The sequence below is a fragment of the Gimesia alba genome (genome assembly GCF_007744675.1).
In the GTDB taxonomy this organism is placed as follows: Bacteria; Planctomycetota; Planctomycetia; order Planctomycetales; family Planctomycetaceae; genus Gimesia; species Gimesia alba.
In genome coordinates this window covers 2743574-2801244 of the sequence record NZ_CP036269.1, presented here as the reverse complement: position 1 = coordinate 2801244, position 57671 = coordinate 2743574, and the positions used below count along the sequence as shown (strand labels likewise).

Below are 57671 nucleotides of genomic sequence, written 5' to 3'. Positions count from 1 at the left end.
TCACTAAGCCTCGGACTGAGACAATCCGTTTCGCTCCTTCGATCGGATTGAGCCGCTCCCACTTGATTTGCAACACATCCGGCGAGATCAGAAAACCAACTTGGACAATATTCAAGAGCACCGCTGAAATAAACAACATAATCATCGTCATCGCGGTTCCCTGCAGGAACAATTTGATGATGGCTTCACAACGCTCGATCAACTTCACAGGTTCCATCTGCAGCCAGACCGGCGTGGTCAGTGTGACCTCCATAAAGTGTTTCATCTCATTGCTGAGGCTGACTGCAAAAAAATAAAGCACGCCGGCCGCAGCCAGCATCATACCAGCCGCATTTAAGTCCGTACTTTTCGCAATATTCCCCTTCTCGCGGGCTTCCGTGCGCCGGCGATCGGTGGGCTGTTCGGTTTTTTCTCCACTGTCATTTTCTGCCATAGGGCTCTGGTCTCAAACCATTTTCTAGCTTACATCACTGCACTGCGACTCAACTGGTCAATGGCCGACGGAATCGATTCCACCACAATGTCTGCCGCTCCCGACAATGTAAACATCAACACAAGCAGGCTGATCATGGCACGAATCGGAAATCCAATCACCAGTACATTGATCTGCGGAACCGTGTGCCCCAGATAGCCCATTGCAATGGAAATCAACGCACTGATCGCCAGTAACGGCGCTGCCACTTTAATAGATAACACCAGCGACTGATGCATTAATGTCTGCAGCAGATCGAGCGTATTCGTGGAAACGATGCCTTCCCCTACCGGAAAGACCTGAAACGTATCAATCAAAGAGGACAACATTAACAAGTGCCCGTTCACCGGTTCCATGACCAGAAAAACCGTAATCCCGATAAAATAGAGATACTGACCACTGAGCGAGGCATTCATATCAAAACCGGGATTAAAGACCTCGCCTAAAGCCATCCCCGCCTGCTGGTCAATCATCTGACCTGCCATCTGCAGGCTTAACAAGATAATGTAGACCCCCAGACCCAGTGCAAAACCTAACGTAAGTTCTCCCAGAATCGACCAGACATAATCCAGCAATGAGGCTGGCATGTTGACCACAAACTTGTAGTCATTCACCGTCAATTCGCGTGTCCCCTGACGACCGGCACTGAGCACCAGCGCTTCAAAACGATCCTGCAAATGTGAGGGGATTTCTTCCTGGCTGAGCCGCTGATCCTGATTCGCATCCAGTTCATAAAAACCAGCGGTGACCTGATCGTGCAACGTCGGTGTAATCAACAGTGCCAGAGTGAGTATTAATAACACGCGAATATTCGTGGGAAAGATCGGCTGTCCAAAGACCGGTCCAATAATCATCAGACCACTGATTCGGACCAGGACCAACGTGAATGCATAAAACTGCAGCATGGCCCATTGCAGAATCTGTCCCGGAGCCAGCTGCAACAAAGGATTCATGACGTATTGGTCGAGAAGTTCACTCACGGGTTTCTCATGTTCTCTGTATCAGCGACGTTCCCAAATTCAAAGACGGGAAGGAATATTGGTAATCAGATTTGTGCTGTACTCCACGAGCAATGAAGTGATCCAGGGTAATGTATACAGAATTGCCAGCACCATCATAATAATCTTAGGAACAAAACTGATCGTCTGGTCCTGAATCTGAGTCACTGCCTGACCAATACTGATGACCAATCCCACAACAACGGCAGTCAGCATCACCGGACCGCTGACTTCCAGCATGATCAGTAATCCTTCTCTTCCCAGATCAAGAACTGTTGAACTATCCATACCTGACACCTGTATTTAAGAATGCTCCGGGCGCAATGCGGGCGCCCGTATTTAACCAACGGCCCTGATGCTTTCCAATAACATGCCCACAGTTAACAGCCAGCCATCGATTAACACAAACAACAAAATTTTAAAGGGTAAGGAAATCAAAACCGGGGGCAGCATCATCATCCCCATACTGATCAGAATCGAGCTGATCACCATATCGATCACAATAAAAGGCAGATACAACTGAAAACCAATCAGGAACGCGGTTTTCACTTCGCTCAACATGTACGCCGGCAACAAGACGGTCAGAGGAACTTCATCGTAATCACTGGGGGCCTGATAATCGGCTGCGCCGGGAGAACCGGGCAGCGGTTGCTGATAATCCAGAAACATCCAGACTGTATCACTGTTTCCCGTGAGCTCAATCTGATCACTCATAAATTTCCGCAGGGGGGACACTGTTTTCTGAAAGGCGACTTCCAGAGAAACTGGTGCCTGTTCTGTCTGATGCGTATAAGGCACAATCCCTTCTTCATAGGCTTTTTCCCAAATGGGAGCCATCACCATCACTGTCAGAAACAGGCTGAGTGAAGTCAGCACCTGATTCGGAGGCAGTTGCTGTGTTCCTAACGCCTGCCTCAATAAACCGAAGACGATCACAAAACGAATGAAACTTGTCGTCATGATCAGGATGGAAGGCGCCAGACTCAAAACGGTCAATAATAAAAACAGCTTCAGAGTGGAGTTTAACCCCTGAGGCGATGTCATCTGCTCTACATTCAACATTTCGGGCACGCCAGAATTACTATTTTCTGGTGCCAGTTGAGTGGGTTGCTGCTGAGCGACCTGAGGATTCTGATTGGCAATACTTTGATTCGACAGAGCCTGATTCGTCACAGGGGGCTGTGCCTGAACCACGCGAGGCCCCCCAGCCAATGACATTAGACACACCACAAGCAGGATCGCCTGCTTCCCAAAGGGAAAAGCACAACCGGCAGTCCGTTCTTGCCACTCCCGCTGCTTATGCATGTCCTGACTCCACATCTTCATTCAAAGATTGTCGGGACGAATGCATCAACTTCTGCTGCAGGCGAGTCACAGCGGAATCATAATCTGCAAAGTCTTCCTGCTCGGATTCTCGAACAGGCTGGTCGGGTTGTGTCTTGACTGACTGAGGGAATCGACTTTCAGCAGGATTACGCTCGTTCTGTTCTGTCTTAGCTTGAGCCGACTGAAACAGGTTTAAAAATGTGGAGTTGGATCGAGCAGACTGAGCCCGTTCCCGGCACATCCCCGTGATCAGATCCACCTCAACGGGATCCTGAACCTCACTGAGCATTTCCAGACCAGCGGGAGAAGATCCCAAAATCAGAATTCGCGAACCACAGCGCACAAAATGAATTGTCTGACGTGCATCCAGAGGCTTCTTTCCCAATACTTCCATCACTTCACGCGGCAGATTCGCAGAAGCCAGAGGATGATGTTTTTTAAACAACTTCGCAGACACCAGAATAATCGAAATCACGACCAGCAAAGCTCCCAGAGTTCCCCAGATCGAAGGAGCCGCGCGTGTGCTGCTCTGATTCGTTTTACTTTGGCTGGACTGCTTTTGAGGGTCGAGGGGGGTAATCGGGTTGGAAGGCACACTCTTTTTTCTGCCAGCCAGTGGATTGTGTTGCGTCCCCTGCATGGTCACTGGTTTTGTGCGCTGTACCAAATGGCTGGAACGAGTCTCCCCAGCCGGCCTCTGTGCCCCCTGCTGGAAATTGTGCTGTGTCCGTTGAGAAAAGTCATTGAATTCATTCGAGCTCCCTCGTGAATGAGACAAGCCTGAATTTCGAAACGCAGGATTCCCATCTGCTGACATCGCATTTGTAACGCAAGCCAGACTACAAATCAGAGTGAGAAATGATAGATACAAAAGACGAATCATTGAATCCTTTACGCCGTCAATCATTTTGAGATGCAGAAGAATCTGTTTTCCTGAACAGGCTTTAAAGCTCTGGGGAAATAATCTCGGCAACTCGTACACAGAAATTGTCATTCAGCACCAGGACTTCCCCCCGCGCAATGATCCGGCCATTCACCAGAATATCCACTGGATCACCTGCTAATTTATCTAAGGGGACGACAACCCCTTCTTTCATTTTTAAAACTTCTTCAATCAGCAACTCTGTTCTTCCCAATTCAATGCATAAATCCAGCTCTACATTTTGCAATGAAGAGAGTGCCATTGCTTCTTCGGGAGTACTGGCCATCGATTCAAAATTGGGAAACTCAAACGCTTTCGTCCCTCCCAGGTCCCCCGGAATACCGCTGCCGGGCCCCAGGTTGGGAGAAATCGCCGCTGCCAGATTTGCTTCTGCCTGGTTGAGTAATGCCTCCGTCTCTTCATGCGAAGAAATGGGCATACCCGATTGATCGTCTCCGGGGGCTGAATGTTGACTGAACAACGCGTCGATATCATCATTTTTGACAACAGGGCTTGCGTCCGCGGCTGCACTATCCCCACCGGGATCGTTACCGGCACCTTGCAATAATTTTTCGATATCGGAAGAGTCCAGAAGATCGTCTGCTCCCCCGGTCTCATCTTTCGCTGCTTCCTTCTCCGGAGCAGGTTCTGCGGGCGCATCGGATCCCTGCGCATTTAACAGCTTTTCTATTTCTGAGGGATCCAGAAGATCATCATTCTCATCAGCCACGGTTGTATCCTGTTATGTTATTCACACATCATTGCGTCAGGGTTCGATACTCACTGATCACGGTTTCCACTACATAACTTTTCTTGAGAACTTTGTTAATGGCCTCTTTCATCATGCGTTTCATCGTACCTAACTGGGGATCATTCAAGTCGCTCAAGCTCGATTTTCGAACGACTTCGATCACAGCCTGCTTGACGCGCGCTTTACTCTGCTCCTTGACCATCGACTCAAAATCTGCTGCTGAGCCCTGCTCAACCAGCGCCACCAGGTTGAATGTCACATGAATCGTGGCCCCCGGCTCAGCGATATTATTCGTGACACTGAAGTTTTCAATGGGAACTTCCGACGTCTCGTTCGTGCTCTCTGGAACAAGCTCAGCGGGAACTTCTTCTGGTGGACCCGATGGTGCCAACAACCAATAGGAAATGCCTATCTGAAGCATGATAACCAGCAATAGCAGTCCGCCGACCTTCAAGAGCTTTGCTTTTGAGTGTCCACCAGGGGCTGCTGTCTCTTCAGCCGCTGTTTCTGCATCCGGATCGACACCAGCTTCATTTGTTTCGGTGTCAGTTGCCACGAGTCTCCTCCTTGAACTCTCGCACCCTGTTATTGAGCCAAGACAAATCCCTTGTCTTTCTGATGTACCGCCTTCAGCGGACATTCGGTTCAACAGGCACAGCGAAAAAAACCGAGTGAATCTATCAATACGCTCGATCAGGCGAAATTGACCGTTTCTACTTAACGATCGCCTGTCTGTGGAGAGACTATATACGCATCAATCAAAAATACGTCAACCCGACGATTTAAGTATTGCTCTTTAGGATTGCGCGTGATGGTCCGTGGTTCCGCATCACCTACTGAACTGACAATCAGTCTAGTTGGCGCAATTCCCTTGGATTCCAGATACTCGGCTACATTTTTAGCGCGATAAAAAGAAAGTTCTTGTGAATCCTGAAACTTTGAGTCCTTTGGGAGAGGTTCCGGGGAGGCATGTCCACGCACCACGAGCCGATTGGGGGTAGGCAGAAGAACTTCAGCAATGATATTCAGCTTCGATTTGATTTCAGGCGTTAACTCGGCAGAAAACCGACCGAAACTAGCAGCCCCCCCCAGAGTCACTTCGGTCCCCGTATTGATTCGCTCGACCGTTTTATTCGCCCCACCACCACCGGATGATTTCTCTTTTCCGGTTTTGGTACCCCCATCAGAGCTGGTCCCTTTCGAAGCAGGCTTACTCTGATTGCTGGTGGCGTCCAAAGATTTTCCGGGAACGGCAGCTGTTCCCTGATGAGTACCAAAACGCTCGCGCAATGAGTCTAACATGGCGCGTACGCTTCCTTCATCATTCCGGATTTCACTCATTGACACCAGCATGATGAAGAATGTCAGCAACAACGACATCATATCACCATAGGTGACAACCCATTCCGGTACGCCTGGAGGTCCATCATCTTCCGGCATTGCCATCTGAGAACACTCCTGTTAAATCTTCCTTGAATGGGTTCACTGACTGAAACCGTGACTGTAACTTGAATTCATACAGGTAAAGCAACACCAGTGAAATCGCATCAGGCTGCCTGACTGTCTTTTCCAACCCGCTGATCCTGAGGCAGAAAAGTATTGAGTTTCTGCTCAATCACGCGCGGATTATCGCCTTCCTGAATCGCGATCAAACCTTTAATGATCACTTCCCGGACTTGAAACTCCTGTTTGCTGTAATAGGCCAGCTTATCTGCAAACGGTAGAAAAAACAGGTTAGACACAATCGCACCATACAAGGTCGTAATCAATGCAACCGCCATACCAGGGCCAATCGCTTCCGGGTCGTCCATGTTGCCCAACATGATGATCAAGCCCATCAGGGTACCGATCATTCCAAACGCAGGTGCATAACGACCTACGGTATCCATCAGAGATTTCCCGTTTTTATGTCTGCCCGCCACCGCCTCCATCTCGGTTCGTAAGATTTGCTCCATCAAATCCACATCAGTACCATCGACGGCCATCTGGACGCCCAGCAGAATGAAGGGGTCCTGAATCTCTTCTGTTTTGGCTTCCAATGCTAAAATACCATCCCGGCGGGCAATTTCTGCAAATTCCACAATTTGTGAAATCACAGGTGCCATATCCTGCTGATTGGGAAAGAAGACTTTCTTCACCACCTTAGGAAACAATAACATTGCAGCCCCGGGGAATGCGATAAAACTGGCGGCAATCGCCCCCCCTACCACAACTGCAGCAGAAGGAATGTCGATAAAGGCGGTGAAACTCGAACCTGGCGCAATGGCGATCGCCAGCAAAAGCAATGCGACCCCTGCGACTAGTCCACCGGCTGTTGCCTTATCCATTTCTGCAAATGTTCCTGCTGAATGCTGACTGCTGACTACGCTAAAACTGCAAACCGCTAACAGCCACTGACCCTCAAAATCACAATTTAAACTCGCTCATTCTTCATGAAACCGATCAGGAAAGACCAGGTACAAGACGAATCGCCCGCGAGTAGGCAATCGACCGTTTGACAACTTCTTCCACGCTTTCCTTGACGATCAAACGATCCTCTGAAGTCAACGTGATAAAGGTATCGGGCCTGCTTTCAATGCACTGAATCAACGCGGCATTGATGACAAACTCTTCACCGTTCAGTCTGGTCAATTTGATCATGCTGCCATTCTCCCTAACACAGCCGCATCATAGCTTCGCTGACATAAACTCTTCATTCAGGTCTCACTATCGTCCCAGAACAAGAAGCTCGTCTACCAACTGCTGCACCGAACTGATGACACGTGCGTTTCCTCGATAATTCGTCGAGGCTACAATCAGATCGACCAGATTTCGACCGACGTCGGTATTGGACAGCTCAACAGAACCGGCACGAATCGTACCAGCACCAAAGTTTCCAGGTGTCACGAGGAACGGAGGACCAGAACTGACCCCTTCCTGGAAGGCTGAATTCCCCGATTCCAGCAAACCCTGGGGGTTTGCAAAACGAGCCAACGTGACCTGCCCCAGCGTACGAATGATACCGTTATCAAACACGCCGTTGATAATTCCCGTTTCGTCAATCACGAAACTGGACAAGGTCCCCGGGTCAGAACCATCCTGCAGAGTCAGTTTTAATGTACTACCGGCAGATTGGGAGGAAATACCCGAAATGTTCGACAAGTCGATGGTCACGTCCATTTCATCGGCAGCCGACGAAACCCGACTTACAGCAAAGGTATTGGGTGTGTAGTTGGTCACCACCCCTTTACTGTCAAAAGTAATGGTTCCGTTCGAGACTGCGATGTCACCATCATCATCGTCGGCACTCTCCAGGAAGTAGCGGAATACTGTATTATTCGATGTGCGTGACTCCAGTACGCTGGTCATCTTCATCGTCACAGGTTCACCCAGAGAGTCAAAAATCACAAAGTCCGTAATCGCGCTTTCGCCATTCGCCTGTTGCGATTTTGTAAAAGAGATGGGAACAGTGGCACCATTCGAAGTCAAATTACCAATTGTAATCGAAATATCATTCACGGTACCGCTGTTACCAACAATCTGAAATTCTCCACCACCGGTAATCGTCACGCCAGGCTGGCCTCCCGTTCCTCCATCGTTCGGAATTCCCCCCCCATTCTGAATCCCCAATGTTTGATCGAGAAAGGTTGCTAAATCAGCAGCCGTTGTGCCTGCACCAACAACCAAAGTCAAAGGATCAAGCGAACGCCCCCCTTTGCTGGGAGTGAAGGATAATGTCTCACCAAGCGTGAATAACGGAGTCCCGATTGTCTCCTCAACATCGGTCAACAATGTGGCTCCAGTGATTGCCGCGTTGGCGTTACCGGCATCGGTTAAGGCCGGTGATGTCAGCACAGAACCTAACGTCCCCAGGGTTCCCGTCGGTAACAAAGCACCACCAATTTCGACGTTTTTCGTCGCCTGAGCAACGTTCAAATCCCCTAAAGGCACTTCAATATCGGTCAGAGTGGTGGTCACCAGATTAAAGTCTTCGTCAACTCCATACCCCTGAACCTTAAAACCACTCTGGTTCGTCAACAGACTCTGACTGTTCAGTTCAAAGTTACCATTTCGCGAATAAACCTGACCATCGGGACTGTCAAGAATGAAAAATCCCTCGCCCTGAATCGCGAGGTCGGAAGGACTGGTACTGTTCGTCACACTTCCCTGCGTAAAGTCTTTTCGAATCGAAGCACTCAGAGCACCTAAACCAATTTGACGTGGGTTCGTACCACCGTTGCTTGAGGTCGGTCGTGAACCCACACTCAACGTTCGCGATAACTGAGTGGTAAAGAGAACATTGGATGCTTTAAATCCGTTCGTCCCGGCGTTGGCAATATTATTACCCAGCACATCGATACTTGTTTCATTCAGGGCCAAACCACCCAACGATGTATTTAATGCAGACGTCAATCCCATGACTACTCCTCGGTTGAATCAACCAGGTTAAAAACCGAATCCTTTGGTTCTATTCGCGCAGCATCAGTCAACACTGTGCTACAGCTTTACTTTCTGTATCGTCTAAACAATCCAAAATCATGTTTCATTTTTTGGTAATTTTTGATTCTGATTCGTTCGCCTTCTCTACAAATCCAGCCGTAAGAATTTATTTACGCAGCACTTACGGGCGATTGAACGTTTGAGATCGCGGAGACGGGAAGCTCATACGCACCAACTCCCACATAGGCTTTCCCTTCCCGGACAAACGCACGGTCAACGACTCCGGCAACAGGTGCCTGTTCGCCGTCCTGGCCTTCAATTTCTTTACCAATCAGCCCGGCGGCTTGGGTTAAAGACTGACCTGTGGTGATTTCCTTGAGAGTATCGGACAACTCAATATTCGATTGCAACTCACGCATACTCGATAACTGAGCCAGCAGCTGTTCATTCCCCAGCGGCTCAGTCGGATCCTGATTTTGCAGCTCGGTAATTAAAAGCTTCATGAATGTCTCGGCTGTCAAACCATTAAAGCCGACTTTATCTGCCTCTACTACATTGACAGAGTTAGCATTACTACTGCCACTAATTCCATCTACGGGCATCCTGGCACTCCTTTATTCCTGTAAAACAGACTTAAATTTGGACGTCAATTTCTTCTACATTTTCTGTCACAATTCCCTGGGAGCGACTCACCTTGGGGCTATTCTCGTCGGCAACATCATCTTGCCTGAAAGTCTCTTCGGCAAAGCCCGGCTCTTGCTGTCTCTCTTCAGAACCGCCCTCATTTTCAGAGAACTGGTTTGATTCAAAATCTCCCCCTGACTGAGTTTGTGCGTCAGAATGGGATGATCGCTGATCTTCTGTGGAATCTGTGTTAATATGTACGTCAATCCGATCGAGTGAAACGCCGGTCTTGGTCAATGCTTCTTTCAACTGCGCGATGTTATCATTGATCACTTTTTGCGCGTGTCTGTTTTGCACTTCCAGTTTCGCCGTGTACTCACCATTTTTTAATGAGACTTCAATCTGCAATGTCCCCAATTCAGGCGGGCTCAAACGAATTTTCAGCTGCTGCCCTGTGGATTGTGATTGTCGCACCGCACCAACAATCCGTTCAACGAGTTGCTCTACCTGTTTGACATCGACTGGAGGCCCTACTGGTGTCGTCGACTGTGTCCCCGTTGTTTGAGATGACAGAGGGGTTCCTGTCGACTGAGAAAGCGTCTGATCCTGATCTATGGTACTGTTATCCTGGGAAACAGGAGCTGTTTTTGTCGATTCGGTTTGGATCTGGCTCAGTGTCTCGGAAGCTGGTTTCAGCCCCGGATTGACCACGGTCTGAGTCACTTCTTCATTCTGTTGATCGGTCTGTTTTGCCCGCTCCGCTTCCCGGGCACTCGATTCTTTCACAATTTCAGTAATATCGGGCTGCTCCGATTCCGGCTCTTGCTGTAATTGTTCGATTACCGTATCCGAAACCTGTTGAAGGGAATCATGGTCTAATGGAATCTCTCCCTGATTGGCTTCATCAGAATCAGATTCCGTCTGTTCTTCATTCCGGGAACGCTGGTACCGCTGTTGGATCAAAGCCTGAATATCAACTTCATTCTCATCAGTGCTCCCTGCCCCGTTGTCAGAATTCTTCGCCTGATACTCCTCAATCGCCTGTTTTAGTTCATCTGAAATCTCCAGATCGGATATTTTTTCCAATTGCAATTTTAGTTCTGCATCAGACAGTTGTTTTTCACCTTCGATTTGTTCGGTCGGTGTTTCATCAGGTTGATTGGCGGCATTCAACTCCGGGTTGAGGTTTGATACATCAACTGCTGTGATTTCCTGACCAGACTCGGTTTGAGATGTCTCAACGACTTGTTTCTTTAACTGATCCGCTAACCCGTCCGGAATGGGAATCGGTTCACTCAAACCGGTATCCGTCACGTCTGTCTGTAAATTCACCAGGTTCTGATCATCGACCAACTGAAAATTAGCAGGAGGGAGAATTTCGCTGTCAGCAGTAGTGACCTCTTGATCAAAGGCTGCTTCATTCTGAACGGCAAAGGAGGTATTAAACAGCGAGTAAGTCTGCTCCTTCTCTTTTGTCGGAAGATTGGCTGCCGGCTGTGGATTGATAACTTCTTCTGTCGTTTCAATCGTTTCAGAATTACCCTGAAGATCCTGCTCCTGATCAGTCGTTACCTTCTCTGGTCCTGAGTTTCCAATCTTTGATTTTTCAGAAGCAGACCTGGTTCCCTCGCGCTGCTGATTTTCGACTGGTGCCTGATCGTCTCGGGGCTCGGTAGTGGAACGGGATTCTGTATTTTTGCTTCCCGTTCGGCTCTGATCCGATTTCAAATCAGCGGATCTGGATTCGCGTTCCTGAGCTTTCTCAGTCGAAGTAGTTGTTTGTTTCTTAGAGAGAGATTCACTTAACTGCTTACGATAACTGGAATCTGTACTACGCGTTGCTCCTCGATTCAGGTCACGATTTGTTTTGCCGTATTGACTCAGATCCGGTGCTTGCAGGTCGAGCAGGGATATTTTGCGAGAATCAGACATTTCTCAGTACCTCAGTTGAAAATATGAACCCGAACACAATCGCCTTGCGCTCTCAGATAAAACAGCGCAGTCGAGTACACTGCAGTTTCAACTGTTTTACCAGTATCATATTCGTCAGAATCGTCACTGAGACATGACGTAAGAATGCGTAAAATAGATGATTTTTGCCGAAAAATCATATTAGGCGTACGTGGAAAGCCTCATCTGTTTTCCGACAACTGATCTATTGTTTCATCAGAGAAGCTACGGAATGGCTCATCCTGGGACATCTTCTTGAAGATCTCTTTCCCCCGTTTGATGACCAGTGGGTCGGCAGCGACCAGAAACTCCTTCAAGAGCTTGGCAATAAACTTGCCCTCCATACCTTTGAGGATTTCAATATTTTCCTCAATGGAAAGCTGCATTAAATACTGCACGGCATCTGTAGGAGGTAACGCAACGAGTACGCTCTGAGTCTTTTTGGTTGCGTCACTCTGACTCTGTTCTTTCAGAACTTCCAGTTCTTCCTCAAACTCTTGCTTTGCCTGCTCAAAAGCCAGACGGTCTTTTTTCAGCAAATCAGACGACTGCGTAATCGAGCTTTTTAACATATCAATTTCATCTTCACGCGCTGCCAACTCTAAAATGCGCGTGGCACGGTTCAGAACCAGATCATCCCGAGAGGGTCCTGTCGGTTCTACTTCAACCAGCTCGACATCATCCAGAGACTGCCCTGATATGATCATGCGAATGTCCTTAACAGAATCCGCATTCAAATTTCCCTTAAACCATAAGAAACCAAGACCCAACAATTCGGAAATAATGGTTGCCACACAAAACACGCTGACAATAATGGCTAAAGATCGAATCATCGTACAACCCCCATTTGCTGAGTTGCAGACCAGGTTTCTTCAAGCTCCATTTCTTCTTTCCTGTTTTGCGCATAGAGAAACTCATCGCGGTGTTTGTCAGACAGTTTTTCCATCGCTTTGACATCCTGCTCAGCTCGCGCCAGCGCCTGCCTGCAGGCAATGATCTGTTTCTCGATAATTTTCCGATTCGCAATTACATTCTGAATCTGGGACTGTAACTGTCCTGCATAAAACCGCAGACTGGTTGCCCCATCAATATCCACAACACCTGCAGATTGCCTTAAACGAATTTCCTGGAACTGCTCCTGACGAAGTTGCTCCAGCTGCAATCGCTGTTCGATCAATCGTTGATCCGTCTGTAGAATCTCTCCCAACAACTGACGGCATAAGCTGCGCTTATGACGTCGCATTTTGAGTACAGATTCAAATTGAAACTCGAACTTTTTCATCTGCGATCAGTTTCCCATGAATCAATCAACAAAAATCAACATAAACATCTGCGGTTCAAGAAGCGCTACCGGCTGCTTCAACTTCCTGCCCTGGCGGTATATTCTGCTGCGCGTTATCGCTCTTCATCGGCTTGAGTTGCTGCATCCGGTTTAGCAACGTTTGAAGACCGCTGGCTGCCTCTTCAAAATTGGAATTTTCCGTATTCCCCTGTTTCAGATAATCATTCCACAAAGGTCTTAGCTTAATCGCGAGGTCAACTTCCGAATTCGAACCCGCCTGATAAGCACCAATCGAAATCAAATCTTCCGATTGCTGATAGGCGGCCATCAGTTTCTTTAACTCTGCCGCTGATTGTTGATGCTCGGGGCTGGTAATATCATTCATCGAACGACTGATACTCTGCAAAACATCAATCGCAGGCCAATGCGACTCATGGGCGAGTTTTCGGGACAACATGATATGCCCATCCAAAATTCCTCGCACTGTATCTGAAATCGGCTCGTTCGCGTCATCTGCTTCAACGAGAACCGTATAGAAACCGGTAATACTCCCTGATTCAGTGCGACCACTCCGCTCTAATAATTTCGGCAGGAGGGAAAAGACGCTAGGAGGATATCCCCTGGTTGCCGGGGGTTCACCTGCCGCCAATCCAATTTCGCGCTGCGCTAACGCATAACGGGTGACGCTGTCCATCATCAGTAATACATCTTTCCCGCTGTCACGAAAGAACTCGGAAACGGCTGTGGCCAGATGCGCTGCACGGAGTCGAATTAACGCGGGTTCATCGCTGGTCGCAACAATCACCACGCTCCGTGCTAATCCTTCCGGTCCTAAATCCCGATCCAGAAATTCACGTACTTCGCGGCCTCGTTCCCCCACCAGACAAACGACATTCACATCGGCAGAACTCTGGCGGGCCATTTGTCCCATCAAGGTACTTTTACCGACACCACTCCCGGCAAAAATTCCGAGTCGCTGACCTTTACCACATGTCAGCAAGCCATCAATAGTTCTGATTCCTGTACTCAATGGCGCATCGATGCGTGGACGATTCAATGGAGAAATCGGCTTGGCTTTCAGATTGGCACGATGTGATAACATCGCCTGATTTTTACCATCGATACAGCGCCCTCGACCATCCAGAACTCTGCCCAGAATTCCTTCACCTACAGCAACCGCAGGCACCGATTGAATCAAAGAAACACGGTCTCCACGACGTATACCCGTTAAGTCTTCATAAGGCAGTAATAATGTTTCTTCATCTTGAAAACCCACAACTTCTGCTTCAATCGATTGTCCGTTCTCGCGGTCAATCGCACAGACCGCCCCCAAGGGGGCTGGAAACCCGGAGACAGATGCGGTCAAACCAACCACCCGGGTCACTCGGCCTGTCAACCGAAATGGCAGAATCTGTTTTATCTGTTGAGAAACATCAAACATCGAACGAAATTAATCCTGAGTCTGGATCACAAGTTCCTGGGAAATGCGATCTAGTTGTGCTTCCAGTGTGGCGTCAATCGTTCCATGCTGCGTTTCAATAAAACAGCCTCCGGAAGAAATTGATTCGTCTTCAATAATTTCACAAGTTTGACAGCCCGTCAGATTAGTGACAAACTGCTTCGTGCTTTCACCAAGATGCGCGACATCAGCCGGATTCAAATGAAATCGGATATGCTGCGTCCCTGATGCCAGCTTGAGTGCTTCGCTCATCATCGCACGAACTGATTCAGGGTGAGCCTTGATTTCATGACGGATCATTTTCTCCGCAATACTCAGGCAGATTTCGATTGCCGTCGCATCCCAGGTTTGACGCCAGTGAATCTGCTCACGCTGCAATCCCTCAACGGCTGCCTGCAATGCCGGATAAATCGCACCCAGTTTTTCTTCGACAATGCGATTCGCACTCTCTTGTGATCGCGTCTGAATGATTGCCTCTAATTCATGCTGGGCTTCCGCATGCCCTTCCTGTTTACCGGCTACAAATGCATCCCGTTTAATCTGCTCCGCTTCCTGTTGCGCATCAATCAGCATTTGCCGCGTCTGATTACGTACATTCTGAAGATAATCTTCACAGCGTTTTTCCATGTCCTTGAAATTGTAGGCAATTTTCGAACCCAGCGCTCGAAATGCGTCTGCCTTTAACAATTTGACTGGTTCCAGTTCTGCCATGCTGCTGACTTTATTTCTATTCTGAATTTCAAGGAGTGAGAATGATTCGCTTTGACGGATAAAAATCTGTGTGCTGGAAATCAGGTAATGTACTGCTCACTTTCATTACCGGCTGCCACCTCAATTTCGCCGGCATCTTCCAGTCGTCTAACGCTGTCAACAATCTGCTGCTGAACTGCTTCAACATCACTGACCTTGATTGGTCCCAGATATTCCATTTCTTCGCGTAGCATATCAGCAGCCCGTTGTGACAGATTGCTGAGAACTTTCTGTTTGATTTCTTCAGAAGCACCTTTAAGTGCCACTGCCCACTGATTATTGTCCACTTCTTTCAGCAGAGCCTGGATCGCCTTACCATCCAGTTTTACCAGATCATCAAAGACAAACATCAAACGCCGAATTTCATCAGCCAGATCGGGGGTATCCTGGTCCATACTTTCCAGAATCCCTTTGTTTGTCATCCGGTCCGTTACGTTCAGAATTTCTGCAACCAGTTCCACACCCCCGGCTTTTTCCATTCCCTGGCTGAACGTATTTTTCATGCGGTGCTCAAGGCTCTTTTCCACATCCCTGATCACTTCCGGACTGGTTTGCTCCATATTGGCAATGCGTTTAATCACATCCATCTGCTTGTTGGACGGCAGACCGGCCAGCACTTCGGCTGCCATGTTACTCGGTAAATGCGACATAATCATGGCGATCGTCTGGGGATGTTCTTCGATAATAAATGTCAGCAGATTGTTCGCTCCGGATTTCTGCAAAAAACCAAACGGCACCGAATTCATCGTCTGGTTAATACTATCCAGAATCGAGCCCGCGCCTTCTTTCCCCAGTGACTGTTCCAGCAGCTCATTGACGGCATCCAACCCGCCCCGTTCCATCGTAGTCTGTTCGCCACGCAGCGCTGTAAATTCATTTAATACGCTGGCTTGCTGCTCTTTCGAAACGTCTTGCATGCGGGCAATCATCATTGTCACTTTTTCGACATCTTCTTTCGACATCAAACTGAGCACTTCTGCAGCCAGTGCCTTATCCAGGCTCAATAACAAAATCGCAGCTTTTTGCAGTTCATCCATATTTCTGCCCACAGTCCAAATAATTTACATTAGCGAGTTTTGAAGACACATCCCGGTTACGATTTCGAGTGAATCCACTTACTCAATACCATCGCTGCCACTTCAGGGTTATCGCGAACGAGAAGTTGAACTTCATCGCGTTGTGTCGGTGTACTCTTCGGTTTCTCTTCTTCTTCATCTGATGACGCAGACGCTGACCGGTCCATTGGAGGGACAATCGCCTCTGTCTCAACTTCCTCCATTTGAGGCATGCTTTTATTGAGCATCCATAATGCCCAGATGGCAAACAGTCCAAGACCAAGGGTACTTCCCCACTGACTGACAAATTCACCAACACTTTCGGTCAGCGGTAAAGCGACTTCAGGCACATTTTGATCGACCCGCACATAAGAGGCTACACTCACCGCATCGGTAGCTGATTGTGAGGGAATCAGTTTCTGAATATGTTTCTGGATGCTCGTTTCCACTTCCAGCTTGATGGCATCAGTCGCTTGTTTAAAAGCGGCAATGTCCGCATCGGCTTCCCCTTTCTGAATGCCACGTTTCTCAGCAACGGCAGCATAATAGTCTTCCGGAATCGAAATCGAAACTTGCACCGTACTGGGCATGGCGGCCACAAACTCTTTTTCTGTCCAGGTGAAGGAGGGTGCGGACGTCGTTTGATTATTGGTTTCCGTCACCTTTTCATCTTTTTCATTGCCACGCGCCACTGACAGAGAATTCGGTTGATTCGATCGTGCTCCCGGTTCTGCCCGTACAGGCTTCTCTACAATTTTCCGCTCACTGGATTGCTCTTTGGACTGCAATGTGACGGTTCCATCCTTATTGATTTCCTGCTTACGTTCTACATAACGTTTCAGATTTTCTACATCGACATTCACGTTCACAATCACATCAGGAATATACGACAGTGAATCATGAATCTTATCCTGATAATTCTTCGTGTGTTTATTTACCCAGCTGATGAATTTCCCGTCAAATGCATCGTTTTTATCATCAGCCGTATAAGAGGTTCCCGTTGACTGATCAAACACAGTCACCGATTCCGCCGATAAATCGGGGACCATCGTCGCGACCGCTGCCCGCAGGCTGGTGATCAAAGTCGGGGACATCTCTCTCCCCGGACGCGGTTGGACCATCACCGTCGCAGTGACTTCCGGAGTCGTATTATTCCAGCGCAAACGCTTCTTCGAACGCGCCCACATCACACTGGCATCTTCAATCGAAGGAATCGCCCGAATCATCCTACGTAGCTGGTTTCCCAGTGCAATATCCCGCATCACCTGCAGTTGATCCTTGCTGACGAACATACTCGATTTTTCAAACTGTTCCTGCCATTCCGAAGCCCAGTCGGTCGGCAAACCGCCCCCTTCAATCAGAGCCGCGTTATACCGGGGGACTTCTGTCTGCGGAACCATGATCCGCTGACCTTTACGCGTGAAATCAGTCAGACCTGCTCGGAGGAGAACTTCCTCAGCGTGAATCACTTCCTGCGTCGTAAAATCTTTACCCAACGAGAGCGAGACGTAGCTGGAGTTGCTTTCCCGGAAAAAGAGAAAGGCAAATGCCAGCATCATCAAGGCAGGCACCGTCAACAGGATCGCGCGCTGACTGCCTGACATCGACTGAAACAAGTCTGTAAACTGCTGATAGATTTTTTTGATAGTATCCATACCGGGTGACCAATCGACGAGTCCGTGTCAAAATGGTGAAGTAACGTGCTGGCTCGTGGTAGCCTTATAACTGCATATTCTGAATTTCGTTATAGGCTTCCAGTAGTTTATTTCGCATCTGAACCATCATCCGAAGTGCCAGATCGGCCTTCTTAATAGAAGAAAACACCTCTGCCTGCGTAATGTCTTCACCTAACAATCCACCTTCGATCGCCTGATCCGATTGAACCTGCAACTGATTGACATTATCAAGCGACTGCAGCATCATGTCCTTGAAAGAAAGCCCACCGCTAACGCCCCCCGTGGAATTCTCATTCAGACCTACCGGTGGAATTCCCGGCAAAAACGTGTTTCCAATTTGACTGATGGAACTTGTCATCCTATTCCCTTCCCTGAGATCAGATGAAATAAAACTGATTTTTTATTCGAAACCCGAACCCTCAGGCCAGAATTCGTAATGAAGTATTGAACATGTCTTTCGTAACATCCAATGCGGAAATATTTGCCTCGTAAGCACGCCCCGCTTCCAGGGCATTCACAAACTCGGCCACCACATCAATATTGGGATACGTAACGTTCCCGTCCTGATCCGCATAACGGTGTCCGGGATCATATGTTTTTCTGAGAGGTGTGTCTGTATCAATTTCGACCTTATACTTCACCCCCACAGCCGAAGATTCCTGATCTAAGCTCTCCGTGTCAGTCTGAAATGTCACAATTCGACGATAAAAGGGCTCTTCTCCACTATTGGGATCATAAGCGACATTCACCGAAGCAATGTTACCAGCGATGGTATTCATCCGCTGACGCTGCGCCACCAGGGCACTGGTACTGATATCAATTCCTTTTAACATGTCCTGCTCCTCCTCGATAATGTATCGTTTTTGTACTCCGGTTCAGGGTTTGAACTAGGCACGCTCTGAAATAACAGTCATCAACTGATTCAACTGAGCCATCATGACCTCAACGGCAAACTGCTGCATCATTGAGTTTTTCGTCATCCGCATCACCTGAGACTCGATACTCCGATTATTATCATCCTGAAACGTGATGTTCTGGGGCGCGGCTTCCCGGGCCTGAAACAGGCTGCGAGGAAACAATTTTTCCAGTTCTGTTTCGACCGGCTGATGATTACCAAGTGTCACAGGCATCGCTAAGGACTGTTGCGCAGCGGGCTCATTCAGTTTTGATTTCAATTCAACCGCTTCGCGTAATGCCTTTTGAAATTCTGCAACCGGCAAATCACGCATTTTATAAGTTGGCGTATCGATATTCGCGATATTACCAGCCAGAACATCCTGTCTGCGTTCCGTGAACGCAGCCATTTTTTCCAGCAATGGCAATGATTTCGAATTCAGCATTTGCTCTAACATGAAAACCACCTTACAAAATGAAACAACACTGATCGACAGTCAAGCAGCTCGCTTGACTGTAAAGCTCCGCTTGGAATCCGGGCCTCCGCGTGGGGGATATCCGTATGATCTCAACTTGCCTGACAGTGTCCGCAATCCAATATCCAGCATTTGTGCGGTATTTTCCCGGTTACCGCCACACCGGGCAAACGTACTCTCAATTAACTTCTGCTCCATCTCCCGCAATGTCATGCCTGCTAAAGCATCTGTGTCTGAGAGAGCTTCTGATCCAATCCAGGGCAATAAACTGGCGGCATCCAGACGGAGACCATTATCAACCCGATTCACATGTCGAATCAGATTTCGTAGTTCTTGAACATCACCAACCCAGTCATGCTTCTTTAGTAATTCCAGACCATCTAAAGTCAAAAGTTTGGGAATTGTTCCTTCAGACTGAGACACTTCGTTCAACAGATGTTCTGTCAGCAAGGCCAGATCTTCTTTACGATCATTCAAACGAGGGACGGAAATCATTGACTGTGAGAGAATCCCTGCCAGCTTTCTCTTGAATTGATTTTGCGCGCTCAAATCTTTGAGTGAAACATGGCTCGTCGAAATAATACGGCAGTTCAATTTTTTGTGTTGGCTGTCTTCCGGGGAAAAATACTCGCCGCTTTCTAACACTTTCAATAAAATCGCCTGCACAGGCAACGATGCCAGGTGCACCTGATCGAAAACCAGCGTCCCCCCCTCCGCCTGCTCAATCTGACCAGGATTCCAGACAGGCTCATTTGAATAATGACTTGCTTCATGAGTAAAATAGCCTGACAGCTCCCGTTCAATATTTTCAGTAGTCAAGCTGCTGCAATTCACCTTGATGAACGGCTGGTAATTCAGGAACCGTGAATCATGAATAATCTCTGCTACCAGCGACAAGTCAGAGCCTGCCACTCCCTGCACTAACACAGGCGTCTGTAAATGCACCACATCGGCAATGCGATCTCTCAGAGTCTGAATGGCCTGACTATAACCAATCAGTCGGCGGCTGGAGCGTGCATTGAGTTCAGCAATCAAATCGTGGCATTCACGAGATAACCGGGCATATTTGATCGCAGAATCCAACAGGCGACTGATACTGTCCAGTGAATCCTCAGATCTCAATTCAGCAAAGGGGGCCATCGTTTCATGAACAGCTGTGCGAGACGGATTCAAAAAGGCCTGCGACACATCATTGCTGAAGGCCGGATAATACAAGACTGGAATTAAATTATCCTCTGGAACCGACTCCACCGTAATCATAAATTCGGAAATGGCCTTTTGATCCAGCAGCACGCAGACATCTGCCTCAGGAAGCCGTGTCCCTTGTGAAAACACAACGTCCGCCAGAGGAATCACCGTGTATCCCAAATTTGAAAATTGAGTACAGACTTCCAACCGGCGAATCCGGTCCTCAGATACAACCTGAACGATTCCACGTCCTGCAGAATGCTTCATTACACTTTTATTCATTTATTCATAACCTGTCTTACTGAAAGGTAAACGTTTCTTTTTCGAGAATCTTTGTCACTACTGATCTATATTCAAATGCCGATGCGTCACCGGCGCCAGACTGTCACGATACGCTTCACCTACTTTTTCTCCTTGATTCAACGACTGAATCTGCTGCTTCGTACGATCACGACGGTCAACCATACACTGTGTGCTGGTATCTTCATTTTCGAGCAGTTTCGCCAACACCGCTTCAGACTCACTAAGAATCCGCTCACATGATTCTCGTTTTTCCTCAGGCAACTGATCTCTGTCACTCTTCCATTTTTCCCAGAGTGCAGGCAACTGTTTTTTATACTGGTCCAGTTGACCCAGTAATCGCTGCTTTTTCCCCAACACATCCAGTAAGCCGGAATAGTCATCCTGGTTAATCAGATCCTGTTGTTGAAACGAAAGCTTCAACAGCGCCTTTGAATATTCCAGGCGAACTGAAAACAGTTTGAAGTAATCAATCATCTCTGTGGAGGTCATAAAATAACTGCATCACTTTTCGAGTTAAATTACATCTGGAACAGACTACAATACGATTCTGAATTCCAGGTTAATTCCATTTCTGTAAACTAAATATTAAACACCAGTTCCATCTTGCGCTTGCTTTGTCCGGTTATCGGAATCACGTAATTCGCGAGACCAGTCCAACCAGCGATTCCACTCTTCGCGTCCCAGATTGGTCGCCTTGGAATCGAATACACTATCGGGCATCTGTCTCAAAATAATCTTTGCCTGTTCAATCATGCTTTTGGCTTCGTTTTTTTTCCCCAGACTTTCATAGCAGCCTGACATTTTCATATAAGCAATCAAAACCTCGGTGCACTGTGGATAGCGATTGACCGCATCATGATAGTATTTTATTGCTTCTTCGTACTCTTCAGTCAGATACAGCAAATGTGCCATTCCAAAACAAGTTGACTTCAATAAGCGTTTTCCCAGCGCGTCAAGCCGATCCAGACTTTCCAATCTTCGCAATTCTCGGTTCAAAATCTGAAGTTGCTCATTGGCCATATTTAAATAAGCAAACTGTTTCCGCTTAAGTTCCTGCCGTGCATTATCTGTTTTCGCATCTTTCATTTCCCGAAAAGGCTGGTCGGCCAGATTCTGAAGCGAACGTGCTAATAGATACCGTGCTTCGTGAACTTTTTCAGAGTCAGGATACCGATCAACATATTCACGCAGCCGGTTCGTTGCTTCTTCGTAATAAACATTCTTTACCTTTGGCGGCGATTGCTGTTCTGCAGTTGTCTCCTGCTCAACATTGTCTTTTTTTGAATCCGAAATTTTCCCCAGATGAAAATTCAGTTTTCCCAGTGAAAACAGTGAATCGCCCCACTGTTTTGCTTTCGGAGTCAAATTGCTGGATTCCAGGATGTTTTTCCAGACTTCCTGGGCGCGATCCAGATCATTTTTTTCCAGATAAGCGACTCCCATCAGATACTTTGCCTCAAACGAAGCCACATCTGTGGGATAGTTGGTGATCACACGCTGAAAATGATCAATGGCTTGATCAAGCCGATCCAGCTCAAGCAGAATCTCACCGCGGCGTACCAGCGCCTGAGACATTTGCTTATCCGGATTCGTATTGATGAAACGCGTCAGCACATTTAAGGCCGTCTCAAAATCATGCCCCTTCTGGAAGTGCTCCGCAGAAATCGACAAAATTTCGCCATAGCGATCAGAAGTACTCAATTTCCTGGCAAGCTCGAAATAGGCGATCCCGCTCTGTTTCCACCGCTCGTTCAATTTGGGTCTCAATGCCTCTTGTTCTGAAACGGTAGAGTCTTCGTAGAGACGCTCTAAATACTCCGCCCAACGACGATTTGCATTCGCCGCCAGTTCTTTAGCCTGCACTTCGGGAAACACGGGAGTCAGATAATCCGACAGCTGAATTGCGGCATTGAAGTGGGTCACTCCATTTTTAATCTTGTCTTCGTCTACCCAGTCATTCCAGGCATCCAGCACATACTTCTGAATCCGTTCCAGATTGATCCAGCGATTACGAAATTCATCGGGATTCTCAATCGATCTCAAAGACTTTCGATAGGCAATCAATGCCTCTTCTGTTCGTCCGTTTTTCCGTAATAACTCAGCAAGATGCAAATCGGCAGCCAGTCCTTCATGAGTCCCAGCATAACGATACGTTGTCTGCTCATAAAAACCGATCGCAGCTTCATCATCGTGTAAAGATTCAGCACACAACCCCATTAAATAAGAGGCTTGCCTGGGAAATTTCCGTTCCAGTCCCAGATTATCTTTCACCGGAGCCAGAATCGATAATGCCTCTTTATATTTTCCCTCAGCCATCATCGTCTGTGCCTGGAACACAAGCGTTACCTGATTCACAGACTCCTTCTGTTTCACCTGAGCCAGAACCTTTTGTGCCTGCTCGTTCTTCCCCTGTGCCAGAAAAATCTGTGCACGCTGTAAATACAATCGATCCAGTGTCTCAACATCCAGGCCTTCAATCTGAATGGCATCCGTATTTAACTCGAATGCCTTTTTCAGTTCAGCATCGGCTTTGTGATCAAGATAGATGTCAGTCAGTAACATTGAGGCTTTTAATCTTCCAGCTGGAAAAGTCTCGACCGCCTCTTCCAGTAAAGAACGTGACTGCTTGGCAGACCCCAGCAAATTGAGACAGGTTCCCAAGGCATAACACCACTCAGGACGGTGCTCCTGATCAATGGCCCTTCGCTCTGCCTCTTTAAGATAACGGCTGGCGATTAAATACTGTTTGTCCTGAGCTTCTCCTTGTAATTCCTCGGCATTACGAAACGCAACTACACCAAAGATATAGTACAAGGCCCCTGGAAAATCAGGGTCCTGATATTCCTCTTTTTTCAGGTCATATGCCATTTTCTGAGCTTGAGCCCAGGATTTCGCATCCTGTGAAGTTTCCAGAGTCTGCAACGCTTCTGCCAACTTCTCTTTGGGAGTCTTTTCAGGCTCCCCCGTCCCTGATAACAAATAGATTGACAGCAACGTTAAAACAGATGCAGCCCCTCCCAGAAGCTTCCAGCGGGCTTTGGCAAACTTCGTAACCTTATCACGTAACGAGAGCGCAACCGCTTCGGTCTCCTCGACCGCAGTTTCTTCAGCTTTGTCCGCGGGCGGTTCTTGTACCGCTACGTTCGCAGCTTCATCTGATTCGGGTTGATCTTCGTTTTCTTCTGCCATGACTTAACAGCCCATCAAATTGACAGGAGATCCTATGCAATGGATTCGTACCTGAAAGGAAACAATCAGGTTTATCTGGAATGGAAATTGATGATAGGGAAACAGAGTTGTTTCAAAGTAAACGGGATTCCTATGTGGTGAAATCAATACCACACAGAATGAGACAGAGTGTCTAGTGTGTGAACCAAAAGGAAGTGGAAGTGAGAGAAATGAAACTTGAGTCTTAATACAAAAAAAAGCGATTTTTTGTCAATATTGATTCAAGTTGATTGCCCCTTCTCGGCAATGCAACGCAGAGAAAAGCATTCGACGAGCGTAAACTGGGAAACAAAGGGGAGCTACAAAACCTTAGCGTAATGCGTTCCGCTGCCGGCGGGCGGTCCGCTCTAATGGTAGCTGCCCTGATTTATCAAAGGGGACCCGCTGATACATCAAAGTCTTTTTGAGGATCTCAGCAGCCGGTGGGCCAGCAATGGTTCCGCCATAATGGTTTTCACCGACCGAAGGTTCGTTCACCACAACCAGTACCAACACTCGCGGATCATGCGACGGTGCACCACAAATAAACGAACTCACATGCAACTGTGACGAATACTTGCCTGTCTTGGGATCTGGTTTTTGCGCAGTCCCAGTCTTCCCAAAGACAGTATACCCCTCAAGCTGTGCCTTTCTCCCGGTCCCCCGTTCAACGGTTTCCGTCATAGGAATCCTGACCAGCCAGTCCGCGACCTCGGGTGAAACAATGGGAGTCGAGACGATCGGACGGACCTGTGCTGGCTCCTCTTCGGAGCGCGGGAAATAAGTATGGTCAATTTGATCTCGAATCAAACGGGGGTTCAGCAGATTTCCCTGATTTGCCAGCGCCACATGGGCTGTAATCAGCTGAATCGGGGTGACCGCGATCTCCTGTCCCATGGGGATAGAACCGGTTGAATAGATATTCCATGAGGAAAGTGGCCTGACGATGCCTGTCAGTTCGCCTGGCAGTTGAATTCCTGTTTTCTGACCGAACCCAAACGCCAACACCGATTCATATAATCCGGGATTCGTTAAGCGTTCTCCGATTTTGGCCATCCCGATATTACTGGACTTCACCAGAATATCCGTAACACTTAGCATCCCGTAGCTATGATGATCATGCAGCAAACGCTTTCCCATGCGGTATTCGCCATGTTCGCAATCGAATGTTTCATCTTGTTCCAGAAGCCCTTTTTCCAGCGCAGCCGCCACGATGAACGGCTTCAAGGTCGAGCCAGGCTCGTAAATCGAAGCAATCGCCGTATTCTTCCAGGCCGATTCTGAAATCTTTTCAGGATGATTTAAATCAAACGTCGGCACCGATGCCATTGCCAGCAATTCACAGGTTTTGACATCCATTACGATCGCACAGGCACTTTTGGGCTGCCATTCCTGAACAATCGCCTGCAATTGACGCTCTGTGTACAATTGAATGATCGAGTCCAGAGTGACAACTAGCGTTTCTCCATTCCGTGCTGCTACACGAGAATCATTGCGAACCTCAATCACACGGCCGTGTGCATCGCGGATCAAAAAACGAGAGCCGTCCTGCCCGCAAAGCAGATGGTCAAACGCCTCTTCAAGACCGCCCTGCCCCTTGCCATCAATATCCCGCAGCCCTAGAACATGGGCCGCCAAAGCGCCCTGGGGATACTGTCGGCGATATTCCTGACGAAAGCCCCAGGCGTCATCTGATAATTTGAGCGCGCGAATTGCCTGTAATTCCTGCTCGGAAAGACGGCGTTTCACCCACAGAAACAGCTTCTCCTGGTTCTGTTTCAAGCGTTTTTGAAAATGCGGCAGATCGAGCTGTAACACCTCACAAACCGCTGCCACCTTTTCCTGATCTTCCAGCCTCTGTGGCACAACATACAGACTGTTGCTGACAATCGTGGTCGCCAGCAGTCGACCGTTTCGATCTAGAATATCTCCTGGACGGGCGGGAATCTTCTCTTTGTAAACTTGCTGCCGCGCCACAACTTTTGCGAATTGGCGATGACCAATGTATTGTAGATAAACTAGCCGCCCGGAAATCACGATCCATGCCAGCACCACCAGACAGACCAGACTCCAGGTACGCCAACTGATTCGAAGATGCGACTTTTCGGAATTCAAGAAACGGCCTGCCTACGTCAAAGGTCCTGAAATACGATTAATTCTTGTCTTCCGCCTGCTTTGATGAACGGTTCAAATGCCACTGCAGCAAAGGCATCTCGCGGCGATTGGTCGAGGCAGGCTGCTGATTTGTTTCCACATCCAGCTCACCCCGTTCCATCGAATTCAACACCTGCCTGGGAGAACCAGCCCGTTGTGTGGCCAATTTCATCTTAGCATGCGCGTTGATCAACACATCCAACTGATAATGTTGACGACTGACCTGGCGTTTCAGCTTCAGGCTTTCTTTCTCGAGCGCAATCCCAACCAGTGAAACAGCAACCGCCAGCATGATTGCGCTACCGAATCGGAATAACATCGAACCCAGCCTTCCCCAGGCAGCGGGTCAGAGAGCTTGAGATTCGCTGCCGGATTAGTTCCTTATGAAAAAAGACGAATAAAAACGCCTGTTCTCACTATCGGCTGGATGACTTTCCGGGAACAAGGCTGACTCGGCTCGCATCATAAGGCAGCTGTAATTCAGTTCCAATTTGTAGCTTGTTCGGATTTTGCAGTCTCTGACGATTGATCTGATAAATCTGATACCAGCGGGAAGAACGCCCCAGATGCTTCTGTGAAATATCAGTCAAAGTATCACTGCTTCCCACGCGATACATTGGACGACCATCCTGACTGATAAAAAACCCGGCTGGCTTACTCGGCTTACGAGTTGCCCCTTGTCCGGGAAATTCACTGACCGTGGTCTGGGTTGCTTTATGGCGGGCCTGATACTGTGCATCAATCGTCCCCCGAGCGGGAGCAATCAGTTTCAAACCAGGTCTCATCTTTCGAGGGTCGCTGACACGACTGCGGTTGATTTCGGCCAGCAACTGAAAATACCGCCCGCTGCCATACAGCTTCTTGGAAATCGTCCAGAAATTTTCTCCATTCTGGACGACATACTCACCACCGACAGCGACTGCGGCCCCTTGATTGAACACATCTTGCTGTTGTGAATTAAATTTCTGTGTCGAGACTTCTCTCACAGGAGCGGGACTATCAAACAGCCCCTGGGCTTGAGGAACCTGCTCCGCCGTCATTTCTGAATCACGAAACGTGCCAGAATCAATGGCAGCGGCAGGACGCTTGACGGTTGTCACACTTTCTGCCTGCTGAGCAGAAAACTCTTCCGGACGAAAATCCCCAAAACGTTCTTCGCTCTGGACTGGATTCGGTTCACTGAATTCTGAAGCTTGTGGCTGCTCAAACTGCTGATTGTCCATCGCCGGCGTATCCTGCCCAAAGGCATTTTCAAGTTGCGCTGCGGATTCTTGAGGTTCGCTTTGTGAGAAATCGGCGTCTCCAAACGTATTGGCATCGCTGGGGCTGGAGATCTCCGTAATATTCACTTTCGCTGGTTTTTCAGAAAACTCTTCTGTGTTTTGCATCTGCCCTTCATTCAAACTCTCAGACGAACCGAATTCATCGAATGCGTTTTCCGCTGGTTGCTGTGGTTGCTGCTGCATCGCCTGTCCCTGCTGTGCCGCGGCACCACCAAAAGGATCTGGCTCATCTTGAAAAGCGTTCGCTGCTGGTGTCTGGGCAAATTCCTGTCCTGCAGGCTGTTCCATTAAACCAGATTCAGCGCCGGCTGTAGGAGGGGCAAACTCAGATTCTGAACCAATATTGAAGTCGTTCTGTTGTGGCACAGCCTGGGCTGCAGTTGTATCGGCAGGCTGTTGTGCAAATTGGTCTCCGCCTGCAAAAGGATCCTGTTGCCCCTGATCAAAGGCCGCTCGCTCAGGTTGCTTTGGCATTTTATTCTGAAATTCATTTTGAGCAGGATTTCCAAACTCATTGCTGGCCGCGGCAGGAGGATCGAACTGCTGAAATCCGGTATCTGACTGATTCGCAGCCATTTCAGTAGGCTGCGCTGGTTCACTTTGGTTATCAAACGCATTCTGCGCAAATTGATCTACCCCCTGCGCTTCTGGTTTTGGCTCGGCGAACGGATTCCCCTGTTCTTCCTGGGGAGTGGAAAAGCCGGAATTCTCGCCGCCAGATTCATTTCCAAAATTATCGAAGCCATTCGACTGACTTGCCACCTGACCTTCCGTTGTCGTGTCCGCTTCTGGTTTCCCTTCCGCAAACGGATCTGGCTCAGTCGACTTCTCAGTCTCAGACATCTCTCCCGCAGGGCTATTCACCGCCAGGTCTTCCTGCGGTCGATTGATCTTCTGATAGACAACCAACCCAAAGGCACTGAGCAGGATACAAATCAGGCACAGCCCGACTTTGGTTTCAATGGCAATCCCTGACTTGGGTTTTTCAACGCCCCAGTCTTCTTCTGACGCCTGTTCTGCTTTTTTTTCTTCAGTCATGGCTCTGAACCATTTCCAATTTAAACGTAATTTTCTGATTTTCCAGACAAACAAAAAACTGTTTGCCTACCTGTTTCATTCAGTCGAAATACTTATGTTTTCATCGCAACCCGCAGCTTCGCAGTTCGGCAACGTGGATTCACCCGCTGCTCGGCCTGCGTTGCCACAATGGGCTTTGGTGTTAAGTTTTTCCAGATAGTTCGATCTTTAAATGCCTGCTTCACCATTCGATCTTCCAGCGAGTGAAAGCTGATAATCGCAGCTCTGCCTCCCGGCTTCAGGACCTCAGGAAGAACCGATTCCAACATCGTTTCCAGTTGTTCCAGTTCCTGGTTCGCTGCAATCCGAAGTGCCTGAAACACACGTGTGGCCGGATTTTTTCTGGCCGCCGCCAGTGCCTTGGCTGGAATTGCCTGCTGAACCACTTTTATTAACTCTGCCGCCGTTTTGACAGGCGCCGTTTTTCGCTGTTGAACCAGTTGACTGGCAATCCGCTGGCTGAATCGTTCTTCTCCATATACTTCGAATATTTCACACAGCTCTGATTCCGATCGTGTTTGCAACAGTTCCCAGGCGGGTACTCCCGTGCTGGTATCAAACCGCAAATCTAATTCGCCCGATGATTCAAAACCAAATCCACGTTCGTCGTCTCCCAGTTGATCAGAAGACAAACCCAGGTCCAGTAAAACGCGATCAATGGACGTTAATCCTAATTCATCCAGAACGGTGGGAAGTTCCGCGTAACTCGCCTGCCTGAGATGACATTGCCCTTCTGGCAATCTCTCGACTCCTAATTTTTCTCGGGCAAACTCCAGCATCATCGTATCACGATCCAGACCGATTAAAGTTCCTTCTGTTCCAATTCTCCGCAGGATATGTTCGCTGTGACCGCCGGCGCCTACGGTGCCGTCTACGACAACCAGCCCAGGGGATAAATCCAGCTGTTCGATCACTTCTCGTAATAAAACCGGTAAGTGAATCGGCCTTTTCTGATCACCGGACATACCTGACATTCAATTGGTAACGATTCTAAATATAAAATGATCCATCAGTGATTGGAAAACCGTCAATACAGACCATTTCCATTTCACCAACAGGAGAAATAGGAATTGATTATTTTTTGGGGAGGGGTAGAGACTTTTGAAGTGTTACTCAGAGAGATTGCTTGCCTGAGAAGCAAACACAAGAATCGGCCTGATCCTCAAGCGTGGGGAGTTTAGGGAAATTCTGTTTTTTTCGCAAGATCAGTTAAAGATTTTTAAAAATCATAAATCGCGAGACCTAAGTTCCCTCTCAGAAACCGATTGAAACAAGGGCCTGCTTGTCGCAAGAAGCAGGCGAATTAGAAAACCTGTCTCGAACAGGCCCGGTTTCCTGTCCAAGGAGGGAACCCTGAAGCCATCCGTCTCAAGCAGCATCCATTCTACTTGTATCAGGAGACGAACGACCGGTGGCCCAACCCAATGTCCTGAGCACACACAGGTGACATCCATTTCACCTTCAATCCGCGAAGCCCGGTAGCCAGCGGAAGAGTTCCTGTATTTCCTCCTTGAACAATAACTTTGTTTGATTTCGTTACGTTACTCAGTCTTCAAATTGGTTTTCATCAATGAAATGTTCCACATCACATCAAACGATTACCAGGGCATCTGGCCAAAGGCTTGTGCAGCCATCTCATCAAAATGAGGACCATGATTATTAAGATAGGTACTCCAACGCGTGCTACTCCAGATCTCGGCATGGTCTTGAACTCCAATCAATACCACTTCTTCTTTTGCTTCCAGGCTGGCCAGATCCGCCAGACGTTCTGGAATACAAATCCGCCCTTGAGAATCGACTTCCACTTTTTCTGCCCGCGAATAATACAGACGCAGATACTGAGCTGCCTCCGGGCCGTTCTTGGAATACTCATTCAATCGTTGTGCCTGCTGTTCAAATCCTTTCTCAGAAAAAAGCAACAAAGATGATTCTGTTCCAGGTGCAATGTAAATCTGGGTAAATTCCTTGTTCACAAGCTCTTCCTTGAGCCGTTTGGGAATCGCCAATCGCCGTTTACCATCCAGAATCTTGTTGAACGTCCCCGTTAGTGCCATTGATCCCCACTCATCACCACCATTCACCACAGAGTGATGAATTTACCAGCCAGAATCAAATCGTCAAGCATGATTGAAAGCTGGAGTTGAAATCGGCAAACTCGAATTGACCTAGATACTTATCACAATTGGAATTGTGACTTTGATGATTTTTAAATTTTGTTGCGACGGACCTGTTTAGGGGCCACAATTTTCTTAAAAATCAGGCGTGTGAAGACAGGATTCTCTCATAAACCTGTTCATATTTGTGTGCGATCGAGTCCCATGTAAACTCTTTTTTCACAGTATCTTGCGCATTCTCCGCCATCTTGCGAAACGAGGCGGGCTGGGTAGCCAGAGCCTGCAATGCTTGCTGAATCTCAGCGGGGCTTCTCTGGGCCACCAAAGTCCCCTGCTCTCCCTGCTGGATCAATTCGGAAACCCCATCCACTTCCGTCGAAATCACAGGCAAACCGGAAGCCATCGCTTCCAGAACCACGTTCGGCATCCCTTCCCACAAAGAAGGCAACACCAGACAGTCAGCGGCTCGCATCAATTGCGGAATCTGGGACTGCCAGCCGGCAAAATGAACACGCTCTGCACAGGACAACTGGTTGGCACTCTGTTGCAATTCCGTTTTCAACGGCCCCTCGCCGACAAACAGCAAATGAAAGTCAGGAGCCTGTTCTGCAAAGCGGCCAAACGCCGTCAATAAATCACCGGGAGCTTTCTGTGGATCCAGCCGCCCCACAAACAACACCACTTTGGCATCAGCGGGAATGCCCCAGGGACTCAAATCCAGCGGTTCAGCCGACGCAAACAGTTCGAAGTCGACACCATTGGGGATCACGGTCACTTTCGACTCAGGAAGTTTTCCCGCCCGAATCGAAAACTCCGCCACCGATTGACTGACGCAGATATTGAAATCCACCAGTCGATTTGTCAATCGGTCCAGCAACAAGTGTCCATTTTTTCGTTTTTCGGAAACACGAATCCCAGAGACAATATGTGGCACACCTGACCAACGAGCGGCGATCCGCCCTGCAAAATTCGCATGAAATAAAAATGTTTGCAGTAAAACCGGTTTTTGTTCTTTGAACTTTCGTGCCAACTTCCAGATAATACTCACATCCCAGGCGGAACGCGTGTGCAAGATTTCGGTGGGAACTCCCGCAGCCTGCAGATTAGCGACAAGAGGCCCCGTGCCTGTCAGAGAGTAGACGACGGGTGCCCATTTTTCGCGATTCAACCGCTTCACGATCTGAACCAGCGCACGTTCCGCCCCACCAGGCTGCAAGCCGGTTATACAAAACGCAATCGGAATGGGCAATTCAATGTCAGACAAGCGCCTGGCCTCTGAGAGTTATGAGAAATCAAGAAACAAAACAGGATTATTCATCATACCTGAATTCTATTGTTCGAAGGCGGAAATGGTCGACAAGCTTAGATTTCGAAATTGTGCGCAATATACTAAGAGAAAATAAAAATCTCCGTTAAAATCCGATAATTCCCGCTGTTTCCAGAGAAGATTCGATCAGGTCGAACCAGACTCTCGCAAAATGAAATGATTTAGAAACCGGTTCGATGACTGACTTAAACGCATTTGACTACCACCTGCCCCCCGAATTGATCGCGACTGAACCCACACAACAGCGGGATCAATCGCGTCTGCTGGTGCTGGACCGAAAGACACACACCATCAGCCACAGTTCCATTTCCGATCTCCCCCAGTATCTGAATCCCGGAGACTGCCTCGTATTAAACAACACACGCGTGCTCTCCGCCCGCTTATTCGGCGTTCGCAAGTCGACGGGCGGCAAGTGGGAAGGACTCTACCTCGGCTCAAACGCAGCGGGACAATGGAAACTGATGAGCAAGACCAGAGGCAAGCTGGTGCCAGGCGAGATCATTGAACTGCAGCCCGCGCACCAACGCAGCGAACAGAAACAGCTCTTCTTAATAATGGAATCGAAAGACGACGAAGGATACTGGACGGTGACCGTTCAATCCGAAGAAGACCATCACCGTCTACTCGAACACTTCGGCACGATGCCTTTGCCTCCTTATATGAGACGGGAACTGGCGACGGACGAGGATTGGGAACGCTATCAAACCGTGTATGCCAATCAGCCCGGGGCCGTCGCAGCACCGACTGCCGGCCTGCACTTCACTCCCGAGCTCCTGGAACGCTGCACTCAAAAAGGAGTGGGCATCGCTCACGTCACTCTGCACGTCGGCATTGGTACATTCAAACCAATCTCTGCTGAGACACTCGAAGAACACAAAATGCATTCCGAGTGGTGTGAATTGCCACAAGCATCAGCCGATCTACTCAACGCCACACGTGCGCAAGGCGGCAGAATTGTATCCGTAGGAACCACCAGCGTTCGAACTTTAGAATCGGTCGCAAAACAAGGCCCGCTCCAGGCATGGCAGGGAGAGACTGATATCTTCATCTATCCCCCCTATCAGTTTCAGGCCGTTGACTGTCTGTTGACCAATTTTCATTTACCCAAATCAACGTTGCTGGTTCTGGTCAGCGCGCTCGCCGGCTCGGAATTCATCCGCGAAGCCTACGAAAAAGCTGTAGAAGCAAACTATCGCTTCTACAGCTATGGTGATGCCATGTTAATTTTATAGCCGCTCGGTAAAACTACTGTGGCTTGGCGATGTCCTTGGGGACCTGCCCGCTCAGATAACGCCAGTTCTTGATAAACGAAATCAAATCGGCCATCTGTTGTGGATTGATCGTCTTCTCCAGACCGACCGGCATTAATGAAACTCCGTTGGATTTCATTTCGTCAATTTCCTCTTTCAGAACCGTAATCGTTTTTCCTTCCGGCTGGGTCAGCGTAATCGACGCACCACTGTCAGAAGAAATGATCCCGGTATGGACCACACCATCAATTGTGACGATTGTATAGCTGAAGAAATTCGCATCAATGGCCCGGTTCGGATCCAGAATATTCGTCAGCAGATACTCGGGTGTTTTCGTGCGGGAATCACCAATATCCGGAGCCACATTGACACCGACATCCCCAATCTTATGACAGGTCACACAGTTCTTGACAAACACCTGCTTCCCGTCCAGCGGATTGGCTTTGAGCTTCAGAGAAGCCTGGTACGCGGCCAGCACTTTTTTACGGTCAGCCGGTATCGCAGCAGCAAAAAGTTTTGCGGCCCGTTTCTTAATTTCCGGATTGCGGTGCCGTTGCAGACGGGACGAACGGGCAGGTCCCAGTTCTGAAATTTTAATCTGTCCCTTTTCAATGGCATCCAGCAACAGGCTGGTCCGGTCCTGATTCGCCAGCATCGCATCCAGAATCGCCCGCCTCATTCCTGGCGTCTGCGTGGCAAATCCATCCATCAACACCACACCGACCTGCGGATCAGAATAAGGACTGATGGCGCCAATAGCGGCAATTTTCACCTCTTGAGAGACATCACCCTGGATCAGTGAAAGCAGCGTTTTGCCACTCATGTCAAAACCAACAAACTGTAACACACCAATCGCATTCAACTTTTCAGCCAACGGAGTTTTCGGATTCGCAGCTGCATCAACCAGCTTCTGATAGAATACCTTCAACTGTTTCTGATCGGCTTCTGACAACTTGGTCTGATACTGAGCGATCGATTTCCCACGCCGTCTGAGACTGTTCCCCAGTCCTTCAAAACTGGCGATCTGTAATCCAAGCTGCTGATCGGAGTCCATCCCGGCAATCAACGAGAGCGTTTCTTCGATTTCGTCTGCTTTGAGTCGAGGACCGATGACCGCTGCCATTTCACGGACGGCGTCAGTCACACCTGTGTGAGTTGATACCTGGGCATCGGCTGCATTTAGTTGTTTGAGGAACGACTTGAAAATTGCCACGGTCTGATCGGGAGCAGAAGAAAGCACGGCGGCACGCGTCCAGGAATCATTGGCCCCCTTCAGCATCAAACGGGCCAGTTGATCTACCATCGAAGAGACATCGCCCGCCTCGCCTAGACTGATGGCCAACTGGAAGCGTAATCGCCCATCTGCCGAATCGACCAGCGACAGAACCTGCTCTTTCAGCTTGGAATTTTTCGACAAAAGTGGCTCACTCAAACGAACGGCCTGCTCTTTGACGCGCTGTGATGCATCCTTCAAGGCCGTTTCCAGAACCGCATCACTCAATTTCCCTAATCCTTCTAATGCCCATAAGGCCTGGATTCGTGCCTGTGCTGATTTCCCATTGGAAACCAGTTGTTCTAACTGCGGTTGAATCGATGCATCCTGTTGTTCGAAAATCAAACGCGCGGCGGTTTCCCGCTGCCAGGCGTTCTTCGAACCGAGGGCTGTCACCAACTGTTCCGGAGTCGCATCTTTTAAAGACATATAAACGCTTTTATCGATCTTGGCATTCTTCGGAACAATCCGATAAATCCGCCCCCGATCGATTCCGTCATTCAAGTCAGAGCGTTCTTTTAATTCGGCCGGCATGAACTGCGGATGCTCAATCACCGCGCGATACATGTCACACAAGTACAAGGCCCCATCAGGACCATTGGCCATATTCACAGGCCGGAACCATTCATCACGGCTGGCGATGAACTCCACTTTGTCACGACCATATTTTGAATCATAGGTCGCTCCCATAGGAGTCATGATATCACGGTGCACCAGATTCGCGGTCGGCTCACAGGTGAAACTGTTCCCATAAAATCCTTTGGGAAATAAATCTCCACGGTAAATGGTCACGCCGCAAGCGGCGGTAAACTGCCCCGCATGCAGTGTGGAAGTTGTCCAGGTTCGGCTGATGGCGTACACACGGGAATCTTCGCCATCAGGAGAAACATCATGATAGACCGACTTCACAGCCAGATACGGATTTCGTTTGAGGTATCGATTCTCCAACACGATATGTTTATTCGGATTCCGGTTCGAACAGACAAACCGATTTCCATAATCGTCAAACGTCAGACCAAACTGGCCAATTCCGGAAATCGATTCATATTTACCTGACAAGGGATGAAAGCGAAAATCAAGACCGTTGATCGGAACCTGCTTCGCTTTTTTCTGCCATTCCGGATGCGTGGCAATCACAGAACCGCCACGCAGTCCATTGGAAATATAAATGTGATTATCAAGCCCCAACGTCGGATGGTTGGCCCGCAATTGTGAGTTTTCTTCTTTGAACCCCGTGAACCATGTTTCCACGACATCGGCTTTGTCATCGCCGTTGGTATCTTTCATAAACTGCACTTTGCCGGCCAGAGTGACAATCAGTCCCCCTTTCCAGGGTTGAACTCCGGTCGCAAATAAGAGTTTGTCGGCAAAGACCGTCGCGGTCTCGTAATACCCATCCTGGTCTTTATCGCGTAATAATTTGATGCGGCTTTTCGGATCTTCGCCTGGTTTAGGTCCATGCGGGTAATCCGTCATTTCCACAACCCAGAGCACTCCGGTTTCATCAAAGGCCACCGCCACCGGGTTAATCACATTCGGCTCGGACGCCACCACCTGCATTTCAAAGTCGGGGTGAACCACGGTCTGCTTCAATGATTCTTCAGGAGACAAAGGAGACTTGGGCACCGCCGTCTGCTTGTCGGCTGCCAGCGTCAACTGCAGACACATCCCCAAAGCCAGTACGACAAACCCCCAGCGGATTCCAGAGACAGCAATTCCTGAAATCGAATCATTGTTTCTCAAAAGATGTTGTTTTAATGCAAGAAGTTTCGCTTGTTTCATGTTCGATCACCGTATCAATACAGACTGAATTCTGGTTGGAATGACAACTTTTGATAAGTCAGACTAAATCTATCGTAACTGACACTCAGACGATTCTCTATCTTCCCCCAAGCCGGTTTTTCTAAATCGGCCGAATTTATTAACAATCCTAACGTTTAACAGGAACCAAAGTCACGAGCGATGTCAAACTATTATCGAATTGACGGACAACCACCAGCTATTTTGCGAAAACCTGTTTTCAACGGTTCAAATTGGTTTCATGTCCTCTGCCAAATTGTTTACCCTGATAACAGCTTCATCAGGTCGTTCCGCATTACGGAATGACGATCAAAATTCCTATTTAACTTCAAAGTGAACTATGTCGTCTACCAGCCTGGTTTTAATTCGCTTCTGTTTGTCGGCCTGGGTCGGAGCGGCGGTGATCTTTGTTATCACTGGCGTTCAGGACGTTACCTTCCAGCCCTTTGACTCTCTCGTGCGAGACCAGCTGATCACGCTGCACTTTCCCGTTTATTATACGATCGCCTGGGTCTTATTGGTGGGAGCATTTCTGGGCAGTCTGGGAATCCGTGCCAAAGAATTGATCCCTCGCCGCAGGGCCAATCTGATTCTGGGGCTGGTCGTGCTCGCGCTCGGCATCAGCCTGATCGACTACTTCTGGATTTATACGCCACTCGAATCCATGATCACGCCTCCCGGAAGCCCGCGGCCTGCCGAGTTTCGGAGCTACCATCAGGCGTCCAAGTACATTAATAGTGTCAATATCCTATTAAGCCTGACAGCCGCGATACTGGCAAACCTGCCTGTACTATCTCAGAACAAAAGAAACGCAGAAGCGTAAGCGTTAATCTCGAATATGAAATAACTGCTTGAGTGCATCCAGGAGTCCGTGCGGCGTTCCTTCCCGCGCCTCTTGCCTCAATACTTCCAGAGGGGGATGCAGCAGTTTATTCACAATTTGTTCGATCGAGCGTTTGATCAAATCCTGATCTTTCTCGTCCAGGTGGGAAAGCTTGCTGAACAGTTTATCAACTTCCTGCTCACGCACATCGTGCCATTGTTCCCGCAGCTGCTTGATGATCGGACCGGTTGCCCGATGATAAACCCCGTGCATGAATCGGTCTGTTTCTTCATCAATAATCGCGAGTGCTTTTTCCACTTCTTTTTGACGCGCCTTACGGTTTTTCTCGCAGGTCGCTTCCAGATCATCGATATCGTAAAGAAAAATGTTATCACTGATCTTGCCGACCGCAGGATCAAAATCGCGAGGTGCTCCTAAATCGAGAATGAAAAACGTTTTGTTCCCCGCCTTGTTTAAAACACGTTGGAAGCAGGCCACATCGACGATCGGTTGAGAAGCACCCGTCGTACTGACAATCACATCGGCTTCTGCAAGACAGTCTTCCAGATCCTGATAAGGCTTGGCTTGACCACCGACTTTCATCGCCAGCTTCTCTGCATTTTCCAGACTGCGATTCACGACGTTAATCTGCTTCACCCCTTCGTCTTTCAGGTAGGTCAGCGTCTCTTCCGCCATTTCGCCGGCACCGATGATCAACACGGTTTTGTCATCAAAGCGTTCGAAAATCCCTTTGCCGAACGTGCCCACTGCCACACTGGCAATCGAAACCCGCCCTTCTGCAAGTTGTGTTTCTGTCCGCACCCGGGCCGAAACCCGGATCGCCTGTTGAAACAGCGCGTGGGTTAAGGGGCCACACAGTTCGTTCTCGGTTGCACGTTGATAGGCCTCTTTGACCTGATTCACAATCTGCGGTTCGCCTAACACCATACTGTCAAGACTGGAAGCAACCTGAAACAGATGTCGGACTGCATCCGGCCCCGTGCGTTCCAGAAAGTCTTCAAAAAAATCGCTGACGGGGACCTGATGAAACTCGGAAAAGAATTTTGCCAGATCCTGATGTGACGGACCCGCCTCTGATTCCTGCGTCGCCGTATACAACTCCACCCGATTGCAGGTCGAGATCACGACCATCTCGGTATCAGGGTAGGATTGCTTCAGTACAGAATAGGCGTTATCCAGCTGTTCTTTCGACGAGAAAGCCAGCTTCTCGCGAATATCCAAACCTGCTGTCTGATGGTTACAGTAAACGACCTGCAGATTCACGAAACGATCCTTTCTGCAGTCGATCCCGGAGTATCCTCGTTCGGAGAAGAATAAAAAGAGTGCCAGGAATCAAAATTCAGGATGCGCACATTCGTCAGAATTTGAATGCCGATCACCGTCAACAGCAACAGTCCCCCTGTCCAGATGGTTAATTGTGCGATATGTTTTTGATTGGGTTGTTTCTTACGAAGAATAAAAATGACGCTGATCATCATGGCGGCCCACACAATTTCATACACGATAATCACCGGATCAACGAACGAAATGGCTTGAGCCCCTTTGCGAACATAGACTCCCAGCCCAATTCCAATTCCCATTCCGATCGTCAACAGGGGTGCCGAGATCATCAGCGCCCAGCGATTCAAACGCGCTAATTTCGCCAGACTGGGAAGATTGAATCCTTCCGAAAAATTCTGTTTCTGCTTGAGTCGGCGATGCTGGATCAGATACATCGCGCTAACAACGAAACAGAGTGCAATCCCCACCCCTCCCAGTACCAGCAGCGCAGCATGCAGCAGCGCCCAGGAGCGAATGGCTGGCTGCACCAGGGTATTGGTCACATCATCCACAAAGTAAGACGAAACCACCAACGCCAGGACCAGGGGAAACAGGAACAGGCCGATTGACAGTTCTTCATCGATCAGATTGATAAACAGAAAAATCGCCACCAGCAGCCAGGCAAAGACGACCAGCCAATCATGGGTCGAACTCAACAGAGGCGGAAGTTGGGTTTCCCGGGCACGATTAAAAAGGTAAGCCGTCTGTGCTACCAGACCCGCCAGAGAAAACAGAAAGATCAGAGGCCGCAGGTATCCGCTTTTTTTCCGCAGAAATCGGGCCAGCTCTAATCCGAGAGCCACCAGATAACTGGCCATAAAACAGAAAACAGTGACATTCGATAACATGCTGGTTACTTTGTTTCAGAAGAGAGGAACAAATGTGGAGGGCTCTCTACGTGACTGACGGGAATCAGAACGACTCACTATTATAGGGCCGTACAGCAGGTTAAGGGCAAGTCATCTTGCTTCAGATTCTAATTCGTACTCTGATATTTTTTTATGTAGCGTATTCCGATTGATCCCCAGGCGCGTGGCGGTCTTGGTCTGGACCCCCTGACAAGACCTTAAAACCTGTAAAATCAGTTCTTTCTCCACTTGCGACACAATTTGCGTGTGCACATTGGTTGAGTCTTCTCCGACACGCTGTAATTCCATCGCCACCAGTTCCCGACAGAGCAACTCTGGATCCTGCTCCTTGGAAGGCAGCGATCGGGGAACGGATTTACCTGTCACGTGTCCTGGCAACAAATCCAGAGAAGGACCGTCTTCTCCCGACAGCACAATCAGCCGCTCAACGTAATTCTGCAGTTCCCGCACATTCCCGGGCCAGGCATAATTCTTGAACGTTGATAAGACTTCGTCTGAAAAATGAGGCAACGGAATCTGTTCTTCTGCCGAAAATTGCTTGGCAAAGAAGTGGATTAAATCCGGAATATCTTCAGCACGCTCACGCAACGGGGGCAGATCGATGGGAATCACATTCAAACGATAATATAGGTCTTCACGAAAGCGGCCTGCTTCAATTTCATCCAGTAAATTGCGGTTCGTCGCCGCAACGATCCGACAGTCGACTTGAATCGAACGCGTATCTCCCACGCGCTCGAACTCATGCTCCTGCAATACGCGTAATAGCTTGACCTGCAGTGTAAAACTGACCGAGTTAATTTCATCCAGAAAGATGGTCCCGCCATGGGCGGCTTCAAAGCGCCCCGTTCGATTTTCGACGGCACTGGTAAAGGCACCTTTAATATGCCCAAATAGTTCACTCTCCAGCAGGCTTTCACTGAGCGCGCCACAGTTCACGCGGATGAAGGGACCGGTGGCGCGGGGGCTCAATTCATGGATGCCTCGCGCAATCAATTCCTTACCGGTACCTGTTTCGCCAGTCAGCAACACCGTTGATGATGTACTGGCAGCGCGACGAGTCAGGCGATAGATATTTCGCATGGCCGCACTGTAACCGACCATGTCTTCTAAAATTGGGCGATCGTCTTCCATTCTAACTCTGGGAAAATCCTATTCCTTCACAGGGAAGCCAATCACAGAAAACACTTTGGAAGTGTGTCACTGAGTCATAAAATCTTTCAAATACGAAAATTTTTCGAAAGATCATGAAGTCCCTGCTAATTCAGCATGAAATAATTGCACCTGCATGCACAAAAAGATGGCGAACGCACTGCTATAATATGCTTTCTTGTGGGAACACGGAAGAGGCAGAGTGAATTTTTTTGAGAAACAATGACGTTTACTTCATTCATTCGTTACAAGCGTCGCAAAGTGCACAAAAAACAGGCACCGTATGCCTGCATCCAATGCTCCTTTACTCAGATCCAGAGACCACAGGCATTTCCGCTGTAGCAGGAACGGGGCTATTTTGCCCATCAACCAAAACCACCTTAGGCTGATGGCAGCGTGATTCCTTTTCTTTATACTCTGCATAGCTGGCAATGATCACCAGGTCATTCGGTTTGACCAGATGAGCGGCAGCCCCATTAATACAGATCACACCCGAGCCTGGCTCGCCTAAAATGGCATAAGTCGTCAGTCGGGTACCAGAGGTGATGTTGTAAATCTGTACTTGCTCGTACTCAACAATATCAGCAGCTTCCATCAACTCCTGATCAATGGTCACACTGCCATTGTACTCCAGATTCGCTTCCGTCACGGTAGCGCGGTGAATTTTTGATTTGAGCAAAACACGTTTCATCATTCTAAACCTAAAAGAAGATCGACTTCTTCCGACTGTAAACCAGACTTTCAGACCAAAACTGTCGGCGTATACTAACCAGAGGCCACATCGACAAGCAAGAACATATCCAAACGATCACATTTGCTCTATTTTAAGTCTGCATGGGCGTAACACCTGAGAGTTGCCCCTCATCAATATTATAGCCTTGTCCCTCTTCCTTACCATCCAAATTACGGACCCAGGGTTCATCTGGCTTGGCCCCCATGGCCCGTGCATACAGGTAATAATACGTAGGAATGAGAAACAGAACCAGAACCGTGGCCAGCATCAGACCGAAAATCAAACTGGCAGCCATCGGGATAATAATCTGGGCCTGAAACGAAGTCTCTTTCAAAATTGGCGCTAATCCGACGATCGTTGTCATCGAAGTCAGCAATACAGGCCGAAAACGTCGCTGTCCCGCATCCAGCAGCGCCGCTTTTAAAGGCAGACCATCAGCGATACGATGATTGATAAAATCGATTAATACAATCGAATCATTGACCACGACACCTGTTAAAGCGACCAAACCGAATAAGGAAAACAGTGTTAACTCCATTCCCAAAATCGCATGGCCAAACACGGCTCCAATAATCCCAAAAGGAATGATGCCTAAAATAATCAAAGGTTGGACATAAGATCGAAACTCCACCGTCAGTAAGGCAAACATCGATGCCATCGCGATCAGTAGTCCGACAATCAAACTATTCACTGACTCGTCCGTCTGCTCCTGCTGCCCTTCCCAACGGACTCGCACATCAGGATATTTAGCCAATAACTGATCCATAAAACCGCCTGGTTTTTTCAGCGATTGAACAATCTCCCGTGCGTTGCCTTCTTTCTCATTCAGATCGGAAGACACGGTGATCGACCGCTGTTGATCAATCCGGTTGATTTCGGAATATCCGCGTTTCACATCAATTTCAGCCAGTTCGGTAATCGGTCGCTCAGAGCCATCTCCTGTTCGAATCCGGATATCATCAAAGCCCATCAGAGAACGACGTTCTTCTTCCGGATAACGAACCATCAATTTGACTTCATGCCTCCCGCGCTGAAGCCGCATGACTTCTTCTCCGTAATACGTCGCACGGACCGTCTCTGCAACATCTGCTAAAGGCACACCCATCGCACGGGCTTTGTCTTTGATCTTGATCTGGAACTCCCACTTACCGGGACTGGAGTCATCATTAATATCTTTCACTCCCGGATAGGTGGCCAGTTCCTGTTTACATGCTTCCACCGCCGCTTCCAACTCATTCAGGTGTTTCGCATCCGCCAGCAGTTTAAATTCAATCGGCTTGCCACCAGGCCCCATTGAGGGGGAATTAAAAGTCAGTCGATCGACGCCAGGCACCTCACCGACTCGCTCTCGCCAGAGATCAAGAATTTCTTCACTGCCCAGCGTCCGCTCTTCTGCTTCGACGATCTCCACACTGACTTTGCCGACATGACTCCCTTCGACTGAGCCGCCAAGCCCTCCCCCCGACTCATCACGCGTACCAAAGCCGACATTCCTGCGAACCAGCTTAACCAGAGAGTTGCCATGTTCCTTCTGATAGTCCTGATCCAGCTCTTCAAACACCTCTTGAATTTTCCGAGTCGCCTCACCGGTAATCGATTGTGGCGTTCCATCGGGAAATTCGACCGTGGCTTCAATCATTCGATAATCGGTCTTCGGAAAGATATTGAACGGCGCGAATCCGCCCAGAATCAATCCTGCCGACAACAACATGAGTGCGCCTGCCACCGCGAGTGCAGAGCTCGGATAGTTCAACGCCGCTTTCAAAACAGGCAGATAGATTCGTTCGATAAATTTATTCAATTTTCGCCCGACAAAACCCTCTGATGGATCCTGATCCGCTCCCTTTACAGAAGTTTGTTTTCCATGTGCCAGATGACAGGGAAGAATAAACGTACTTTCCAACAGGGAAATCACTAACATCGCGATCACGGCGATCGGCATCACAGCGATGAATTTCCCCATAATGCCTGAAACAAACAACAACGGCATAAATGCGATAACGGTGGTGGTCACGGAAGCACAAACAGAAGGCAATACTTCCGTCGCACCATCAATGGCGGCGACAAGAAATGACTTTCCCATCTGCCGATGCTCATAGATGTTCTCACCCACCACAATCGCGTCATCAACGACAATCCCGAGCGCCATCAAAAACGCGAACATCGAAAGCATATTTAATGTCTGGCCGGTATAGTACAGCACAATACACGCACCAAACATCGAAATCGGAATCCCCAAAGCAACCCAGAACGCCAGCCGAAATTCCAGAAAAATCGTCAGCGTGATAAAAACAAGAATCAAACCCTGCAACCCGTTTCGGCTGAGCAGACTCATTCGATCGCGGACATCGATCGACTGATCTTTCCACAACTTCAACGAATAGCCTGGCGGCAGGTTGGCGGTTTTCACATACTCGCGAACCTGCTCCACAATCGCCAGCAGGTCTTCCTGTGCGGTTCGTTCGACGGCAATTGACAGAGCCGGCTTTCCGTCAATTTCACTGATCATCGTCGTATCAGAAAAATCATCCTGCACCCGCCCGATATCGCCGACGGTAAGTACCACTCCCCCCGGCTCAGTCACCAGGGGAATCTTCTCGATCTCACTGCCAATCAAATGTTTATTCTTACCTCGCAGCAGTAAGACCTGCGAATCGGTAATCAGCTTCCCCCCTGGCAACTCCAGGTTTTCCCGGCGAACCGTTCGCGCCACGTCCTGTAATGTCAGACCATATTTACGAAGCGTCGCTTCCGGGATTTCAATATCAATCTGGTAATCACGGGCCCCCGCGATATTCGCCTGCGAAACCGACTTAAGCTGCAATAATTCATCTCGAATTCGCTCGGAGACCGACCGCAACTCCCACTCACTGTTGGCACCTTCCTCATCAGGACCAATCACAGCAACTTCGATCGCCACCTGCCTGAACGTAATCTGCTGGACTTCCGGATCTTCTGCCAGCTCCGGAAAACTGGGAATACGGTCGATTTCGGAGCGGACCTCATTCAGAATTTTCTGCACATCAGGCACGTCAGCCCTGAGTTCCAATACCAATGACCCCGAGCCTTCATTGGCAATCGAGGTCATTTTTTTTATTCCGTCAATCGAACGGACGGCTTCTTCCATCTTCTGGCAGATACCTTCTTCGACTTCATCCGGACTGGCACCGGGATAAGGAACCGAGACCAGAATGATTTCCAGCTCAAATTCCGGGAACACTTCCCGCCGCATGAGCATTAGCGAAACCAGTCCGACGCCCAAAACGGTAACCATCAATGTGTTCATCGCGGGCGAATTACTGATCGCCCATTTGATGACCGACCTCATTTTGCCCCTCCTTCACGGACGAGCATGCCATCATTGGCAGTGCTCAATGGAGAAGTCACAACATGATCGCCTGGCTTCAGCCCGGAAGCTCCCAGTTCAACCAACAGTATGTCGTCGCTCGTGTCGACGACACGAATCTTCTCGGAATGCAACGTGCCTTCTCGCACGACCCAGACCAGATTTCCGGGGCGAATCGCCGTTTCGGGAATCGTCAGTAAGGAAACGTTTCCTGTGAGTGGAATTTCGATTGAAACATACATTCCACGCGTCAAAGGGGGCGCGCCCACAACCTGATCGGTTGGCTTCCCATTCACTAAGATCTCTGCAGGTCGGGGGTCGGGAACCACAATCCGGCAGGGAACCGTTCTCGTTTTCTCGTCCAGACCAATCCCATCATAGCGGGAAAGTTTTCCATTCCAGATATATTTTCTGCCCCCCAACTCATAGGACACTTTGACGGGAAGCTGCGGGAGCTGATATCCCAGATCATGTCGATTTGTCTGGTCCACCTTGACCAACGCTTGTCCTTTTTTCGCTGTCTGTGCGGCGTGCTGCCACAGTTGGTACAACTCTTCCATTCGCAAATTCGAACGGACTTCGACAGAGGAAGTATCTTCGATGGTCACCAGTGGATCCCCCACTTTGACATAACCATCTTTTTCCACCGAGTCCTCGACAATAACTCCATCTATGGGAGAGTAAATCCGAGTGCGGCTCAAATCGAGTTTGGCTCTCGAAAGCTGGACTCCCACCAGATCACGGGCATGCATCATTCGCTGCCGACGCGATTTGAGCAAATCGGCCTCGTTCGTCAACTTTTGCAAAGCGTTGCGTGCAGCAAGTTCACTCCGTTTTGCTTCTTCGTAATCCGTATCGGATACGACATTTCTTGCCCGTAATTTCTCGATTCGATTCAAATGAGTTTTCTGCAGTCGCACTTCTTCGTGTGCTAAATCAATCATCGCTTTGGCGTTGTCGATCTCGACTTCTAACTCGTCAATCACGTCCTGTGCCTGGGCATGTTCCTGAGTCAACCGCTTGACTTCCAGCTGGTAATTCTCTGGATCAATCTGAATCAGGAGATTCTCAGTTCCCTCAGATTTCAGTTCCTGAAGAGTAGCTTTGCGGACCAGATTCCCCACCTTACATCCGTTCCGAGTAAAAATGACTTTTCCTGAAACTTCAGCAGCCAGTTTCACTTCCCTCGACGGAACAACAATCCCGTCGACGGTAATCGTGACCCCGGAATCAGAAAGATCAATTTTTTCGGTCGAGACCAGTGGTGCTAAATCTGCCAGCTGTTTTTCGCTCTTCTCCGGTTCCTGCTTCATCGCCATCAGGACGACCAAGCTGCCAAAGCCGATCGCGATGATAAAAATCGGAAGCAAAAAATGCTTGAGTTTCTTAGAAAAACTGCTCGATTTTTGAGTTTTCAAATCTGACATGAGTATTTTCTATCGCGAAATGCTTCACAACAAGAATTGACCACGGACGCGAAAAGCCAATTTGTGAAAATCAAAATGAAATGGATTGTTCAAACAGTAGCGAAAGCACTCTCCCGCAGGAAAGCCTTTTTATTCGTTCTGACTAAATTCTTTCAATTAGGAAAACGTTACATAAAATCAATACACCTATTCTTAACTCTGGAGGTTCAGATTCCATGAAGTGATGAAGAAGATTCCACTTCTGATGCGGTGAATTCCTGCTTCAGATTCTTAACCGCCGCCAGCGAAAATTGCAGAATATGCTCCATCAAATGCTCTGAATTGTAGTGAGACGCTTTTTCCTCTTGCCCTAACATCAAAGTCACCAGGCCATCAGAAACTCGATAGAACTGACATTGAGCGGCAATGCTGAAAACACACTGCATCCGCCGATATTCTGGAACGCCATCCCCCAGTATCTCCTGCAAGATCGAGTCCGCCACATTCACAAACGGCCGAAACAGCTCCTGAATGAGATGCTCACACGCTTTCGTTGGCCTTAACACTTCACGCATCATCAAATGATTGCTCCAGGACAGCTCTCCCGTTCCCAACATCCGTCTCACCAATGTAGAGACCCAGTCCCGCAGCTTTTGTTCGGGAGTGGTCTCAGAAGTCCATTCTGGTAATGGAGCCCGCGAAACCCCCATCTCCTTGGCCAGGCAGACTACCTCCAGATAAAGCTGTTCCTTATCGCCAAAATAATAATTCACACTGGCGAGATTCACGTCCGCTTTCTGACAGATTTCACGGACCGTGGTCTTCTCGAATCCCTTTTCTGAGAAAACGGGCCCGGCCACTTCCAGTAATCGATCACGGACATTACAAGACGCCATATGAGACTTGTCCCCACTCTTTCTAGCGCATGAGTACTAACTTGACAATAAGCCTCTCGAAACCTCCAAGAGGACGATGATTTCAAAACGTTGTTTCAAACAATTGTATTAAACACGTGTTTAAAATCAATAAGAATTTAAGACAAACCAAGATCCATTCATGTAAGCCATTTAATACAAGCTACTTACAAGCACCTCTTTGACATATCAATTGGTGTGTGCTTCCCCTCTGAGTTCGCTTCTCGCACACCGATCTTGTGACAAATAAACTGTTTATAACGAATTTGCCAGATTTAACCGGTAAGCCGTTCCGGCCCCTCATCCCCAAAATCGAAGCGTTCAAAACCACTTTCGTCCAGGCGTTGTCGTAAGAGTTCTTTCCAAAGCGTTTCCGGAAGACCATTCAGCACGCCGTACAGGACCATGCCGATGGTCAGACAGGCGACCTCGACCACGCGCATCGGGAGTGCAAACTGCTTCAAATCAGCAAAGATTTCTTCGGCACTACAATATTCGCCAAACTTCTGATCACGGTACATAAATTCTACGCCAGAGAAATCCTTACTCCATTCGTAATCGAAAGGGCCGAACTCTCTTCTGCGATGGAGAACCCAGAAACGGGACCCATCAAAACGTATACCGTGTGTTCCTCGCAAAACGTCTGATCCTGTCTTGTATCTGGAATTTCTGAGTGCCATTGAGCAATGAACCCGTCATGCCAGGGAAAAGAAATCATTTGAACAATAAATCATACGGCATTACCCTCTATTTGCGAAGTCCGTTTTATGAACCTCGCCCCTGCTTTTCCTGTCCTTGAAAACCAGGCCCCCGAAGAGCTTCTCCACAGATCTTCGTTGAAACGATCAAAAAACAGCGAACATAAGTCGATAAGTAATCGGAACTTGCTATTATTATAACCTCATCGTCACACGTTAAATTTTATTTTGAATTCCCCAATCTGTAATGAAACATTCTGAACCCTACATCGCTGCCGTAGACATTGTCCGCAAATTGCGAGACGCGGGATTCCAAGCCCTCTGGGCTGGCGGCTGCGTACGGGATCTTCTACTGGAAAAAGAGCCTAAAGACTATGACGTAGCGACCAATGCTCTTCCCGAGGAGGTGCGTCACCTGTTTGGTAAACGCCGCACTCTGGCGGTTGGAGCCAGCTTTGGAGTGATCATCGTCCGAGGCCATCAGCCGGACTGCGATGTCGAAATCGCCACGTTTCGCAGTGAGGGCCCCTACCTTGATGGACGTCGCCCCGAACACGTCAAATTCACCACGGCGGAAGAAGACGCTCAACGTCGCGATTTCACGATCAACGGCATGTTCTACGACCCCATCAATGAATCGATCTACGATTATGTCGGAGGAAAAGTGGACCTCCAGCAGCATCTGATTCGCGCCATTGGTAATCCCCTGGAACGAATGCAGGAAGACAAATTACGCTTACTTCGCGCCATCCGCTTTGCTGCCACGCTCGGGTTTCACCTCGCTGAATCCACATTCCACGCCATTCAGACCATGGCCAATGAAATCACGGTCGTCAGCCCAGAACGGATTGCCGAAGAATTACGCAAAATGCTGATTCATCCTCACCGGAGAGATGCAATTGAACTCGTACAAAGCTCCGGCTTAATGAAACCGATCATCCCCGAACTCGCACCATTGTGGGAAATCGAGGAACATCTGCCTCTCTGGAACCGAACCCTGGATCGACTCGAGCTATTAACTACGGCCAACTTTGAGACCGCTTTCGCCGCGTTATTGCTCGATTTGCCGGCAGCAACTCCCGCAGATCAACTCGACGCAGCTCACCAGATCTGCAAACAACTTCGTTTCTCCAACCACGGCCTTCATCTGGCCCTGTGGCTGATTGAACACCGAATGAGTCTGCAAGGCGCCCGCGATTTTAAACTTTCAAAAATCAAACGATTGCTGGCTCATGAGAATTGCCCTTACCTGTTTGAACTGGTCCACGCTGACCTGACTTCTCAAAAACAACCTTTGGAGGACCTTGAATTTTGTCGCCAGTATCGGGATCATACTCCCATCGAGGTATTAAATCCTCCCCCACTCATCACGGGTAATGATTTGATTGACTACGGCATTCAATCAGGGCCCGAGTTTAAAGAACTGCTGACGCGGATTCAGGACGCGCAGTTGGAAGAATCAATCCATACGCACGAGGAAGCACTCGCCCTGCTCGCCCGACTGCATCAAACATAAGTCACTACTTCCCGATTTACTCAATAGAAACACGCTAAGGTTTTTTCATGACAGATTCAGTTCGTATTGGAATTATCGGTGCCGGCGCAGTCTCCGATTACCACCATGTCCCAGGCATCAATCTCGATCCTCGCGCCGAACTGGTCTCGATTTGTGACCCCAACTCCGAACTCCTGGCGCAACGCCAGTCAGACTGGGGAAAAACCAAAGTCACGACGAAATACGAAGAGATCGCCAACGACCCTGAAGTCGATGCAGTGATCATCGCCACCCCAAACTTTACGCACCATGAAATTGCATTAGCCTGCATCAAAGGGGGCAAGCATGTCATGTGCGAAAAACCACTGGGCTTAAATTATACTGAATCAGCAGAAATGTACCGCGCTGCCCGCGATGCCAATCTGCGACACATGACGGCGTTTACTTATCGATTTGCCCCCTCCATGCGGTACGTGAAGCATCTCGTGGAATCCGGCGCACTCGGCGTTCCCCGGCACTTCCGCAGCCAGCGGTTTCTCGACTGGCCCGAATCAAGCTGGGGCTGGCGACAAAGTAAAAAACTGGCTGGTGCCGGCGACCTGTTTGACATGACCATTCACCGCATCGATTTTGCGCAAGACCTGCTCGGCCCGATCAAAAGCATTTGTGGCGCGGTGGCGCAATTTGTCCCCCGAGACAAAACATCAGACGGAGAGCCCTGTGAACCATCTGAAGTTGACGACTGGTCCTCGCTCATCGGCCAATTTGAAAACGGAGCAGTCGGCGTCTGGGAAGGCAGCACCTTGATGAAAGGCTATCACAATGACGGCTTTGGCTACGAGTGGGCGGAAGTGAATGGCTCGGAAGGTTCCGCCGCTTATCAGTTGACCGATCCCAACAACATCCTGATCGGCAAACCGGGCCAAACGATGGAAAAGTTACCCGTTCCGGAAGAATTTCTGGTGATTGAAGGCAGTCCGCGAGAGCCGCACGAAGGCGTGCCCAGCACCGTCTTCCGCTATGATCTGGTTTACGAGTTTGTGTCGGCCATCGTAGAAGAACGGGACGCGATCCCCGGTTTTGACCACGGTGCGTCAGCCCAGTTGATTGCTGATTCCGTACTCGAATCATTTGACAAACGGACTTGGATCGACATCAACTGTGATTTATAAGACTCAGAAAGTCAGCTGATAGCGCACCATACCGGTGGGAGAGATATCGTAGTTGCCGATATCCGACTTGTATTCCAGCTTACGATTGAAGACGTAGCCGATTTCGAACTGGCTGATCATGCCATTGGTATGCTTGGTCTCCACACCACCCATTAATCGCAAATCGCTGTAAGTGGCAATATCATCAAAGCCGGTTGCGCCTCGGCGAATTCCCCAGGAACCACCGCCAAATTCGCCAGCCACATACAACCAGCGTTCTTTTGACTCATCTTTTTCAACTCGATAGGTGAACTTGGGCTTGGGGAAAATCAGTTCCAGCCGTGAACCTTCACTGAACCACATAATCATACCTGCTGCCGGCAACAACATAATGTCTTCCCGGTCCAGATACACAACCCCCATCACAAATTGCTTGGATCGTGAATGCACATAATATGCCAGCCCTTTTCCAGTGATTCTCAGTGAATCGGACGTGACATTCTTGAAATCACTGTAAACGCCCGGCGCCACTTCCAGCTCGTAAGACCACTTTTCATTGACTTTATTAAACCACCGAAAGGCAACGGACGTATCATAGACGCGTGCCGGCAAATCGGTTCTTATCGGGCCATCCAGATAATGCACACCAAATCGGGGTGTGGCAGTAAATCCTTCAAAGCGCGGAAACTCTACGGTTTCAGACAGTGCCAGAGTGAAGATCCCCAACTCATCGCCTGATCCGGGTAACCAGGTAACACTTCCCGTGGCACTCTTATGAGAAATCAAAGGCACAAATGTTTCACAATCGATGCACTCATCCTCGGGTTCTGCCCAGTCTTGCTCATCATCAAGCAATTGAGGTGGAATCCCCAATGCTTCCCGCGATTCAGCGTCCAAAACATTGGGCACCTGGGGGGATTGGCTAACCTGCTTAATGTCAGGATCCTGATCTCGGGGCATGAAAATGGTACGATGACGCAAAGAACGCCCCTTGGCAGAGCCAGAGTCTTCGAGATTCGAAGCCCCTTTCTGCGCATAAACCGAGCCGGTAATGCCGCTCAAAATGAGCGTGCACAGGGCAATTGCACGAAAAACAGCCTGTGGAGACTGAAAAAACATACCTGATTTTTTCCCGGATTAAGGATAAGGAGCGACTGGAAACATGCCTGGCTGACTTTCGTCGCTTGGAAAGCACGATCTGACAAACAGGGAAGGTAGACATAAACTGAGGGGGGGTGAGAGAGGGAAAGAGTGAAATATCAAGGAATTGCGAACAGGTCAACCCGAATCTTAACCCCGGCTTCTCTCGAAATCTCTGAGAAAATGCCCTGCTCTAATCGTTGCCCCTTACTACAAGAGATGTTAGAATCAGGTACTCCAAGCGAGATATATACATCAGAACACACGAATTTTATTTTACCAGGAACTGACAAGAAATGGGACGTGTTGAAAAAGGGCGTGAGCTTGCCCAACGTCGAGTACGAAAGCACAAGCTGAAGAAACTCCGGGAAAAGTTTGCCAAAGCAAAAGACGCATCCGAAAAAGAGCAGATCAAAGAAAAAGTTCGTAAGATCAGCCCTTTCGCTGTCTTGGAAGAATCTGCCTGAGGCACTAAGAGCCTTTGTACATAAAACGATGACGCTAACTTGATTCAGAGTGAGCGTCGTTTTTTCATGCGCGGTAGCCAGCTCCGCTAATCCATCCCCCCCCCCATAAAAACACAGCCTAAAAACGCAGCCAAAAAAAACACAGCCCCGGAGATCACCCCGAGGCTGCGAAAACCCATTGCCCAAAAGGGCGGTCATTACTTTTCAGAAAACAGATACGAGCCTTCACTCGCATCCACATAGATCGTGGCCCCTTCCGAGAAAGCCCCGGAAAGCAACTTGTTGGCCAGCTCGTTCTGAATATTTTGCTGAATCGTTCGCTTCAAAGGTCGTGCCCCATACACCGGGTCATACCCTTCTTCCGCCAATAAATCTTTGGCGGCCATCGATACTTCCAGTGAAAACCCATTGTCTTCGACCAGCGCCGACAGATTCTTCAGCTGCAGGTCGACAATCTGACGAATCTCCTCGCGTCCCAACGGATGGAAGACAATTACTTCATCAATCCGGTTGAGGAACTCGGGGAGAAATTCATGCTGCAGTGCGTCCATCACACGATTATGAATGATCTGCTCATCTTCTTTTCCAGACAGATCCATAATCGTCTGACTGCCGATATTCGACGTCATCACCACAATCGTGTTCGAAAAATCGACAGTGCGGCCGTGACTGTCGGTCAATCGCCCGTCATCCAGAAGCTGCAATAAGATATTAAACACATCGCGGTGTGCCTTTTCGACCTCGTCCAGCAGCACCACCGAATAAGGCTGACGCCGCACCGCCTCGGTTAATCGCCCCCCTTCTTCGTATCCGACATATCCTGGAGGAGCACCGATCAAGCGTGCGACAGAATGCTTCTCCATGAACTCGCTCATGTCGATACGAATCATATTCCGCTCGTCGTCAAACAGAAAACCGGCGAGTGCCTTACACAGTTCTGTTTTTCCCACACCCGTAGGTCCCAGGAACATGAAAGAACCAATGGGCCGATTCTGATCCTGCAGTCCGGAACGAGACCGCCGGACCGCGTTAGACACCGCTTCGACTGCTTCGTTCTGGTTGATCATCCGCTGATGAATTTCATCTTCCATTCGCAGCAGTTTTTCCCGTTCTCCCTGCAGCATCTTGGAAATTGGAATGCCGGTCCACATGCTGATTACCTTGGCGATATCTTCGGGGGTCACCTCTTCGCGCAACAATCGTTCTCCGCCGACATCCCCCAGCTCCGATACCCGCTCTTCCATTTCCGACAAACGCTGACGGGCGGCATTCAATTCCTGCTCTGCTTTATAAGCAGTCGCATAGTCTTCATTGGAATTTGTCTGCTGAGCCCGATGAAATGCCTGCTCGTAAGCAGTATTTAAGCGATCGATCTCTTCCTTCAACGGCTGCAGTCCAGCCAAAGCTTCCTTCTCCGTTTCCCAGCGGGTTTTGAGTGCATTCACACTCTCTTCGCGATCGGCGATCTGCTTGCGCAGCTCTTCCAATCGCTCCTTGCTCTCCGGAGTCGTTTCCGTTGCCAGAGCAGTCGCCTCAATCTGCATCCGCGTTAACTGCCGAGTAGCCTCATCAATTTCAGAAGGCATCGAATCCATTTCCATCCGCAACTGGCTGGCTGCCTCATCGACCAGGTCGATTGCTTTATCAGGCAGAAAACGATCGTTGATATAACGGTCCGACAATGTCGCCGCGTTGATTAACGCGTCATCCATAATCCGCACGCCGTGATGGGTTTCATAACGTTCTTTCAACCCACGCAGAATGGAAATCGTATCTTCAACAGTCGGCTCCTGAACCATGACCGGCTGAAAACGTCGCTCCAGTGCAGGATCTTTTTCAATGTATTTGCGATATTCATCGAGTGTCGTTGCCCCCACACAATGTAACTCGCCGCGTGCCAGAGCCGGCTTCAACAGGTTGGACGCATCTGCCCCTCCTTCTGCTGCCCCCGCACCGACCACCGTATGCAATTCGTCAATGAACAGAATGATCTCACCTTTAGCCTGCTCAATTTCTTTCAGCACGGCTTTCAGACGATCTTCGAACTCGCCGCGATATTTGGTCCCGGCAATCAATGCCCCCATGTCTAAGGCAATGACTCGTTTATTCTTCAGATTCTGTGGCACATCGCCCATCACAATCCGATGGGCAAGCCCTTCTACAATCGCCGTTTTTCCGACACCGGCTTCCCCAATCAAGACCGGGTTATTCTTTCGACGACGGGAGAGAATCTGAACAACACGACGGATTTCCTGGTCGCGGCCAATTACCGGGTCAATCTTACCCTGGCGCGCTAACTCGACCAGATCTTTACCGTACTGCTCCAATGATTGATATTTCTCTTCCGGACTCTGATCGGTCACGCGCTGCCCGCCGCGTACTGCCTGCAATGCAGATAAGACATCTGATTCTTCGATCCCATTCAGTTCCAGCAACCTCTTAACCTGATCATCGACCGTGGTAAACGCCAACAGCATATGTTCGGTCGAGACAAAATTGTCCTGCATCTGGTCAGCGCGATCCTGCGCCGCCTGTAATACCTTGAGCAGATCCTGGCCTATGCCAACCTGCATCGCCGCCCCTGAAACTTTTGGCAGACGATTGATTTCATCATCGACCATCTTTTGAAGCTGAGGCAGATTCGCACCAATTTTTTGAATCAGCGGTTTAACAACCCCCTGCTCCTCGTCCAGCAACGCTTTCAGTAAATGCAGAGGCTTGATTTCCTGTTGGCCGAAATCTTCTGCCGCCTGCTGGGCACGCTGCACTGCTTCCTGAGCTTTCACAGTTAATTTTTCAAATCGAAACGCCATCATGCTCCTCCAATTCTGTTTATCATCTGCGCAGCAACTCAACAGCCTGGATTATCATACGAAATAATCCGCCGACAAGCAGTGCCTCGACATTTTTATCTATTTTTTATGAAACAGACCCGGTGAGGTGGGAATAAAATTGAGCCTGCAAATCAGTTTGAAAGTGGTAATCGTATTGTGTCTGAAATGTTCTCTCAGTTCGGGAGACCGGGGCTCAGCTGTGATGCTGAGCCCCGCTTCCCATTAAGGTTTCTCTGCAGAATCGAAGGAACTAGTCCTTTTTCTCAAATTCTGCATCAATGACTTCCTCTTCATCTCCACCAGCAGAAGCCTCTTCTCCGCCCGCAGCCGCTCCTTCACCACCGGCAGCCTGACTTTCTTTATACATCTGCTCGGTAAAGGCGTGGGTTGCCTGCTGCAATTCTTCACAGGCCGTATTGATGGCTGCCGCATCTTCGGTTTCCAAAGCATCGTTTACTTTTTTCACAGATGCTTCAATAGCCGACTTCGAAGCAGCATCGATTTTTTCGGCGTGCTCTTTCAACAGCTTTTCTACATCGTAAACAATTCGAGAACCATTGTTCTTGGCTTCTGCCAGTTCTTTTTTCTTTTTATCTTCATCAGCATGGGCTTCCGCCTGACGCTGCATATCTTCAATTTCCGCTTCGGACAGACCACTGGACTGTTCAATGCGAACAGACGTTTCTTTTCCGGTAGCAACATCCTTCGCCGAAACATTCAAGATTCCGTTCACATCGATATCGAAGACCACTTTAATCTGTGGAACCCCACGCGGTGCCGGCGGCAGCTCTTCCAGATTGAACTGACCCAGCAAACGGTTGTCATTCGCCATCTGACGCTCACCCTGGAACACACGCACTGTCACAGCAGTCTGATTATCAGCTGCGGTTGAGAACGTCTGGTCTTTGGTCACAGGAATTGTCGTGTTTCGCTCAACCAGCTTGGTCATCACACCACCTTCGGTTTCAATTCCCAAAGACAACGGCGTGACGTCGAGCAGAACAACATCTTGAACATCACCAGAGATAATTCCCCCTTGAATCGCTGCACCAATCGAAACGACTTCGTCAGGGTTGACTCCCTTGTGCGGTTCTTTTCCGAAGATTTTCTTAACGAATTCCTGAACCTTAGGCACACGTGTTGAACCACCAACCAGGACCACTTCGTCAATATCGCTGGAACTGAGCCCGGCATCTTTCATTGCCTGCTCAACCGGCTTACGACACCGCTCTACAAGAGGATCGATCAATTTCTCAAACTCGGAACGGGTGATCGCCATCTGTAAGTGCTTTGCACCAGAACTGTCGGCTGTAATAAACGGCAGATTGATATCGGTCGTTTGTGATGATGAGAGTTCCTTTTTCGCTTTTTCAGCAGCTTCACGCAGACGCTGTAACGCCATCGCATCATCCCGCAGATCGATTCCCTGCTCTTTCTTGAACTCATCTGCAATATGATTGATTAACTCTTCATCGAAATCATCACCACCGAGGTGACCGTCCCCATTCGTGCTCAATGTTTCAATGATTTCGTCGCCGACTTCCAGAACGGATACGTCAAACGTACCGCCACCAAAGTCGAATACGACAATCTTTTCATCGTTCTTTTTCTCCAGACCATAGGCCAGTGCGGCGGCTGTCGGCTCGTTGATAATCCGGGATACATCCAGACCGGCAATCTGACCGGCATCTTTCGTCGCCTGTCGCTGCGCATCATTGAAGTAAGCTGGCACAGTGACCACAGCTTTATTGACTTTATGTCCCAGATAGCTCTCAGCAGCTTCCTTTAATTTCCGCAAGATCGAGGCGGAAATTTCGGGCGGCGTATAGGTTTTGCTGCCCGCTTCAATTTTGACGTATTCTTCCGGCCCACCAATAATTTTATAGGGAACGATCTTTTCTTCGCTCTGCACTTCGTTGTGCCGACGCCCCATAAAACGTTTGACTGAGTAAACCGTATTCTTCGGATTCGTCACTGCCTGCCGTTTCGCAGGCTCCCCAACCAGTGTCTCCCCTTTATCGGTGAAAGCGACCACACTGGGGGTAATCCGATTCCCTTCCAGGTTAGGGATTACTTTCGCTTCCCCACCTTCCATAATGGAAACCACTGAGTTTGTGGTTCCTAAATCAATTCCAATGATCTTTTCACCTGAAGACATTTAAGTTCCCCTCTTTCCATATTCTTAATTCAGATCTGTACAAAATGCAGAGTCGAGCTGAATCCGCCCATTCCGTACATCAATCATGCGTTTCTTATCGTTTTTAGCAAAGCAGCCAATTTATACAGGCTGTTTGTCTAGATAGCAATGAGTGTGCCAAGTTAATTCCAGCAGCAAAAAAACTAACGTAATCTATTACCATTAAACACCTTACAGACCTCACAACTTTATAAGTCCCAAAAAGGCATGCATAAAAACTGCCATATTGGCACGATTGCAAATCAAACCTGCCGGTACGACAAAATGACATATTGGCAGTTTAGACAGCCGGCCCCTTGAAATAAAGGCTAAACCGTTCACAGGCACTGCCCAACCGCTTGACAGTCCCTAATCACGGCGGTACAAACTAGAACAATTGAAGACTAAGTCGGTTCTTAATCGAAACCGTGCTTTGATTTCATTTCATTCGATACACATAACTCCATATTTAACAGTATCTTATGAGACTTACCTGAGACCTTCGGGAGAAATCCCATGCTGAGAAATTCTTAAGGGATTGTAATCCAATTGTGAAACTGTCAGTAAAGAATGAAGCACAACCAGGGAGGGCGTGTGAACTGGCTGCGGTTAATTTTCTGAGAGACAGAAACGAGACTCACATCCTGAAAGATTCCGATGGCCAAGAAAAAAGCGGTTAACAAACGAACTTCAGCTAGCAAACCGAAGACGCCAGCCAAGAAAAAAGTCGCCCGACAAAGCAGCAAACGCAGCCCTGCCTCGCTTCAATCCGAGTTAAAAAAACTTGACCGGGAAATCGTCAAACTGGTTAACAAACGCTGCTCCATGACGATCAAGCAGATCAAAGGCGATCCAGATCCGCGTAAGGCCATGTTTGATCCGAAATCAGACGAAGAACTGCGCGAGACCATCGAAAAACTCAATTCATCTGGTCCGATGACCAACAACGCCATCCGTGGCGTTTTCCGGCAGATTTTGAGTTCCGCCCGCCGAAAAATTCATCCACAACGAGTCGCGTATCTTGGCCCCGCTTACAGCTACACGCATCTGGCTGCCCTCGAACGATTCGGCGAAGGTGCCGATATGGTTCCGGTGAATA

49 protein-coding genes (2 of these 49 running past the window's edge) are annotated in these 57671 nt (G+C 48.8%); 6 read left to right on the top strand and 43 right to left on the bottom strand.

Features of this window, described 5'->3' with window-relative positions:
• The 31 genes from flhB to Pan241w_RS10255 all read right to left on the bottom strand — a co-directional run.
• Nucleotides 1-433: the start of a flagellar biosynthesis protein FlhB gene (gene flhB, locus Pan241w_RS10405; protein ID WP_145214734.1), read on the bottom strand. 644 nt of this gene lie to the left of the window's left edge; 433 of the gene's 1077 nt are visible here — the first part of the coding sequence; it begins with the start codon at nucleotides 431-433; its stop codon lies off the left edge, out of view.
• A gap of 29 nt (nucleotides 434-462) precedes the next feature.
• Nucleotides 463-1452, bottom strand: a complete 990-nt coding sequence (locus Pan241w_RS10400) for a flagellar biosynthetic protein FliR (RefSeq protein ID WP_145214732.1) — start codon at nucleotides 1450-1452, stop codon at nucleotides 463-465.
• Between the two features lie 39 nt (nucleotides 1453-1491).
• Nucleotides 1492-1758, bottom strand: coding sequence for a flagellar biosynthesis protein FliQ (fliQ, locus tag Pan241w_RS10395; RefSeq protein ID WP_145214730.1), 267 nt, complete (start codon nucleotides 1756-1758; stop codon nucleotides 1492-1494).
• Between the two features lie 51 nt (nucleotides 1759-1809).
• Nucleotides 1810-2775, bottom strand: coding sequence for a flagellar type III secretion system pore protein FliP (gene fliP, locus Pan241w_RS10390; RefSeq protein WP_232107408.1), 966 nt, complete (start codon nucleotides 2773-2775; stop codon nucleotides 1810-1812).
• Nucleotides 2768-3574, bottom strand: coding sequence for a FliO/MopB family protein (locus Pan241w_RS10385; protein ID WP_198000451.1), 807 nt, complete (start codon nucleotides 3572-3574; stop codon nucleotides 2768-2770). The genes fliP and Pan241w_RS10385 overlap by 8 nt, the downstream gene beginning before the upstream one ends.
• A gap of 166 nt (nucleotides 3575-3740) precedes the next feature.
• Nucleotides 3741-4448: a flagellar motor switch protein FliN gene (fliN, locus tag Pan241w_RS29360; protein WP_198000450.1), complete on the bottom strand. Its 708-nt coding sequence runs from the start codon at nucleotides 4446-4448 to the stop codon at nucleotides 3741-3743.
• 28 nt (nucleotides 4449-4476) lie between these two features.
• Complete coding sequence (locus Pan241w_RS10375) at nucleotides 4477-5025, bottom strand: hypothetical protein (protein ID WP_145214726.1); 549 nt, start codon at nucleotides 5023-5025, stop codon at nucleotides 4477-4479.
• 161 nt (nucleotides 5026-5186) lie between these two features.
• A complete protein-coding gene (locus tag Pan241w_RS10370; RefSeq protein ID WP_145214724.1) occupies nucleotides 5187-5915 on the bottom strand; it encodes an OmpA/MotB family protein in 729 nt (242 codons plus the stop codon).
• Between the two features lie 101 nt (nucleotides 5916-6016).
• The gene (locus Pan241w_RS10365) at nucleotides 6017-6796 is read right to left on the bottom strand and encodes a motility protein A (protein WP_145214722.1); all 780 of its coding nucleotides are present in this window, start codon (nucleotides 6794-6796) and stop codon (nucleotides 6017-6019) included.
• 115 nt (nucleotides 6797-6911) lie between these two features.
• Nucleotides 6912-7109: a flagellar FlbD family protein gene (locus tag Pan241w_RS10360; RefSeq protein ID WP_145214719.1), complete on the bottom strand. Its 198-nt coding sequence runs from the start codon at nucleotides 7107-7109 to the stop codon at nucleotides 6912-6914.
• A gap of 66 nt (nucleotides 7110-7175) precedes the next feature.
• A complete protein-coding gene (locus tag Pan241w_RS10355; RefSeq protein WP_145214716.1) occupies nucleotides 7176-8867 on the bottom strand; it encodes a flagellar hook-basal body complex protein in 1692 nt (563 codons plus the stop codon).
• 191 nt (nucleotides 8868-9058) lie between these two features.
• On the bottom strand, nucleotides 9059-9490 hold the full coding sequence (locus Pan241w_RS10350) for a flagellar hook assembly protein FlgD (RefSeq protein WP_145214713.1): 432 nt from the start codon (nucleotides 9488-9490) through the stop codon (nucleotides 9059-9061).
• Nucleotides 9491-9521: 31 nt separating this feature from the next.
• On the bottom strand, nucleotides 9522-11444 hold the full coding sequence (locus tag Pan241w_RS10345; RefSeq protein WP_145214711.1) for a flagellar hook-length control protein FliK: 1923 nt from the start codon (nucleotides 11442-11444) through the stop codon (nucleotides 9522-9524).
• 200 nt (nucleotides 11445-11644) lie between these two features.
• Entirely contained in the window at nucleotides 11645-12295 is a 651-nt protein-coding gene (locus Pan241w_RS10340; RefSeq protein WP_145214708.1) for a hypothetical protein, read from the bottom strand.
• Nucleotides 12292-12744, bottom strand: a complete 453-nt coding sequence (locus Pan241w_RS10335) for a flagellar export protein FliJ (protein WP_145214705.1) — start codon at nucleotides 12742-12744, stop codon at nucleotides 12292-12294. The genes Pan241w_RS10340 and Pan241w_RS10335 overlap by 4 nt, the downstream gene beginning before the upstream one ends.
• 55 nt (nucleotides 12745-12799) lie before the next feature.
• The gene (locus Pan241w_RS10330; protein WP_145214702.1) at nucleotides 12800-14185 is read right to left on the bottom strand and encodes a FliI/YscN family ATPase; all 1386 of its coding nucleotides are present in this window, start codon (nucleotides 14183-14185) and stop codon (nucleotides 12800-12802) included.
• Between the two features lie 9 nt (nucleotides 14186-14194).
• Nucleotides 14195-14914, bottom strand: coding sequence for a FliH/SctL family protein (locus Pan241w_RS10325; protein ID WP_145214699.1), 720 nt, complete (start codon nucleotides 14912-14914; stop codon nucleotides 14195-14197).
• 80 nt (nucleotides 14915-14994) lie between these two features.
• Nucleotides 14995-15990, bottom strand: coding sequence for a flagellar motor switch protein FliG (fliG, locus tag Pan241w_RS10320; protein ID WP_145214696.1), 996 nt, complete (start codon nucleotides 15988-15990; stop codon nucleotides 14995-14997).
• Between the two features lie 56 nt (nucleotides 15991-16046).
• Nucleotides 16047-17663 (bottom strand): hypothetical protein, encoded by a 1617-nt coding sequence (locus tag Pan241w_RS10315; protein WP_145214693.1) that lies wholly within the window; start codon nucleotides 17661-17663, stop codon nucleotides 16047-16049.
• A 64-nt stretch (nucleotides 17664-17727) separates the two neighbouring features.
• Complete coding sequence (gene fliE, locus Pan241w_RS10310) at nucleotides 17728-18042, bottom strand: flagellar hook-basal body complex protein FliE (RefSeq protein ID WP_145214690.1); 315 nt, start codon at nucleotides 18040-18042, stop codon at nucleotides 17728-17730.
• Nucleotides 18043-18103: 61 nt separating this feature from the next.
• A complete protein-coding gene (gene flgC, locus Pan241w_RS10305) occupies nucleotides 18104-18517 on the bottom strand; it encodes a flagellar basal body rod protein FlgC (RefSeq protein WP_145214687.1) in 414 nt (137 codons plus the stop codon).
• Nucleotides 18518-18571: 54 nt separating this feature from the next.
• Nucleotides 18572-19036, bottom strand: coding sequence for a flagellar basal body rod protein FlgB (locus tag Pan241w_RS10300; protein ID WP_145214684.1), 465 nt, complete (start codon nucleotides 19034-19036; stop codon nucleotides 18572-18574).
• A gap of 39 nt (nucleotides 19037-19075) precedes the next feature.
• Nucleotides 19076-20524 (bottom strand): sigma-54-dependent transcriptional regulator, encoded by a 1449-nt coding sequence (locus Pan241w_RS10295; RefSeq protein WP_145214681.1) that lies wholly within the window; start codon nucleotides 20522-20524, stop codon nucleotides 19076-19078.
• Nucleotides 20525-20581: 57 nt separating this feature from the next.
• Complete coding sequence (locus Pan241w_RS10290; RefSeq protein ID WP_145214678.1) at nucleotides 20582-21034, bottom strand: flagellar export chaperone FlgN; 453 nt, start codon at nucleotides 21032-21034, stop codon at nucleotides 20582-20584.
• Nucleotides 21035-21130: 96 nt separating this feature from the next.
• A complete protein-coding gene (locus Pan241w_RS10285) occupies nucleotides 21131-23734 on the bottom strand; it encodes a tetratricopeptide repeat protein (RefSeq protein WP_145214675.1) in 2604 nt (867 codons plus the stop codon).
• A 348-nt stretch (nucleotides 23735-24082) separates the two neighbouring features.
• A complete protein-coding gene (locus Pan241w_RS10280) occupies nucleotides 24083-25867 on the bottom strand; it encodes a peptidoglycan D,D-transpeptidase FtsI family protein (protein ID WP_145214673.1) in 1785 nt (594 codons plus the stop codon).
• A gap of 37 nt (nucleotides 25868-25904) precedes the next feature.
• Complete coding sequence (locus tag Pan241w_RS10275) at nucleotides 25905-26225, bottom strand: hypothetical protein (RefSeq protein WP_145214670.1); 321 nt, start codon at nucleotides 26223-26225, stop codon at nucleotides 25905-25907.
• 97 nt (nucleotides 26226-26322) lie between these two features.
• Nucleotides 26323-28227 carry a LysM peptidoglycan-binding domain-containing protein gene (locus Pan241w_RS10270; protein WP_145214667.1) on the bottom strand — a complete coding sequence of 635 codons (1905 nt, stop codon included), beginning with the start codon at nucleotides 28225-28227 and terminating at the stop codon, nucleotides 26323-26325.
• A gap of 92 nt (nucleotides 28228-28319) precedes the next feature.
• Complete coding sequence (gene rsmH, locus Pan241w_RS10265; protein ID WP_145214664.1) at nucleotides 28320-29231, bottom strand: 16S rRNA (cytosine(1402)-N(4))-methyltransferase RsmH; 912 nt, start codon at nucleotides 29229-29231, stop codon at nucleotides 28320-28322.
• A 633-nt stretch (nucleotides 29232-29864) separates the two neighbouring features.
• Nucleotides 29865-30320 (bottom strand): division/cell wall cluster transcriptional repressor MraZ, encoded by a 456-nt coding sequence (locus tag Pan241w_RS10260; protein WP_145214661.1) that lies wholly within the window; start codon nucleotides 30318-30320, stop codon nucleotides 29865-29867.
• Nucleotides 30321-30522: 202 nt separating this feature from the next.
• Nucleotides 30523-31644, bottom strand: a complete 1122-nt coding sequence (locus tag Pan241w_RS10255) for a glycosyltransferase (RefSeq protein WP_145214658.1) — start codon at nucleotides 31642-31644, stop codon at nucleotides 30523-30525.
• Between the two features lie 239 nt (nucleotides 31645-31883).
• On the opposite strand from Pan241w_RS10255, the gene queA reads away from it, so the two are divergent.
• Nucleotides 31884-32939: a tRNA preQ1(34) S-adenosylmethionine ribosyltransferase-isomerase QueA gene (gene queA, locus Pan241w_RS10250; protein ID WP_145214655.1), complete on the top strand. Its 1056-nt coding sequence runs from the start codon at nucleotides 31884-31886 to the stop codon at nucleotides 32937-32939.
• Between the two features lie 13 nt (nucleotides 32940-32952).
• Here the strand turns inward: queA and Pan241w_RS10245 are convergent, their stop codons facing one another.
• A complete protein-coding gene (locus Pan241w_RS10245; protein ID WP_145214653.1) occupies nucleotides 32953-36012 on the bottom strand; it encodes a PVC-type heme-binding CxxCH protein in 3060 nt (1019 codons plus the stop codon).
• Nucleotides 36013-36370: 358 nt separating this feature from the next.
• On the opposite strand from Pan241w_RS10245, the gene Pan241w_RS10240 reads away from it, so the two are divergent.
• Nucleotides 36371-36853: a hypothetical protein gene (locus tag Pan241w_RS10240; protein ID WP_145214649.1), complete on the top strand. Its 483-nt coding sequence runs from the start codon at nucleotides 36371-36373 to the stop codon at nucleotides 36851-36853.
• A gap of 3 nt (nucleotides 36854-36856) precedes the next feature.
• Here the strand turns inward: Pan241w_RS10240 and hemA are convergent, their stop codons facing one another.
• The 8 genes from hemA to Pan241w_RS10200 all read right to left on the bottom strand — a co-directional run bounded on the left by hemA (nucleotide 36857) and on the right by Pan241w_RS10200 (nucleotide 47132).
• Complete coding sequence (hemA, locus tag Pan241w_RS10235) at nucleotides 36857-38137, bottom strand: glutamyl-tRNA reductase (RefSeq protein WP_145214646.1); 1281 nt, start codon at nucleotides 38135-38137, stop codon at nucleotides 36857-36859.
• Entirely contained in the window at nucleotides 38134-39042 is a 909-nt protein-coding gene (locus Pan241w_RS10230) for a cytochrome c biogenesis protein CcsA (RefSeq protein ID WP_145214643.1), read from the bottom strand. Before Pan241w_RS10230 ends, hemA begins: the two co-directional genes overlap by 4 nt.
• A 111-nt stretch (nucleotides 39043-39153) precedes the next feature.
• Nucleotides 39154-40194 carry a sigma-54 interaction domain-containing protein gene (locus tag Pan241w_RS10225; RefSeq protein WP_145214641.1) on the bottom strand — a complete coding sequence of 347 codons (1041 nt, stop codon included), beginning with the start codon at nucleotides 40192-40194 and terminating at the stop codon, nucleotides 39154-39156.
• 322 nt (nucleotides 40195-40516) lie between these two features.
• Nucleotides 40517-40903, bottom strand: a complete 387-nt coding sequence (gene panD, locus Pan241w_RS10220; protein ID WP_145223326.1) for an aspartate 1-decarboxylase — start codon at nucleotides 40901-40903, stop codon at nucleotides 40517-40519.
• Nucleotides 40904-41036: 133 nt separating this feature from the next.
• Nucleotides 41037-44273, bottom strand: coding sequence for an efflux RND transporter permease subunit (locus Pan241w_RS10215; protein WP_145214638.1), 3237 nt, complete (start codon nucleotides 44271-44273; stop codon nucleotides 41037-41039).
• Nucleotides 44270-45718 carry an efflux RND transporter periplasmic adaptor subunit gene (locus Pan241w_RS10210; protein ID WP_145214636.1) on the bottom strand — a complete coding sequence of 483 codons (1449 nt, stop codon included), beginning with the start codon at nucleotides 45716-45718 and terminating at the stop codon, nucleotides 44270-44272. The genes Pan241w_RS10215 and Pan241w_RS10210 overlap by 4 nt, the downstream gene beginning before the upstream one ends.
• A 206-nt stretch (nucleotides 45719-45924) precedes the next feature.
• Nucleotides 45925-46593 (bottom strand): TetR/AcrR family transcriptional regulator, encoded by a 669-nt coding sequence (locus tag Pan241w_RS10205; RefSeq protein WP_145214633.1) that lies wholly within the window; start codon nucleotides 46591-46593, stop codon nucleotides 45925-45927.
• A 293-nt stretch (nucleotides 46594-46886) separates the two neighbouring features.
• Entirely contained in the window at nucleotides 46887-47132 is a 246-nt protein-coding gene (locus tag Pan241w_RS10200; protein WP_232107407.1) for a hypothetical protein, read from the bottom strand.
• 424 nt (nucleotides 47133-47556) lie between these two features.
• Here Pan241w_RS10200 and Pan241w_RS10195 point away from each other — a divergent pair, with 424 nt between their 5' ends.
• A complete protein-coding gene (locus Pan241w_RS10195) occupies nucleotides 47557-48825 on the top strand; it encodes a CCA tRNA nucleotidyltransferase (protein ID WP_145214626.1) in 1269 nt (422 codons plus the stop codon).
• Between the two features lie 47 nt (nucleotides 48826-48872).
• Nucleotides 48873-49976, top strand: a complete 1104-nt coding sequence (locus tag Pan241w_RS10190; RefSeq protein ID WP_145214623.1) for a Gfo/Idh/MocA family protein — start codon at nucleotides 48873-48875, stop codon at nucleotides 49974-49976.
• 3 nt (nucleotides 49977-49979) lie between these two features.
• Here Pan241w_RS10190 and Pan241w_RS10185 read toward each other — a convergent pair whose 3' ends face one another.
• Nucleotides 49980-51074 (bottom strand): DUF6268 family outer membrane beta-barrel protein, encoded by a 1095-nt coding sequence (locus Pan241w_RS10185; protein ID WP_145214621.1) that lies wholly within the window; start codon nucleotides 51072-51074, stop codon nucleotides 49980-49982.
• A 317-nt stretch (nucleotides 51075-51391) separates the two neighbouring features.
• Between Pan241w_RS10185 and Pan241w_RS29355 the strand changes: the two genes are divergently transcribed.
• A complete protein-coding gene (locus tag Pan241w_RS29355) occupies nucleotides 51392-51562 on the top strand; it encodes a DUF6800 family protein (protein WP_198000448.1) in 171 nt (56 codons plus the stop codon).
• Nucleotides 51563-51759: 197 nt separating this feature from the next.
• On the opposite strand, the gene clpB is transcribed toward Pan241w_RS29355, so the two are convergent.
• Together clpB and dnaK are read right to left on the bottom strand one after the other, a co-directional pair.
• Complete coding sequence (clpB, locus tag Pan241w_RS10180) at nucleotides 51760-54375, bottom strand: ATP-dependent chaperone ClpB (protein ID WP_145223324.1); 2616 nt, start codon at nucleotides 54373-54375, stop codon at nucleotides 51760-51762.
• Between the two features lie 271 nt (nucleotides 54376-54646).
• Complete coding sequence (dnaK, locus tag Pan241w_RS10175) at nucleotides 54647-56554, bottom strand: molecular chaperone DnaK (RefSeq protein WP_145214618.1); 1908 nt, start codon at nucleotides 56552-56554, stop codon at nucleotides 54647-54649.
• 675 nt (nucleotides 56555-57229) lie between these two features.
• Between dnaK and pheA the strand changes: the two genes are divergently transcribed.
• Nucleotides 57230-57671, top strand: the 5' end (the start) of a protein-coding gene (gene pheA / locus Pan241w_RS10170; protein ID WP_145214615.1) for a prephenate dehydratase. Its footprint extends 722 nt past the window's final position; 442 of the gene's 1164 nt are visible here — the first part of the coding sequence; it begins with the start codon at nucleotides 57230-57232; its stop codon lies off the right edge, out of view.

Excerpts from the sequence above, each read along its gene's own strand:
- Pan241w_RS10355 (WP_145214716.1), bottom strand. The coding sequence starts at position 8,867 with ATGGGATTGACGTCTGCATTAAATACATCGTTGGGTGGTTTGGCCCTG.
- Pan241w_RS10365 (WP_145214722.1), bottom strand. The coding sequence starts at position 6,796 with ATGGATAAGGCAACAGCCGGTGGACTAGTCGCAGGGGTCGCATTGCTT.
- panD (WP_145223326.1), bottom strand. The coding sequence starts at position 40,903 with ATGAAACGTGTTTTGCTCAAATCAAAAATTCACCGCGCTACCGTGACG.
- Pan241w_RS10335 (WP_145214705.1), bottom strand. The coding sequence starts at position 12,744 with ATGAAAAAGTTCGAGTTTCAATTTGAATCTGTACTCAAAATGCGACGT.
- Pan241w_RS10245 (WP_145214653.1), bottom strand. The coding sequence starts at position 36,012 with ATGAAACAAGCGAAACTTCTTGCATTAAAACAACATCTTTTGAGAAAC.
- fliP (WP_232107408.1), bottom strand. The coding sequence starts at position 2,775 with ATGCATAAGCAGCGGGAGTGGCAAGAACGGACTGCCGGTTGTGCTTTT.
- Pan241w_RS10260 (WP_145214661.1), bottom strand. The coding sequence starts at position 30,320 with ATGGCACTAACGGGGACGTTCAACAAGATTCTGGATGGTAAACGGCGA.
- Pan241w_RS29355 (WP_198000448.1), top strand. The coding sequence starts at position 51,392 with ATGGGACGTGTTGAAAAAGGGCGTGAGCTTGCCCAACGTCGAGTACGA.
- Pan241w_RS10370 (WP_145214724.1), bottom strand. The coding sequence starts at position 5,915 with ATGGCAATGCCGGAAGATGATGGACCTCCAGGCGTACCGGAATGGGTT.
- Pan241w_RS10240 (WP_145214649.1), top strand. The coding sequence starts at position 36,371 with ATGTCGTCTACCAGCCTGGTTTTAATTCGCTTCTGTTTGTCGGCCTGG.
- Pan241w_RS10315 (WP_145214693.1), bottom strand. The coding sequence starts at position 17,663 with ATGGATACTATCAAAAAAATCTATCAGCAGTTTACAGACTTGTTTCAG.
- Pan241w_RS10295 (WP_145214681.1), bottom strand. The coding sequence starts at position 20,524 with ATGAATAAAAGTGTAATGAAGCATTCTGCAGGACGTGGAATCGTTCAG.
- Pan241w_RS10360 (WP_145214719.1), bottom strand. The coding sequence starts at position 7,109 with ATGATCAAATTGACCAGACTGAACGGTGAAGAGTTTGTCATCAATGCC.
- Pan241w_RS10190 (WP_145214623.1), top strand. The coding sequence starts at position 48,873 with ATGACAGATTCAGTTCGTATTGGAATTATCGGTGCCGGCGCAGTCTCC.
- fliQ (WP_145214730.1), bottom strand. The coding sequence starts at position 1,758 with ATGGATAGTTCAACAGTTCTTGATCTGGGAAGAGAAGGATTACTGATC.
- Pan241w_RS10185 (WP_145214621.1), bottom strand. The coding sequence starts at position 51,074 with ATGTTTTTTCAGTCTCCACAGGCTGTTTTTCGTGCAATTGCCCTGTGC.
- Pan241w_RS10325 (WP_145214699.1), bottom strand. The coding sequence starts at position 14,914 with ATGGCAGAACTGGAACCAGTCAAATTGTTAAAGGCAGACGCATTTCGA.
- Pan241w_RS10215 (WP_145214638.1), bottom strand. The coding sequence starts at position 44,273 with ATGAGGTCGGTCATCAAATGGGCGATCAGTAATTCGCCCGCGATGAAC.
- fliE (WP_145214690.1), bottom strand. The coding sequence starts at position 18,042 with ATGACAAGTTCCATCAGTCAAATTGGAAACACGTTTTTGCCGGGAATT.
- dnaK (WP_145214618.1), bottom strand. The coding sequence starts at position 56,554 with ATGTCTTCAGGTGAAAAGATCATTGGAATTGATTTAGGAACCACAAAC.
- Pan241w_RS10225 (WP_145214641.1), bottom strand. The coding sequence starts at position 40,194 with ATGGAAGACGATCGCCCAATTTTAGAAGACATGGTCGGTTACAGTGCG.
- Pan241w_RS10195 (WP_145214626.1), top strand. The coding sequence starts at position 47,557 with ATGAAACATTCTGAACCCTACATCGCTGCCGTAGACATTGTCCGCAAA.
- flgC (WP_145214687.1), bottom strand. The coding sequence starts at position 18,517 with ATGTTAAAAGGAATTGATATCAGTACCAGTGCCCTGGTGGCGCAGCGT.
- Pan241w_RS10350 (WP_145214713.1), bottom strand. The coding sequence starts at position 9,490 with ATGCCCGTAGATGGAATTAGTGGCAGTAGTAATGCTAACTCTGTCAAT.
- Pan241w_RS10345 (WP_145214711.1), bottom strand. The coding sequence starts at position 11,444 with ATGTCTGATTCTCGCAAAATATCCCTGCTCGACCTGCAAGCACCGGAT.
- Pan241w_RS10300 (WP_145214684.1), bottom strand. The coding sequence starts at position 19,036 with ATGTTAGAGCAAATGCTGAATTCGAAATCATTGCCATTGCTGGAAAAA.
- Pan241w_RS10230 (WP_145214643.1), bottom strand. The coding sequence starts at position 39,042 with ATGTTATCGAATGTCACTGTTTTCTGTTTTATGGCCAGTTATCTGGTG.
- queA (WP_145214655.1), top strand. The coding sequence starts at position 31,884 with ATGACTGACTTAAACGCATTTGACTACCACCTGCCCCCCGAATTGATC.
- Pan241w_RS10285 (WP_145214675.1), bottom strand. The coding sequence starts at position 23,734 with ATGGCAGAAGAAAACGAAGATCAACCCGAATCAGATGAAGCTGCGAAC.
- Pan241w_RS10270 (WP_145214667.1), bottom strand. The coding sequence starts at position 28,227 with ATGACTGAAGAAAAAAAAGCAGAACAGGCGTCAGAAGAAGACTGGGGC.
- Pan241w_RS10330 (WP_145214702.1), bottom strand. The coding sequence starts at position 14,185 with ATGTTTGATGTTTCTCAACAGATAAAACAGATTCTGCCATTTCGGTTG.
- Pan241w_RS10200 (WP_232107407.1), bottom strand. The coding sequence starts at position 47,132 with ATGTACCGTGATCAGAAGTTTGGCGAATATTGTAGTGCCGAAGAAATC.
- Pan241w_RS10205 (WP_145214633.1), bottom strand. The coding sequence starts at position 46,593 with ATGGCGTCTTGTAATGTCCGTGATCGATTACTGGAAGTGGCCGGGCCC.
- clpB (WP_145223324.1), bottom strand. The coding sequence starts at position 54,375 with ATGGCGTTTCGATTTGAAAAATTAACTGTGAAAGCTCAGGAAGCAGTG.
- fliG (WP_145214696.1), bottom strand. The coding sequence starts at position 15,990 with ATGGATGAACTGCAAAAAGCTGCGATTTTGTTATTGAGCCTGGATAAG.
- rsmH (WP_145214664.1), bottom strand. The coding sequence starts at position 29,231 with ATGTCCGGTGATCAGAAAAGGCCGATTCACTTACCGGTTTTATTACGA.
- Pan241w_RS10290 (WP_145214678.1), bottom strand. The coding sequence starts at position 21,034 with ATGACCTCCACAGAGATGATTGATTACTTCAAACTGTTTTCAGTTCGC.
- Pan241w_RS10340 (WP_145214708.1), bottom strand. The coding sequence starts at position 12,295 with ATGATTCGATCTTTAGCCATTATTGTCAGCGTGTTTTGTGTGGCAACC.
- Pan241w_RS10210 (WP_145214636.1), bottom strand. The coding sequence starts at position 45,718 with ATGTCAGATTTGAAAACTCAAAAATCGAGCAGTTTTTCTAAGAAACTC.
- Pan241w_RS10275 (WP_145214670.1), bottom strand. The coding sequence starts at position 26,225 with ATGTTATTCCGATTCGGTAGCGCAATCATGCTGGCGGTTGCTGTTTCA.